This is a genomic window from Actinosynnema sp. NPDC037264, from assembly GCF_055603705.1.
On sequence record NZ_JBVJVK010000042.1, the window covers coordinates 1 to 56,328 of the forward strand.

51 protein-coding genes and 2 pseudogenes (1 of these 53 only partly in view) are annotated in these 56,328 nt (G+C 70.2%); 26 read left to right on the plus strand and 27 right to left on the minus strand.

Annotated elements, in window-relative coordinates; translation table 11 throughout:
- Window positions 1-160: 160 nt before the first annotated feature.
- From ACZ7GX_RS32455 to ACZ7GX_RS32470, 4 genes are all read right to left on the minus strand, one after another.
- Complete coding sequence (locus ACZ7GX_RS32455) at window positions 161-553, minus strand: hypothetical protein (protein ID WP_498782266.1); 393 nt, start codon at window positions 551-553, stop codon at window positions 161-163.
- Between the two features lie 72 nt (window positions 554-625).
- Window positions 626-2,038, minus strand: coding sequence for an aminotransferase-like domain-containing protein (locus ACZ7GX_RS32460; protein ID WP_498782268.1), 1,413 nt, complete (start codon window positions 2,036-2,038; stop codon window positions 626-628).
- Window positions 2,038-2,352 (minus strand): hypothetical protein, encoded by a 315-nt coding sequence (locus ACZ7GX_RS32465; RefSeq protein WP_498782270.1) that lies wholly within the window; start codon window positions 2,350-2,352, stop codon window positions 2,038-2,040. The genes ACZ7GX_RS32460 and ACZ7GX_RS32465 overlap by 1 nt, the downstream gene beginning before the upstream one ends.
- Before the next feature lie 53 nt (window positions 2,353-2,405).
- Window positions 2,406-5,687, minus strand: coding sequence for an ATP-binding protein (locus tag ACZ7GX_RS32470; RefSeq protein ID WP_498782272.1), 3,282 nt, complete (start codon window positions 5,685-5,687; stop codon window positions 2,406-2,408).
- A 374-nt stretch (window positions 5,688-6,061) separates the two neighbouring features.
- On the opposite strand from ACZ7GX_RS32470, the gene ACZ7GX_RS32475 reads away from it, so the two are divergent.
- Window positions 6,062-6,541, plus strand: a complete 480-nt coding sequence (locus tag ACZ7GX_RS32475) for a hypothetical protein (RefSeq protein WP_498782387.1) — start codon at window positions 6,062-6,064, stop codon at window positions 6,539-6,541.
- On the opposite strand, the gene ACZ7GX_RS32480 is transcribed toward ACZ7GX_RS32475, so the two are convergent.
- From ACZ7GX_RS32480 to ACZ7GX_RS32505, 6 genes are all read right to left on the minus strand, one after another.
- Window positions 6,436-7,116 (minus strand): hypothetical protein, encoded by a 681-nt coding sequence (locus ACZ7GX_RS32480; protein WP_498782274.1) that lies wholly within the window; start codon window positions 7,114-7,116, stop codon window positions 6,436-6,438. The genes ACZ7GX_RS32475 and ACZ7GX_RS32480 overlap by 106 nt on opposite strands.
- A gap of 54 nt (window positions 7,117-7,170) precedes the next feature.
- Entirely contained in the window at window positions 7,171-7,962 is a 792-nt protein-coding gene (locus tag ACZ7GX_RS32485) for an integrase core domain-containing protein (protein ID WP_498782276.1), read from the minus strand.
- Window positions 7,963-8,469: 507 nt separating this feature from the next.
- Complete coding sequence (locus ACZ7GX_RS32490) at window positions 8,470-9,552, minus strand: alpha-hydroxy acid oxidase (protein ID WP_498782278.1); 1,083 nt, start codon at window positions 9,550-9,552, stop codon at window positions 8,470-8,472.
- On the minus strand, window positions 9,545-11,332 hold the full coding sequence (locus tag ACZ7GX_RS32495) for an ABC transporter ATP-binding protein (protein ID WP_498782280.1): 1,788 nt from the start codon (window positions 11,330-11,332) through the stop codon (window positions 9,545-9,547). Before ACZ7GX_RS32495 ends, ACZ7GX_RS32490 begins: the two co-directional genes overlap by 8 nt.
- The gene (locus tag ACZ7GX_RS32500) at window positions 11,329-13,326 is read right to left on the minus strand and encodes an ABC transporter ATP-binding protein (protein WP_498782282.1); all 1,998 of its coding nucleotides are present in this window, start codon (window positions 13,324-13,326) and stop codon (window positions 11,329-11,331) included. The genes ACZ7GX_RS32495 and ACZ7GX_RS32500 overlap by 4 nt, the downstream gene beginning before the upstream one ends.
- Window positions 13,327-13,965: 639 nt before the next feature.
- Complete coding sequence (locus tag ACZ7GX_RS32505; RefSeq protein WP_498782284.1) at window positions 13,966-15,108, minus strand: glycosyltransferase; 1,143 nt, start codon at window positions 15,106-15,108, stop codon at window positions 13,966-13,968.
- A gap of 523 nt (window positions 15,109-15,631) precedes the next feature.
- On the opposite strand from ACZ7GX_RS32505, the gene ACZ7GX_RS32510 reads away from it, so the two are divergent.
- Window positions 15,632-16,783, plus strand: a complete 1,152-nt coding sequence (locus ACZ7GX_RS32510) for a serine hydrolase domain-containing protein (protein ID WP_498782286.1) — start codon at window positions 15,632-15,634, stop codon at window positions 16,781-16,783.
- Window positions 16,784-17,023: 240 nt separating this feature from the next.
- Here ACZ7GX_RS32510 and ACZ7GX_RS32515 read toward each other — a convergent pair whose 3' ends face one another.
- From ACZ7GX_RS32515 to ACZ7GX_RS32540, 6 genes are read right to left on the minus strand one after another with little or no spacing between them, the layout of a single operon-like run.
- Window positions 17,024-18,778, minus strand: a complete 1,755-nt coding sequence (locus tag ACZ7GX_RS32515; protein WP_498782288.1) for a condensation domain-containing protein — start codon at window positions 18,776-18,778, stop codon at window positions 17,024-17,026.
- Between the two features lie 5 nt (window positions 18,779-18,783).
- Window positions 18,784-19,713 carry a thioesterase domain-containing protein gene (locus ACZ7GX_RS32520; protein WP_498782290.1) on the minus strand — a complete coding sequence of 310 codons (930 nt, stop codon included), beginning with the start codon at window positions 19,711-19,713 and terminating at the stop codon, window positions 18,784-18,786.
- The gene (locus tag ACZ7GX_RS32525) at window positions 19,710-21,179 is read right to left on the minus strand and encodes an AMP-binding protein (RefSeq protein WP_498782292.1); all 1,470 of its coding nucleotides are present in this window, start codon (window positions 21,177-21,179) and stop codon (window positions 19,710-19,712) included. Before ACZ7GX_RS32525 ends, ACZ7GX_RS32520 begins: the two co-directional genes overlap by 4 nt.
- Window positions 21,180-21,181: 2 nt before the next feature.
- On the minus strand, window positions 21,182-21,691 hold the full coding sequence (locus tag ACZ7GX_RS32530) for a phosphopantetheine-binding protein (protein WP_316034281.1): 510 nt from the start codon (window positions 21,689-21,691) through the stop codon (window positions 21,182-21,184).
- Entirely contained in the window at window positions 21,685-22,461 is a 777-nt protein-coding gene (locus ACZ7GX_RS32535; RefSeq protein WP_498782295.1) for an alpha/beta hydrolase family protein, read from the minus strand. Before ACZ7GX_RS32535 ends, ACZ7GX_RS32530 begins: the two co-directional genes overlap by 7 nt.
- Window positions 22,461-23,870 carry an AMP-binding protein gene (locus ACZ7GX_RS32540; RefSeq protein WP_498782297.1) on the minus strand — a complete coding sequence of 470 codons (1,410 nt, stop codon included), beginning with the start codon at window positions 23,868-23,870 and terminating at the stop codon, window positions 22,461-22,463. Before ACZ7GX_RS32540 ends, ACZ7GX_RS32535 begins: the two co-directional genes overlap by 1 nt.
- A gap of 151 nt (window positions 23,871-24,021) precedes the next feature.
- On the opposite strand from ACZ7GX_RS32540, the gene ACZ7GX_RS32545 reads away from it, so the two are divergent.
- From ACZ7GX_RS32545 to ACZ7GX_RS32555, 3 genes are read left to right on the plus strand one after another with little or no spacing between them, the layout of a single operon-like run.
- Complete coding sequence (locus ACZ7GX_RS32545; protein WP_123747657.1) at window positions 24,022-24,282, plus strand: acyl carrier protein; 261 nt, start codon at window positions 24,022-24,024, stop codon at window positions 24,280-24,282.
- On the plus strand, window positions 24,279-25,514 hold the full coding sequence (locus tag ACZ7GX_RS32550) for a beta-ketoacyl-[acyl-carrier-protein] synthase family protein (RefSeq protein WP_498782300.1): 1,236 nt from the start codon (window positions 24,279-24,281) through the stop codon (window positions 25,512-25,514). Before ACZ7GX_RS32545 ends, ACZ7GX_RS32550 begins: the two co-directional genes overlap by 4 nt.
- Complete coding sequence (locus ACZ7GX_RS32555; protein ID WP_498782302.1) at window positions 25,507-26,919, plus strand: condensation domain-containing protein; 1,413 nt, start codon at window positions 25,507-25,509, stop codon at window positions 26,917-26,919. The genes ACZ7GX_RS32550 and ACZ7GX_RS32555 overlap by 8 nt, the downstream gene beginning before the upstream one ends.
- A 13-nt stretch (window positions 26,920-26,932) precedes the next feature.
- Here ACZ7GX_RS32555 and ACZ7GX_RS32560 read toward each other — a convergent pair whose 3' ends face one another.
- From ACZ7GX_RS32560 to ACZ7GX_RS32570, 3 genes are read right to left on the minus strand one after another with little or no spacing between them, the layout of a single operon-like run.
- Window positions 26,933-27,727 (minus strand): hypothetical protein, encoded by a 795-nt coding sequence (locus ACZ7GX_RS32560; protein WP_498782304.1) that lies wholly within the window; start codon window positions 27,725-27,727, stop codon window positions 26,933-26,935.
- A complete protein-coding gene (locus ACZ7GX_RS32565) occupies window positions 27,724-28,005 on the minus strand; it encodes a phosphopantetheine-binding protein (RefSeq protein ID WP_498782306.1) in 282 nt (93 codons plus the stop codon). The genes ACZ7GX_RS32560 and ACZ7GX_RS32565 overlap by 4 nt, the downstream gene beginning before the upstream one ends.
- A gap of 26 nt (window positions 28,006-28,031) precedes the next feature.
- Window positions 28,032-28,958 carry a 3-oxoacyl-[acyl-carrier-protein] synthase III C-terminal domain-containing protein gene (locus ACZ7GX_RS32570; RefSeq protein ID WP_498782308.1) on the minus strand — a complete coding sequence of 309 codons (927 nt, stop codon included), beginning with the start codon at window positions 28,956-28,958 and terminating at the stop codon, window positions 28,032-28,034.
- 57 nt (window positions 28,959-29,015) lie between these two features.
- Between ACZ7GX_RS32570 and ACZ7GX_RS32575 the strand changes: the two genes are divergently transcribed.
- From ACZ7GX_RS32575 to ACZ7GX_RS32640, 14 genes and pseudogenes are all read left to right on the plus strand, one after another.
- On the plus strand, window positions 29,016-30,158 hold the full coding sequence (locus ACZ7GX_RS32575) for a glycosyltransferase (RefSeq protein ID WP_498782310.1): 1,143 nt from the start codon (window positions 29,016-29,018) through the stop codon (window positions 30,156-30,158).
- Window positions 30,155-31,132 (plus strand): alpha/beta fold hydrolase, encoded by a 978-nt coding sequence (locus ACZ7GX_RS32580; RefSeq protein ID WP_498782312.1) that lies wholly within the window; start codon window positions 30,155-30,157, stop codon window positions 31,130-31,132. Before ACZ7GX_RS32575 ends, ACZ7GX_RS32580 begins: the two co-directional genes overlap by 4 nt.
- A 162-nt stretch (window positions 31,133-31,294) precedes the next feature.
- Window positions 31,295-32,941, plus strand: a complete 1,647-nt coding sequence (locus ACZ7GX_RS32585) for a class I adenylate-forming enzyme family protein (protein WP_498782314.1) — start codon at window positions 31,295-31,297, stop codon at window positions 32,939-32,941.
- A gap of 3 nt (window positions 32,942-32,944) precedes the next feature.
- Window positions 32,945-34,591 carry a condensation domain-containing protein gene (locus ACZ7GX_RS32590; protein ID WP_498782316.1) on the plus strand — a complete coding sequence of 549 codons (1,647 nt, stop codon included), beginning with the start codon at window positions 32,945-32,947 and terminating at the stop codon, window positions 34,589-34,591.
- Entirely contained in the window at window positions 34,588-35,919 is a 1,332-nt protein-coding gene (locus tag ACZ7GX_RS32595) for an aminotransferase-like domain-containing protein (protein WP_498782318.1), read from the plus strand. Before ACZ7GX_RS32590 ends, ACZ7GX_RS32595 begins: the two co-directional genes overlap by 4 nt.
- A gap of 132 nt (window positions 35,920-36,051) precedes the next feature.
- Window positions 36,052-37,464: a class I adenylate-forming enzyme family protein gene (locus tag ACZ7GX_RS32600; RefSeq protein ID WP_498782320.1), complete on the plus strand. Its 1,413-nt coding sequence runs from the start codon at window positions 36,052-36,054 to the stop codon at window positions 37,462-37,464.
- Window positions 37,461-37,709, plus strand: coding sequence for a hypothetical protein (locus tag ACZ7GX_RS32605; protein ID WP_316034295.1), 249 nt, complete (start codon window positions 37,461-37,463; stop codon window positions 37,707-37,709). Before ACZ7GX_RS32600 ends, ACZ7GX_RS32605 begins: the two co-directional genes overlap by 4 nt.
- Window positions 37,690-38,778 (plus strand): 4-hydroxyphenylpyruvate dioxygenase, encoded by a 1,089-nt coding sequence (gene hppD, locus ACZ7GX_RS32610; RefSeq protein WP_498782322.1) that lies wholly within the window; start codon window positions 37,690-37,692, stop codon window positions 38,776-38,778. Before ACZ7GX_RS32605 ends, hppD begins: the two co-directional genes overlap by 20 nt.
- A gap of 13 nt (window positions 38,779-38,791) precedes the next feature.
- Window positions 38,792-39,691, plus strand: coding sequence for a phytanoyl-CoA dioxygenase family protein (locus tag ACZ7GX_RS32615; protein WP_498782324.1), 900 nt, complete (start codon window positions 38,792-38,794; stop codon window positions 39,689-39,691).
- A 5-nt stretch (window positions 39,692-39,696) separates the two neighbouring features.
- The gene (locus tag ACZ7GX_RS32620) at window positions 39,697-40,680 is read left to right on the plus strand and encodes a thiamine pyrophosphate-dependent dehydrogenase E1 component subunit alpha (protein ID WP_498782326.1); all 984 of its coding nucleotides are present in this window, start codon (window positions 39,697-39,699) and stop codon (window positions 40,678-40,680) included.
- Window positions 40,680-41,648, plus strand: a complete 969-nt coding sequence (locus tag ACZ7GX_RS32625) for an alpha-ketoacid dehydrogenase subunit beta (protein ID WP_498782328.1) — start codon at window positions 40,680-40,682, stop codon at window positions 41,646-41,648. Before ACZ7GX_RS32620 ends, ACZ7GX_RS32625 begins: the two co-directional genes overlap by 1 nt.
- A gap of 14 nt (window positions 41,649-41,662) precedes the next feature.
- Window positions 41,663-42,571, plus strand: a complete 909-nt coding sequence (gene lipP1 / locus ACZ7GX_RS32630; protein ID WP_498782330.1) for a LipP1 family hormone-sensitive lipase — start codon at window positions 41,663-41,665, stop codon at window positions 42,569-42,571.
- A 42-nt stretch (window positions 42,572-42,613) separates the two neighbouring features.
- On the plus strand, window positions 42,614-43,759 hold the full coding sequence (locus ACZ7GX_RS32635; protein WP_498782332.1) for a glycosyltransferase: 1,146 nt from the start codon (window positions 42,614-42,616) through the stop codon (window positions 43,757-43,759).
- 318 nt (window positions 43,760-44,077) lie between these two features.
- A pseudogene (locus ACZ7GX_RS32640) lies at window positions 44,078-44,374 on the plus strand (VOC family protein); the annotation flags it as partial.
- Window positions 44,375-44,670: 296 nt separating this feature from the next.
- On the opposite strand, the gene rpsR reads toward ACZ7GX_RS32640, so the two are convergent.
- From rpsR to ACZ7GX_RS32665, 5 genes and pseudogenes are all read right to left on the minus strand, one after another.
- Window positions 44,671-44,904 (minus strand): 30S ribosomal protein S18, encoded by a 234-nt coding sequence (rpsR, locus tag ACZ7GX_RS32645; protein WP_498782334.1) that lies wholly within the window; start codon window positions 44,902-44,904, stop codon window positions 44,671-44,673.
- 5 nt (window positions 44,905-44,909) lie between these two features.
- Window positions 44,910-45,182, minus strand: a pseudogene (rpsN, locus tag ACZ7GX_RS32650) (30S ribosomal protein S14); the annotation flags it as partial.
- Window positions 45,125-45,562 (minus strand): DUF4254 domain-containing protein, encoded by a 438-nt coding sequence (locus ACZ7GX_RS32655; RefSeq protein WP_498782389.1) that lies wholly within the window; start codon window positions 45,560-45,562, stop codon window positions 45,125-45,127. The pseudogene rpsN and the gene ACZ7GX_RS32655, both read right to left, overlap by 58 nt.
- 126 nt (window positions 45,563-45,688) lie before the next feature.
- Window positions 45,689-45,910 (minus strand): hypothetical protein, encoded by a 222-nt coding sequence (locus ACZ7GX_RS32660; RefSeq protein ID WP_498782397.1) that lies wholly within the window; start codon window positions 45,908-45,910, stop codon window positions 45,689-45,691.
- The gene (locus ACZ7GX_RS32665; RefSeq protein ID WP_498782391.1) at window positions 45,817-46,485 is read right to left on the minus strand and encodes an IS110 family transposase; all 669 of its coding nucleotides are present in this window, start codon (window positions 46,483-46,485) and stop codon (window positions 45,817-45,819) included. The genes ACZ7GX_RS32660 and ACZ7GX_RS32665 overlap by 94 nt, the downstream gene beginning before the upstream one ends.
- Before the next feature lie 380 nt (window positions 46,486-46,865).
- Here ACZ7GX_RS32665 and ACZ7GX_RS32670 point away from each other — a divergent pair, with 380 nt between their 5' ends.
- The 7 genes from ACZ7GX_RS32670 to ACZ7GX_RS32700 all read left to right on the plus strand — a co-directional run bounded on the left by ACZ7GX_RS32670 (window position 46,866) and on the right by ACZ7GX_RS32700 (window position 54,038).
- Window positions 46,866-48,740 carry a recombinase family protein gene (locus ACZ7GX_RS32670; RefSeq protein WP_498782336.1) on the plus strand — a complete coding sequence of 625 codons (1,875 nt, stop codon included), beginning with the start codon at window positions 46,866-46,868 and terminating at the stop codon, window positions 48,738-48,740.
- Window positions 48,741-49,201: 461 nt separating this feature from the next.
- Window positions 49,202-49,693, plus strand: coding sequence for a hypothetical protein (locus ACZ7GX_RS32675; protein WP_498782338.1), 492 nt, complete (start codon window positions 49,202-49,204; stop codon window positions 49,691-49,693).
- 226 nt (window positions 49,694-49,919) lie between these two features.
- The gene (locus ACZ7GX_RS32680) at window positions 49,920-50,978 is read left to right on the plus strand and encodes a hypothetical protein (protein WP_498782340.1); all 1,059 of its coding nucleotides are present in this window, start codon (window positions 49,920-49,922) and stop codon (window positions 50,976-50,978) included.
- Window positions 50,979-51,072: 94 nt separating this feature from the next.
- Entirely contained in the window at window positions 51,073-51,291 is a 219-nt protein-coding gene (locus ACZ7GX_RS32685) for a hypothetical protein (protein WP_498782342.1), read from the plus strand.
- Window positions 51,269-51,604 (plus strand): hypothetical protein, encoded by a 336-nt coding sequence (locus ACZ7GX_RS32690; RefSeq protein WP_498782344.1) that lies wholly within the window; start codon window positions 51,269-51,271, stop codon window positions 51,602-51,604. Before ACZ7GX_RS32685 ends, ACZ7GX_RS32690 begins: the two co-directional genes overlap by 23 nt.
- Complete coding sequence (locus ACZ7GX_RS32695) at window positions 51,585-52,151, plus strand: hypothetical protein (protein WP_498782346.1); 567 nt, start codon at window positions 51,585-51,587, stop codon at window positions 52,149-52,151. The genes ACZ7GX_RS32690 and ACZ7GX_RS32695 overlap by 20 nt, the downstream gene beginning before the upstream one ends.
- 330 nt (window positions 52,152-52,481) lie before the next feature.
- On the plus strand, window positions 52,482-54,038 hold the full coding sequence (locus tag ACZ7GX_RS32700) for a transcriptional regulator (protein WP_498782348.1): 1,557 nt from the start codon (window positions 52,482-52,484) through the stop codon (window positions 54,036-54,038).
- Here ACZ7GX_RS32700 and ACZ7GX_RS32705 read toward each other — a convergent pair.
- The 3 genes from ACZ7GX_RS32705 to ACZ7GX_RS32715 form a co-directional block, all read right to left on the minus strand.
- On the minus strand, window positions 54,027-54,377 hold the full coding sequence (locus ACZ7GX_RS32705) for a signal peptidase I (RefSeq protein WP_498782350.1): 351 nt from the start codon (window positions 54,375-54,377) through the stop codon (window positions 54,027-54,029). The genes ACZ7GX_RS32700 and ACZ7GX_RS32705 overlap by 12 nt on opposite strands.
- Entirely contained in the window at window positions 54,374-55,945 is a 1,572-nt protein-coding gene (locus ACZ7GX_RS32710) for a transcriptional regulator (protein ID WP_498782352.1), read from the minus strand. Before ACZ7GX_RS32710 ends, ACZ7GX_RS32705 begins: the two co-directional genes overlap by 4 nt.
- Before the next feature lie 136 nt (window positions 55,946-56,081).
- On the minus strand, window positions 56,082-56,328 hold the 3' portion of the coding sequence (locus tag ACZ7GX_RS32715; RefSeq protein ID WP_106614129.1) for a helix-turn-helix domain-containing protein. The gene runs 137 nt beyond the window's last position; the window shows 247 of its 384 coding nt (coding positions 138-384); its start codon lies off the right edge, out of view; it ends in the stop codon at window positions 56,082-56,084.

Genomic DNA, 56,328 nt, shown 5'->3' on the forward strand with positions numbered 1-56,328 from the left:
TCGAGAGCCATCCAACGGCAGAGGACTGATTGCCACACCCCACCAACCCGGGCGTCCGGAACATCGTGTCCCGGACGATCAAGAGCTTATGGAGGTCTGACCACGAGACGGCCGGCGCCGCCCCTCCCCCCAGGAAGGGGCGGGGCCGGCCTCGGACGGGTCACCAGGGGCTGCCGCCGCCCTCGCCGCCGCCAGTGTCGCCGTACACGCACCACGAGATGCCCGAGATGCCGTTCTGGTTGTAGTTGTCGACGTTGCGCGAGTCGACGTACCCCCACACGCCACCCGAGGGCGTCGCGCCGGGAACCCAAGACCACAGGTACAGCTGGGTGCCCCAGACACCACCGGGGCCGTGCGTCTGGCAGGACACGTAGATGTCCTCCCAGGACGACTCGCCCACGATCGCGTGCCACTCGTCGTAGACCGCGGTGTAGGCGCCGTAGGCGGGCATCCACGCGGATGCCGGCAGTGCCGATGCCTCGCCGGTGGTCACGGCGGGCGCGGCGGCGGCCAGGGCCAGCGCGGCTCCCGCGATTCCCTTGCGGATGTTCACGAAAACTCCTCCCCTTCGTTTCGTCGTGCTGCACCGCGCGGATCACCGCGCGGGGAACCGGGACGGCCGGTGCTACAGGCCACTCGCCCGGTCGATCACGGGGTGGGCGGCGCGCAGCACGGCGACCAACTCGCCCAGTGCCGTGCGCAACGCCCGGTCGGGCAGGTGCCCGTGCCCGAGGACCAGCCCGTTGCCCGTCGGGCGGCCGGGCAGGTGGAACGACGCCAGCGTGGGCACCACCACGCCGCGCCCGAGCAGCTCGGCGTGCGCCTGCTCGGCGTCGATCCGGTCGGGCAGGTGCACCACGACCGTGCCCGGTGCGCCGGGCGGCGCGAGCCGGACCGCGGGCTCCAGCGGCGCGAGCGCGGCCCGCACCACGGCGTCCTTGTGCTCGAACAGACGTCCGAGCTGGTGCAGGCGGCGCACGACGCTGCCCTCGGCCAGCAGCCGCGCCATGGCCGACTGGGCCGTGTGCGACGGCTGCTCGTGGTCCTGGAGCGTGCACCGGGCCGGGTCGAGCATGTCGCGGTGCACCAGCACGTAGCCGACGCGCAGCGACGGGGTGAACACAGTGCGGAAGTCGCCCACCACCGCTGTGCGTTCGCCGGCCAGGTGCAGCAGTCGGGGCAACGGCGCGGCGGAGGGCACGACGTGGTCGTCGGCCACCTCCAGCAGGTAGCCGTCCTCCCGGCGCGCCCAGTCAGCCAGCTGCTGGCGGCGCAGCGCCGACATGACCGGGCCGAAGGGCGGCTGCCCGTCGGGTGAGACGAACACGGCCGCGCAGGACGGCGGCACCGCGCCGGTCCACCCGCCGTCCCGTTCTGTTGGCAGCGCCACGGCGGTGCCGCCGCCGCGCTCGACCGCCCGTCTCAGCGCCGGCGGAGCCGGGTCCGGCACCGCGACGCGCGGCCGCCCGCCGCCCAAGGTCTCCATCGCCAGCAGCATCCCGTGCGAGATGCCGGCGGTGATCAGCACCTCGTGCTCGTCGGACGCCAGGCCGCGGGTCCGCCGCAGGTGCTCGGCGATCGCGCGCCGCAGCTCCGGCAGGCCGCCGCGCGGCAGCTCGCCCAGCGGCGGCGGCTGGAAGCTGGCGTGCCGCCACGCCGCCCGCCACGCGGCCAGCGGGAACCCGTCCTCGGTCGCCCGCCCGGGTGTGCAGTCGATCCGGTCGGCGTTGCGCGTCGACGCCGGGAGCGTGAGGGGCGTGGTGGGCGGGTCCGCCCTGCGGTCGGCGACGTAGCTGCCCGAACCCCGGCGGCCCTCGAGGTAACCTCGGGCGTAGAGGATCTCGTAGGCGGCCAAGGCGACCCCGCGCGAGATGTCCAGCCGCTCGGCCAGCGTCCGCGTGGACGGCAGCCGCCAACCGACGGTGAGCAGGCCGCGGTCGACCGCCCCGGCCAGCTGCTCGGCCAACTGCTCCTGCAACGGGCGGTGCGTGGTGCGGTCCAGCTCGATCGGGATCGTCAGGCTTTCCGGGTTGCGCATCATTCCCCCAGTCGTGCGAGTGTTGCCTCCGCCGCGCCCAGGCTGACCTGGGTGGCCTCGACGATCCGCTCGAAGGGCACCCCGGCCCGGCGGAACGTCAGCTCCAGGTCTTCCGTCGTGCCGCTGTTGAAGAGGCAGAAGTAGCTGTCGTCGCCCGGGATCGCCAGGCAACAGGCGAACGCGGCGGCCTCCCGACCCGCCGCCACCACGGAGCGCATCGCGGTCGCCACCTCGTCCGGGTCCGCACCGGGCAGGTAGCACTCCACCAGGAACAGCCGCGTCGCCCGCCGCCCTGTCGTCTCCGTCGCTGTCATGCACCAATCGTGCGGTCCGGGTACCCCCGACGAATCGGGGAGCGACCCCACAGTTAGTCCGGCGGTTTGCGCAGGAACTCCAGTCGGGCCAGCTCGCGGCGGGAGCCGACGCCGGTCTTGCGGTAGATCCGGCTCAGGTGCGCCTCGACGGTCTTGGCGGTCACGTACGCCGCCGCGGCCACCTCCCGGTTGCTCAGCCCACTGGCCACGAGCCGGGCGATGTGCAACTCGGCGGCGGTGAGGCCGTGCTCGTCGTCGCGGCGCAGCCCCAACCTGCGCAGCTCGGTGTCGGTCTTCTCGACCCAGCGGGGCGCGCCCAGCCGGTCGAACTCGCGCCCGGCGGCCAGCAGGACCTCGCGTGCCGCGAGCTTCTCCTTGCGCCGCCGCAGCACCCGGCCGCGCACCAGGTCGGTGCGGGCCTGCTCGAACGGCATCGGGATCGGCAGCACCGGCGCGGAGCACAGCGCCTCGTGCGCGCCGGCCACGTCACCGCACGCCATCCGCACCAGCGCGGCCGACCGGGCCGCCACGGCGGTGATCCACGGCCGCGGCGCGAGGTCGCGGCGGCGCTCCAGGTCGGCCAGCAGCGCCTCCGCCTCGGCCACCAGGCCGAGCTCCGCGGTCGCCTCGATCAGGTCGCCGTACAGCGAGCTGATCGGGAAGTCGGCCAGCCCCACCGCCGCGCAGGCCTCCAGTGCCGCGGTAAGGTGCGCCCTCGCCGCCGCCGGCTCGTGCCGGGACAGCTCGACGAAGCCCAGTACGGCCCGCACGTGCACGACGACCCACGAGTCGTCCAACTCGGTGGCGATGCGCAGCCCTTCGGTCGCCGCGGCGAGCGCCGTGTCGTCGTCGCCGCGGTGCGCGTCCACCAGCGCGCGGGTGTAGAGCGAGTAGGCGATCCACGGCCGCTGCCCGGCCTGTTCGGCGGCGTCGACGGCCTCCGCGGCCTCCCGGTCGGCCAGGGACCAGTCGCCCAGCCAGACGTCCAGCTCGGTCAGGTGGACCAGCTCGTGCATGGCGACCGCCTCGTCGCCCCGGTCGAGCGAGGCGTGCCGCGACCGCGCGAACTCCTGCCGGCCCCGCACCGGATCGGTGTACTTGGTGATCACCCGCAGCAGGCTGCGAGCCATCCGCGCGTCGCGGGACTCGTCGGCCGGCGACACCAGGGCCGCGGCCCGCCGCAGGTCGTCGTCGCACAGCCCCTCGCCGGCCAGCAGCCGGTAGTAGGCGCTGCTGACCAGGATGCACGCCACCAGGTCGTCGGGCGCCGCGGCCTCGTGGCTGGTGATCGCCTCCAGCGCCTGCCGGGTGTTGCGGTAGCGCAGGGCGGTGTCGTTCTGGCAGAACCACGACCGGCGCAGGTAGGCCGTCGCCCGCAGCACCGGGTCGTCCGCTGAGGCCAGCGCCTCGTCGCTGAGCGCGGTGGCCTTGACCGGCCCGTCACCGTAGAACACCACGACCGCCAGCTCCAGCAGCGCCGCCACCCGTTCCGGCCCTGCCGGCAGGTCGGCGACGGCCGCTTCGAACAGGTCACGGGCCCGGTTCGCGTCGCCGGCGAAGAACAGGCACTGCGCGGCCGAGACGAGCAGCCCAGCCTTGCGGACCGGGTCGACCACGTGGCCGGCCGCGAGCTCCCACAGCCGGGCGGCGGTCTCGGGCGCGCCGCGTTGCCGGGCGGCGAGCGCGGCGCCGTCCAGCGCCTCGGCCACCACAGGGTCGGGGCCGCTCGCGCCGAAAGCCAGGTGGAGCGCGCGGGTCTCGGGATCGTCCACGACGGCCGCCAGTCGTCGGTGCACCCGCCGCCGTCGCCCGTTCGGCGCGGCGGAGTAGACCGCCGAGCGCAGCAGCGGGTGGGTGAAGCGGACGGCGCCGGACACCAGTTCGACCATGCCGTGGTCCTCGGCGTCGGCCAGCGCCTCCTCGGCCAGTTCCGCGTCGCCCAGTGCCCGGGCCACCAGCTCCAGGCTGGGCTGCGCCAGCGCCGCGGCGTAGAGCAAGGCGTCCCGGCTGGGGTCCGGCAGCGCGACCACCCGGTCCGCCAGCAGCTCGCTGAACGCACGCGGCGCGGACAGCGGCAGGCCTGGCACGGTCGCGCCGCCGTCGCGACCGAGCACACCGGCGAGCTCCAAGGCGTAGAACGGGTTGCCACCCGAGGTCCGCTGGAGCCGGATGAGCGTGGGGCGCGGCAGCGGCAGGCCGAACGCGGAGCGCACCATCCGGTGCAGGGCGCCCATGCTCAACCCGCCCAGGCGGATGTGCACCAGGTCGTCCTGCCCGGCCAGCCCGAGCGGCGCGGGGTCGCCCTCCTTGTCTCGGACGGACACCACGACCGCCACGTGCTCGTCGGCCAGCCGGCGCAGCACGTACTCCAGCACGCGCGTGCTGGCCTCGTCCAACCACTGCACGTCGTCCACGGCCAGCACGACCGGCGTGCGCGCGGCCAGCGAGCGGATGACGTTGAGCGCCGCCATGCACACCGCGCGCGGGTCGCCCGCGCCGTCGTCGGCCTGGCGACGCAGCAGCGCGACTTCCAGCGCGGTGCGCTGTGGCCCGGGCAGCAGGGCCAGGACGTCGTCCGGCACGCGGTCGAGCAGGTCGACCAGGCCGCCGAAGGCCAACCGCGCCTCCGACTCGACCGGGCGGCACGACAGGACCGCGTAGCCGCGCCCGGCGGCGTCGGCCAGCACGCGTTCCCACAACACGCTCTTGCCGATGCCCGGCTCGCCGGACAACAGCAGCCGGGCGGCGCCTCCCTCGGCCCGCGCCAGCACGTCGCCCGCAGCCGCGAGTTCGCTTTCGCGCCCGACCAGATGTAAACCGGCCACGCTCCCACCCCCGTAGATCCACGACGGTAGCTGGTGGGAGCCTCGTGCGGCGAGCGGTTTCGCCTGTGCCCCCGAAACAATCGGACGCCCGGCGGCGCGCAGCGTTCCCGCGCTGTGCACCCCAGATAGGAACCTCCGCCAGGAGGTGTCGGTGTCGCGCCGGGGAGCGGGTGGTATCCGCAGGCGCTTGAGTACGCGCCGTACGGTCGAGTCGGCTACCAGGTGGCCGAGCTTGAGCAGTTCGCCCTGGATACGGCGATAACCCCAGCCGGTGTTCTCCCGCGCCATGCGCTCGATCAGTGCCACGGTGGTGTCGTCGATCGGCGGGCGCCCTGCCCGGTCGGGGCAGGTCCACTTCTTCGCGACCAGTCGTCGGTGCCCTCGCAGGATGGTGCCCGGTGTCACCAACCGGTGCTCGCGCAGCCGTCGGGGGAGTCGGCGAACCAGCGCGGCGAGCACCGCGCGATCGGCCCAGTCCAACTGCGGGCGGGGGTTGGTCTGGCGCAGCACGGCGACCTCGTGCCGCAGTACCAGCAGTTCGACGTCCCTGGCTGCGGAGGATCGGCCGAGCAGAACCAGCCAGTTACCGAGTCGAACGAAGATCAGGTACAGCAGTCGTAACGCCCCACCTCACGATCGTGCCCTGGAGGGCCAGCGTGCGCGATCCTCGCAGCTCAGCATCCCCGTGCAGAGTTCTGACACCCCACAGGGTCACCCAAGCCGCAAGGAACCTCGCCATGGACCTCGAAGACGCGGGCAGCTCTATGCGGTACCTGATCCGCGATCGGGACGGGAAGTACCCAGCGCTGTTCGATGCCGTCCTCGCCCACGCGGGGATCCAGGTCGTCCTCACCGATGTCCGGATACCGTGGATGAACGCGATCATGTCGCGCTGGATCCGCAGTTGCCGCCGTGAACTCCTCGACCGAACGCTGATCCGGAACCAACGGCACCTGCTCCACGCCCTGCGCGAGTACGAGCACTTCTACAACACCCACCGGCCCACCAAGGCATCGCCAACGCCAGACACTGCAACCACTGCCACAACCAGCCACCGATCAAGCAGCCGACACCCGACTGGACATCTGCCGACGACAACGATTGGGTGGCATACTCAACGAGTACCACCATGCCGCCTGAACTGCACGGACGGCGTTCTCGGCAAGCACAACGCCCAACCAGGTCGGCTGGCGCACCCAGGCCAGCGCGCTGAGCGGCGTGCTCACCTGACCCGGATCGTGCCGTCGGCGAAGGAAACCTATTCCAGGTCGTCCGATTCGTTCACCACGACGCCACCGAGTAGGTGCGGCGCCATGCGCAGGAGTCGGCTCCGCGTGGACTCCACGGTGATGTCGGAGAGGTAGTCCCAACCTGTCCAACACCGGATGTTCGCCGCCGACAGCGCCTCACGTACGGCGATCACGTCGGTCGGCTCGGGTAGCAGCCCGCCGCCGTCCAATGCGGATCGTGCTCGTTCGTCCGCCGTCTCCTCCACCTTGAGCGCCATCCGGACGGTGTCGGCGCCACGCCAGGCGGTCCGCAACGCCTCGATGAGCACACCCACATCGCTTTCCAAGCTGAGCTCGGCACCGTCGAACAACTCGGTCACCCGAGGCTGGTCAGCCAACTCCCGGGCTGCGGCGTCGGCTTCGAGAACCGCAGTCAGGGCAGCACGATGCCGCTGGCCAGCGAGTTGGACGGCACTCTTGCGCGCCGCGATCTCCTGCCGGGACAGTTCGAGGGACTCCTCAAGGTCCAGGACCGAGTCTTCGATGCTCTCCACAAAGTCCTCGGCGGAACGCACCGCAGTGAGCGCTTCCTCGCAGACCTGAGGCAAAGAGGCCGGGTCGGGCAGCAGGCCTTGGTCCACCGCGCGGTCGATCTTCGAGGTGATGTCGGCGCTGCGGTTGGTGAACTGCTCCGCGCGTGCCGTGGCCACCCCTCCTTGCGAACGACCTGGTCGTGTTGGTCTTGCAGTTCCTTGGCGGTGTTCTTAGCGGAGGTGGCTTTCTCTTCGGCGGCAGTCGCTTTCGTCATGAGGTCGGCAATGATCGCCGTCAGCGCGCGACCGAGGTCGAGGGCGCGGCGATCGCGGTTCTCCAGTGCGGGCTTCGCCGCGTCCGTCCTCTGGTCGTGGTGGTGCGAGCTGTAACGCCCGGTGGGGTCGGCGGTGGTTGTAGTGGGCCGCGTAGCGGTCCAGGGCCGCCCGCAGGTGGTGTTCGTTGAGGATGAGTAGTCGGTCGGTGGCTTCGCGTCTGACGGTGCCGACGAACCGCTCCGCGTAACAGTTGGCTCGCGGGCACCGTGGCGGGATTCTCGCGATCTTGAAGCCTGCACCGGAGAGGAGTGCGTCGAAGGACGCGGTGAACTGGCCGGCCCGGTCGCGGATGAGGAACCGGAAGTCGTCGGCCCGGTCGCCGAGGTCCATGAGCAGGTTGCGGGCTTGTTGGGTGGTCCATGCCCCGTCGGGGTTGGTGGTGGTGCCGAGGATGTGGACGTAGCGCGTGGCGACCTCCATCACGAAGAACACGTAGACGCGCTTGAGGGTGACTGCGCAGTCGACGTGGAAGAAGTCGCAGGCCAACATGCTCGCGGTCTGGGCGCGCAGGAATCGCCGCCACGACGTGTCGGTGTCGCGCTCGGGTGCGGGCGGGATGCGTAGGCGCTTGAGCACGCGGCGGATGGTCGAGGCGGCTACCCGGTGGCCGAGTTTGAGCAGCTCGCCCTGGATCCGGCGGTAGCCCCAGCCGGCGTTCTCCCGCGCCATCCGTTCGATCAACGCCACGACCGTGTCCTCGATCGGTAGTCGGCCGGGTGCGGTTCGGGTAGGTCCACTTCTGTGCGACCAGGCGTCGGTGCCACCGCAGGACGGTGCCCGGCGTCACCAACCGGTGGAGTCGTAACCAGCCGGGTAGGCGTCGCACCAACGCGGCGAGCAACGCACGATCGGCCCAATCCAGTCGCGGACGAGGGTTGGCCCGACGAAGCACGGCGATCTCGTGCCGCAGCACCAGCAGCTCCACGTCTTTGGTCGCCGACGACCGGCCGAGCAGAACCAGCCGGCCAACGACCCGGGCGAAGATCAGGTACAGCAGTCGTAACGCCACGCTCCATAATCGTGCCCCTACCGCCCATGATGCGCGATCGCTGCAGCTCAGCGCCCGAGGGCGGAGTTCTGGAACCCCACAGGGTCCTGCTGCTGTGCGTGGCGGCGACCTGGAGCGGTGCGCTGCGCGGTCTCGACCAGTCCCCGGAGGGCGGTGGGCGACCCGCCTGACGGGTTCACGGCCGGCTATGTCGTGGCACCCGGACTCTCGGCGACGGTCAGCCGGCGTGCCGACGCGACGTCTGGGCAGCCCGCCAGGCGCAAGGCCGTCTCGAACTCGAGCCGCAGCACGTCCAGCACCGCTGCCACACCCCGCTCACCGCCCGCCGCGAGCCCCCACAGCACAGGCCTGCCGACCAAGACCGCGGTCGCGCCGAGCGCCAACGCCCGCAGGACGTCCACCCCGCTGCGGACACCGCTGTCCAGCAGTACCGGGCACCGCCCGCGCACCGCGGCGACGACCTGCGGCAGCGCGACCGCGCTCGGCACCGCACCGTCCAACTGCCGCCCACCGTGGTTGGACACCACGACACCCTGCACCCCGAGGTCGACGGCGCGGGCCGCGTCACCGGCGTCGAGCACCCCCTTGAGCACCAGTGGCAGGTTCGTGTGCGCCCGGATCCACTCCAGGTCACGCCAGCTCAACGACGGGTCGAACACCGCGCTGGTGTGCCGGGCGATCACCGAGTCACCGGGCACCCGTCCGCCGACCTCGCCGTCGGTGTTCACCGGCTTGACCCACGACGGCAGCGCGAACCCGTTGCGCAGGTCCCGCAGCCGCCGCCCGAGCACCGGCACGTCGACTGTCAGCACCACCGCACGGCACCCCGCCTCCTCGGCACGGCGCAGCAGCTTCACCACCACCTCGCGGTCGCGCAGCCAGTACAGCTGGAACCACGTCGTGCCGCCCGCCGCGGCCACGTCCTCGATCGGGTCGGAGCTGAGCGTGCTCACCACGTACGGCACACCTGCCGCCGCCGCGGCAGCCGCGACCGCGCGCTCGCCACCGTCGTGGATCAGCCGCTGGTAGGCCATCGGGGCCACGGCCAGCGGCAGGGAGGACGTGACGCCGAACAGCTCGCAGCCCGTGTCACAGGCCGAGACGTCCACCAGCGCCCGCGGCACGACCGCGACCCGGTCCAACGCGGCCCGGTTCGCGGCGAGCGTGACCTCCTCGCCGCTGCCGCCCGCGATGTAGTCCCACACGTCCGGCGCGGACCGCTCGGCGGCCGACCGCTCGACGTCGGCCGTCGACCACACCTCACGCATAAGCTGCCGCCTGCATCGAGTACAGCTCGGCGTACAGGCCGTTCGCGGCCATGAGCTGGTCGTGCGAACCCTGTTCCCGCACGCGTCCGTCGGCCACCACCACGATCAGGTCGGCCATGCGCACGGTGGAGAACCGGTGCGAGACCAGCAACGTGATGGCACCGGTCCGCCGGCCGACCTCACGCGCACCGGCCGCGTACCGCTCGAACAACCGGTGCTCGGCCTGCGCGTCGAGCGCCGCGGTCGGTTCGTCGAGGACCAGCAGCAACGGGTCGCGACGCATCATCGCCCGGCCGAGCGCGAGCTTCTGCCACTGCCCGCCGGACAGCTCCACGCCGTCGGCGTAGGTCTTGCCGAGCTGGGTCTCGACACCGTCCTCGAGGCGGTCCAGGACGTCCTCGGCGCGTGCGCGGCGCAGGGCGTCGTGCACGGCGTCGGCCGACTCGATCTCGGCCAGCTCGCCGACACCGACGTTCTCGCGGGCGAGCAGCTCGAACCGGGCGAAGTCCTGGAACCCGGTGGCGACGCGGGCACGCCACCCGTCCACGGGAAAGCGGGCGAAGTCCGTGCCGTCCAACGAGATCGTGCCCGTGGTGACCGGGTAGAACCGGCACAGCAGCTTGATCAGGGTGGTCTTCCCGGCGCCGTTCTCACCGACGAACGCGACCGTGCCGCCGGCGGGCAGGGTGAGGTCGACGTCGGCGATGACCGGCCGGTCGGTGCCCGGGTAGGTGAACGACACACCACGCACCTCGATGCCCTCGCGGATGCGTCGGGGCACGTCCCGGTCGGGCGGGGGAGGTGCCTGGCTCGCGACCAGCGCGCGGACCCAGCGCACGTTGCCCATGACCCGCCCGGTGCGCTGCATCTCCTGCAACGTGGCGACGGACGAGGTCACCTGCTGGTTCACCTGGGACGCCAAGGTCAGCACGAGCAGGACGTCGCCCACGCCGCGGCGACCGGCCACCGCGTCCCGCAGCACGAGCAGCGTGCCCAGCACGTAGGCCACCGCGAAGAACAGCTCGCCGCTGGTGCGCAGCACCACGGCCCGGCGCTCACCGCGCCACAGCTGTGCCGACGCCTCGTCCCAGGCCCGGCGCTGGCGCGAGCGCAGCTCCGACTGCAGCCCGCTGACGCGCAGCTCCTTGGCCGAGGCCGCGTTCGCGACGAGTTCGAACAGGTGCTTGGCGTGCCGGGACGGCGGTGCCGAACGCTCGCGTGCGGCGTTGACGATCGACTCCGCCCGCCGCCCGAGCAGCAGCGGCGGCACGGCGGCCAGCGGCAGCAGCAACAGCAGCGGGTTGAGCCGTGCCAGCAGGATCGCGGTGATCGAGATCGCCACCAGCAGGCCGAGGCTGTTCAGCAGGCCCTCCATCGAGCCCCACCCGGCCCGGTGCAGTTCCTGGCGCAGCAGCTGGATCTTGTCGGCGTACTCGGGCCGCTCGTGGTGCTCCAACCCGGCCGAGCCGTTGGTCATCTCGATCAGCTCGCGCTCCAGGCGCGGCACGGCGCGGTCGCCCAGCTCGAAGTAGAAGATGTGGGCGAAGTGCCCGGCGGTGAGCGCGGCGATCACCGCGACCACGACCAGCACCGCCGCCACGGTCGCACCCCGGACGTCGCCGGCCAGCGCCGAGTCGGTGAGCGCGGCCAGGGCGGGCGCGGCCAGCGGCATCGCCGACGCCTGGGCGATCATGAGCACGACGGCGAGCACCAACCGGTACCGGCTCTCCTGCCAGGCGATGAGGAACAGCTCCCAGCCACCGCGGACGACCTCGATCACCGGCTGACCCCCTCCACCACGGCGTCCGCCGCCGCGCCGTCGACCGCCGGGTACCCGGTGGCCGTGTCACCGTCCGGCACGTCGTCGGCTTCCGAGTCGTCCAGGCCGTGCGCGAACCGCTTCGCCTGCAAGGCGAACAGGCGCGCGTAGTGGCCGCCCGCCGCGATCAGCTCGTCGTGCGTGCCGCGCTCGACCACGTGCCCGCCGTCCACCACCACGATGTGGTCGGCCCGCCGGACGCTGGAGAACCGGTGCGAGATCAGCAGCGAGGTCACCCCGCGCGTCAGCTCCACGAACCGGTCGAAGAACGCCACCTCGGCGCGGACGTCCAGCGCCGAGGTGGGCTCGTCCAGCACCAGGACCGTGGCACCCGCATCCAAGGCGTAGAGCGCACGGGCGATGGCGATCCGCTGCCACTGCCCGCCGGACAGGTCCGTCCCGCCCGGGTAGGCCCGCGAGAGCGGCGTGTCCAGGCCGTCGGGCAGGGCGAGCAGTGCTTCGGCGATCCCGGCGCGTTCGGCGGCGCGCAGCACCACCGCGCGGTCGACCGGGACGTGCGCCGCGCCCAGCGCGATGTTCTCCGCCGCGGTCAGCTCGTAGCGCACGAAGTCCTGGAAGATCACGCCGATCTGACGCCGCCAGAGCACCGGGTCGAACTCCGCGATGTCCACGCCGTCCGCGCGCACCGCACCCGATGTCGGCTCGTACAGCCGCGCGAGCAGCTTCACCAGCGTGGTCTTGCCCGCGCCGTTGACGCCAACCACGGCCGTGCACCGCCCGGCGGGCAGGTCCAGCTCGATGCCGTCGAGCACGGTGCGGTCCGAACCGGGGTAGTGGAAGCCGACGCGGTCGAACCTGAGCGACGCGGCCGGCGTGCCCGGCGGCACCTGCGCCCGACCCGGCGGGGGCTGACCGTCGTCCAACTCGTCCAGCCGGTCGCGCAACCGTTGCAGGGCCGTCAGCGACAGCATCGCGAACTGGGTGCTGGTGTCCGCCTCGGCGTAGTAGCCGCCCAGCGAGATCGCCAGCACCACCGCCTGCACCCCGAGCGCCAACGCGGTCAGGCCCACCCGCCCGGTCGCGGCGAGCTGGGCGGCGTACACCATCGCGCCACCCGCCGCCAACAGGCCCAGCGCCGTCAGCAGCAGGTACGGGGTCAGGTAGACGCGGCGGCGCGCACGTTCGAAGGTGTTGCGCACGGTCTCCCACACGGCCGCGTAGCGATCCGCGAGCCAGCCGGTGAGGCCGAACACCCGGATCTCCTTCGCCGCCACGTCGGTCATCGTGAGCTCGTGCAGGTAACCGATCTCGCGCATCCTGCCGATGAGGTCGCGCCCCACCCGCGAGTACTTGCGCAGCCCGCCGCGCTGGCCGTAGCGGAACGCCAGCACCGCCGCACCGACCCCGAGCCCCGCGGGCCAACCGATCGTCAGCCCGATGGCCACCACCAGCGCCACCAGCCGGGTGTAGCGGGCGATCAGCGCCACCAGGCCGAAACACGCCTGCCCCGGTGTGCCCCAGTCGCGCTCGAAAGCGCGCACGGCCTCGTTCAGCTCGTCCAGCGTGCGCTGGTCCTCCAACGGTCCGGTGCCGACCGGCCGCAGCATCAACGCCATCGCGTCGTCCCGCAGCGCGCTGTCCACCCGTCGCCGCAACTGCTGGCCCAGGGCGTTGCCCACGGGGGTGAGGATCTGGGTGAGCAGGAACGCGCCGGCGGCGAGCAGGAAGATCGAGGTCAGCCGGTCCCAGGCCGCGCTGCCGACCCCGCCGCCGACCGCGGCGGGCACCTCGCCGAGCATCACGCTCGTCGCGACCACGAAGGCCACCGGCAACAGGCCCAACACGAAGTGGAGCACGGCCAGGAACACGACCAGCCCCACACCACCGGACGGCAACAGCCTCGCGATCCGCAACCGCGGCCGCACCGCCTCGTCCACCCAGTTCGCCCACGTGACGCGCAACCCGGCCGTCGCGGGAGGTGTTCCGGTCGTCATGGCGCTCCCGCGGATCCTCTGGTGGTGCGGTTCGTCGACCAACCGCTCGTCGAATCGGCCGCAGGTGCATTGCCGCGTTTTCTCACGTCGTACGGGCACCGATCCTCAACCGGCTGCCAGGAGTCCCCGGGGCATACAAGCACAGGGGTGCGAGCACCTCCAAGGAAGTGATTTCGTGGATCCGCACGGTCTTCTCGCGCACCTCACCGGATGTTGCTCCGGTCGGTCCAGCGGCTCGTTGACGACGGTGATCCGGATGGCGTCTCGTGTGTCCGGTGGAAGTCGCGCGGTTATGGGGAACTTTGGCCGGCAAGGACGATGTCCCGGGCGGTGAGTTGAACGAGGGCTGTCGTCGGTGCGCGCCGCCGGATGTGCCGTCGCCGTAGTCGTTGTCACCGGCGACGGTGTCCAACGGCTCGGCTCTGCCTGCGTTGACCTGGCGCTGCGACGAGCTGATCGCCACCGGGCAGCTGCTGGAGACGACCAGCATCGACAACGTCGCACTCGTCGGCGGATCGCCGAGCTCGATGCCGAGATGGCGTCCAACGGCGTGCTACCGAGTTGCCGGAGGAGGCCGGGGACCCCAACGTGGTCCGAGGCCACCGAAAGTGCGCCCGAGCCATTCGTTCCACAGTCCCGTCAGGCGTAGTCGGGCAGCGTGCGGGCCACGTCGTGCGGTGACGGCATGGTGGCCACTTCGGCGGCGACGGCCCGGGTCGCGCCGAGCACGGCGTCGTCGGTGAGCAGTCGTTTCGCCTTGGCCGTGAACACCTCGGCGGTCACGTCCGCGCCGAGCACGCGGTCGCCGAGCCCGGCCTCGGTCACCATGTCGGCGTTGTTGAACTGGTCCGCCGCCTGCGGTATGACCAGTTGCGGCACGCCCGCGCCCAGCGTGCCCATGGTCGTGCCGGACCCGCCATGGTGCACCACGAGGTCGACGTGCGGCAGCAGGTCGGCCTGCGGGACCCACGGGAGCACCACGACGTTGTCCGGCAGTTCGCCGAGCGCGTCCGGTTCCACCGTCGGTCCGGTCGCCACGAGCACCTTCACGTCCAACGCGGCCAGACCCTCCACAGCGGTGCGCAGCACCTCCACGACGCCGAAGGCCGTGCCCAGCGTCAGGTACACCAGGGTTTCGCGGTGTTCGAGCACCCACGAAGGCAGCTCGCCGGGCTCGGTGAACGGCACCGGCCGCAGTGGGGTTCGGTGCACCGACGAGGTCAGGAACGCCGGGTTCTGCAACGACGGTGGGCAGATGTCGAGGTACGGGTGGCCGAGCACCAGGGGATCGCTCCGCGGGATCTCGACGCCCAACTCCGCGCCGAGGTCGGTGAGGTGGGCGAGCGCGGCCTCGGCGAAGTCGGGCTCCTGCCACATCCGGCCGAACGAGTGGCACAGCGCGGGTACGCCCGCGACGTCGGCGGCGAGGCCCGCGCCCGGGTTGCCGAACTCGTGCACGACCAGGTTCGGCTTGCGGTCGGCGATGACCGGCGCGAGTTCGGTGGCGAAGCGGCGCGGCATCACCGAGGCGAAGGTGTACGCGACCCGCTCGGTGACGTCCTCCGGCCTCCTCGGCCGGGCGTCACTGGTCGCGATGGCGAACGCCTCAGGCACCTCGATGCCGCCGACGATGTGCTCGATGCCGCGCGCGGTGAGGGTGTTGGCGAACGCGGCGCCGGTGAAGTAGTCGACGTCGTGGCCCAGCTCCCTCGCGGCGATCGCGAGCGGCAACAGGGGGTAGGTGTGCCCGTAATGGCCGAGGCTGGAGAAGAGGATCCGCACGGTACGAGGGTAACCGGGCGATGTCCGGCAGCGGGTGAACCTGTCCGTGTCCGGGACCTTCCCGCATACGGCCCTGAACCTGCGATTCGACGCCCGTCGGTCCCACACTGATCACGCAGCCATTGGTCGGAGATCCTTCTGTCGCAAGAAAATCTCCAACCAAGGGCTGTACCTATGATCAACCAGGGTGCCGAACGATCCCCGATCCTCGGGTCCGGCGAACCCGAGCAGGGTGTCGTCGGCATAGCGGACGTACGGCAACTGCCGGAAGCCCGTCTGCCGATGATTCCGGATCGAGCGGATGCCCGACCACGTGCACCGAACCTGGCATGTCGACGAACATCCGCACATGCCGAAGGGCGTGCAGCCGAACGTGCCGCCAAGCCGTAGTGGCGGGACGAAGTCTTCTCCCGGCCTGGTCGCGGAAGGGCTACGGTCGTTGCGCGACAGGCGAGCGCGGACGGATGGGATGAGGTGCGGGGGAGTGGTCACCGGTGGCTTCTCGTCGAGAGGGCTGGCTCGGGTGCGAGAGCTGCTGGAGCGCCAAGTCGAGTCCGGCTTCGTGCCCGGTGCGGTGGCGGTTCTCGGCCGCCACGGCGAGGTGCACGTCGAAGCGGCGGGCACCATCGCCTTCGAGGGCGAGGGCGCGGGGACGCCGATGGCGGCCGACACGATCTGCCGCACGGCCTCGATGACCAAGCCGATGGTCGCCGCGTGCGCGATGACACTCGTGGACGACGGCACCCTGCGCCTGGATGAGCCGGTTGACGACCTGCTCCCGGAGCTGGCGGACATGACCGTGCTCGCCGATTTCCACGGGCCGCTGGACGACACCGTCGCGGCGCAACGCCCGATCACGCTGTGGGATCTGCTGTCGTTCACCTGCGGCATCGGCATGATCCCGACCAGACCGGGAAGGGTACCGATCGTCGACGCGCTGAACGCACTCGACTACACGTCGCCGGACAAGTGGATGCGAGGGCTGGGCGCGCTTCCGCTCGCCTACCAACCGGGTGAGCGCTGGATGTACGACACCGCCTCCAACGTGATCGGCGTGCTCATCGCCAGGGCCACCGGCATGTCCTTCGGAGACGCCCTCCGCGAGCGGATCTGCGATCCGCTCGGGATGAAGGACACCGCCTTCAGCGTGCGCGGCGAGGACATCGGCCGGTTCGCGACGGCGTACCAACGTGCCAGTGCGGTCACCGGCGGGCAGGTCGTGGACGACGGCCCCGACGGGCAGTGGAGCCGGCCGCCGACGTTCGAATCAGGTGCCGCCGGACTGGTCTCGACCGCCCAGGACTACTTCGCCTTCGCTTCGGCTCTGTTGGCCGGCGGCTCCCACGGCGGCAGGAGGGTGCTCTCCCGACCGTCGGTCAAGCTGATGACCACCGACCAGCTAACCTCGGAGCAGCGGGCCGGCTCCGGGTTCCACCCGGGGTTCTTCGACGAGATGGGTTGGGGTCTCGGGATGTCGGTCCGGTCCCACCGCAGCCCGTTCGGCCAGTCGGTCGGCAGCTACGGGTGGTGCGGCTTCTACGGCACCGCCTGGTACAACGATCCTGAGCAGGACATGACGGCGATCTTCTTCATGCAGCGAGCGCACACTGGTGACCAGAGGTTGCCGATGTGGCACGACCTCTGGACCGCTGTCTACCAGGCGATCGAGAACTGACTGCGGGGGTACTGCCTCACCTGGTGTCGGTACTCGGTGGCGGCCAAAGCCCGGTGGCAACCCGCGCCGCACGAGGCCGAACCGCCGTAGTCCAAGATCTTCGGCGGGCCGTACGGCCCGCCGAACTCGCCGCTCGACCACCCGAACGGCCCGCAGGCCCAGTCCGAACCGCGGCAGAACTGCCAAGCGGATCGCTGCACGTCGCGCATGACGCCATTGCCGTGCTGGGCTTCGGAGTGGTCAACGCCCGGTGCCGGTGGTGAGGGGTGGCGGCCACGCGGCGGGGTCCGACGCGTCGGCCGGGGCGGTGGGGCACAGGACGTAGTGGCGTGGGGCGATGGCGTTGAGATGGCCGGGTAGTGCGGCCAGGCAACGGGCATGGGCCTGTTCGGGTGTCCGCACGGCGTCGATCGCGGTCAGGTAGGCGACCAGGTCGCGGCCGTCGACCGAGCCGAAGACGCGGGCCGTCGAAGGCGCCAGGGCTTCGTCCAGCAGTTGTTGCACCTCGGCGAGGTCGACCCAGCACGAGTCGACCAGCACCCAGTTCGAGGTGCGGGTGACGGGGTCCAGGCCGATGACCTCGCGGGTGCGCGAGGCGTCGAGGTCACCCACGGCCGCACCGACCAGCAGGCGCTCGACGGCCAGCAACAACGACTCTACCTCGGCCCGGGGCACCAGTCCGGTGTCCGCGCACCACAGGTCGAGCAGGACCCGGCCGTCCACCTCGTGCAGGTTCAACCGCACCGGCGTCGCGTCGTAGGGCAACGGACGCCACCGCAGCGCCGTCCGCCGCAGCGCGGCGGTGATCTCATCCGGCCGGTGCCGGAGGCCCGCAGTGACCCCGGACCACGACTCGGGCACGAGGCTGTTGAACAACGGGTCGTAGAGGAAGTGCACACCCCGCTCGTATTGGATCCGCTCGTCCGACGCGCCGCGCTCGACGCCGTCGTACCTGGCGTGCCTGCTCGCCTCCAGCACCGCGGTCCACGTGTGCTTGACCAGTGCGTCGAAGCTCCGGTCGCCGACCTCGACGGCGACGAGGTTGCCCTGCGCCAGGGGACCGACGAAGTCGACCAGGTGGCGGTCGAAGCGGTTGCTCGACAGCGACGGGAACACCAGCTCCCGGTAGCCGGTGCGCCGTGCCAGCACCGCGCACGTCGCGGCGAGCACGACGGAGGACCGGCTGGACCGGGTGCGTGCCGCCACCTGTCGCACCGCCATCGCGGCGGCCGGCGACGACAGCTCCACCGCCAGCGACTCGCCGGACCGCGTGGCCCCCGGCAGCGCGAGCAGGCAGCGGGGTTGCCGCCGCGCCAGCTCCCGCACGTAGTCGTTCGCCGCACGGGTCCGACGCCGCTCGGCGGGTGTCGCCTCCAGCTCGGCCTGGTCCAGCGGCTGGTGGCGGGGCTCGCCCACCTGCCGGAGGTCCGGGTGCGCGAGCATCTCGGTGAACTCGCGCTTGAGCACCTCGATGGCGCCGAAGTCGACGGCCAGGTGAGAGAACCCCGCGACGCAGGCGATGACCGTGCCCTGCTCGTCGGTGGCCACCGCCATCCGCAGCGTGGTGGCCGCCGTGTCGCGCCGTTCCCCCAACCACACGAGCAGCCTCCCGGCCACCGCCGAGCGGTCGCGAGGCCCCCACGGACCCCCGTCGAGGGCGCACACGTGGAGCGTGAACGTGCTCGTCGCCGCGACCACCTGACGGGGGTGCTCGCCCCGGACGTAGGTGGTCCGCAGGGATTCGTGCCTGGCCACCAGCACGGCGGCCGTCTCGACCACGTCGTCCACGGACCTGCCGTCGAGCACGGGCAGTTCGACGCGCAGGACCGCGTTGGGGTGGTCGGCGTCGCGCCCCAACCACTGCAGGATGTTGAGCTGGCCGAGGGTGACGGGTCCCTCGCCCGCGCGCGATCCCTCGGAGCTGACCTGGATGGCGTCGACGGGCGTGAGCCGCACGCGCCGCCTGCGCTGACCGGTGTCGATCGAGGTGCTCATCCCGATCAGCCGATCAACCCGCGCAGCGCGCCGGCCACGTCATGCGGCGTGTGCTCGCGCGTCACCGCCGATGGCCAGTCCGCGAACGCCGGCCGGTCTCCCGACGGGCTGAGGAAGACGTCGAGCGGACCGGAGTACGGCCGGGGTTCCCAGTCGCGGACGGCGACCTCGTTCGCCTGCCACACGCGCGCCGAACGCCGGACGAACTCGGGGGTCGCGTCCGACGGCACGAGGTCGAGTTCCTTCCACCGGTCCAGGACCGCGACCAGGTCATCGGGCGGCTGGTCGAACCGGGGTCCGATGTCCAGGAGCTCGGCGTCGACCAGGACCAGCAGCCGAACCTCGGCGCCGTCCTCGGTGAGCCGGGCGGCCATCTCGTGGGCGACCGCCGCACCGGTAGAACAGCCGCCGAGCAGGTAGGGGCCGGTCGGCCACGCCGCGCGGACGGCTTCGACGTAGGTCTGCGCCAGGGAACCTGCAGAGGCGACCGGGTCGACTTCGGAGTAGAGCCCGGCCGCCTGGAGCCCGAACACGGTGAACTCCTCGCCCAGCGCCTGAGCGAGCCCGGCGTACGGGCCGACCTGCCCGTTGGCCGGGTGGACCAGGAACAACGGGGGAGCGGTCCCGTCGCCGCGCTGGATCTCCACCAGCGGGTCGGACAGCTGCCCGTTGTGGTCGCGCAGCCGGGCGGCGAGGCCTTCCACGGTGGGGTGCTCGGTCATCACGTTCAGGGGCAGCTGGACGCCCAGTTCCTCGAACACGGCGTTGACGACCCGCGCCGCGTCCAGGGAGTTGCCGCCCAGCTCGAAGAAGTTCTCCCGGATGCCGACGGCGAACCCGATGACCTCCTGCCACTGCCGGGCCAGCCACAGCTCCACCGGGTCGCGGGGGTGCCGGTAACCGGTGTCGAGCACGTCGTCCACGGTCGGGTTCATGGTGTGGGTGCACCGCCTTCGTGATCGGCGGCGAGCCGCCAGCGCTGGATCTTCCCGGCCGCCGAGCGGGGGAGTCGGTCGACGAACGCGAAGTGCTTGGGAATCTTGTAGCCGGCCAGGCGCCGGCCGCAGTGCGCGGCGAGTTCGGCCTTGCGGACGCTCACCTCGGGTAGCAGCACCACCTGCACGCCGACCACCGACCCAAGGGTCCCGTGCGGCACGGCCAGCGCGACGGCGTCCACCACCGCGGGGTGGGCCAGCAACGCGGCCTCGACCTCGTTCGGGTCGACCTTCTCACCACCGACGTTGATCGTGCCGTGGTCGCGGGGTTCGAGGTAGAGGTAGCCGTCGCGGTCGAGTCTGCCGCGGTCGCCCACCGTGGCGAACCCGTCCGGGGTGGTGCGGACGACCTGGTCGTTGACGTAGTCGGACCGGCCCACCCGCAGTGGGGTGCGCATGAACACGGTGCCGGCCTCGCCCGGCGCGACGGGCCTGCCGTCGTCGTCCAGGACGCGGAGCTGGGTCAGCACACCGCGCCCGACGGTGCCGGGCCGGGCCAGCCACTCGTCGCCGCGGGCCAGCGTCACGCCGATGCCCTCGGTCGCGCCGTACAGCTCGAAGACCCGCTCGGGGCCGAGCAGGTCGATCCACCCGCGCTTGGTCTCCGCGTCGCAGGCGGCCGCGGTGTGCAGGAGCGCGCGCACGCTGGTGAAGGCCGCCGGGTCCGCGTCGGCGAGCATCAGGATCTCGCGCATGTGCGTCGGCGTCAGCTGCACCCACTCGATGCGGCGCTGCCGCACCAGGTCGACGGTCCACTGCGCAGCGAAGAACGGTTGCAGCACAACGGTGTTGAGGTCCAGCAGCGCGTCCACGAACACGGTGAACGGCGCCGCGTGGTACAGCGGACCGACGATGAGCTGCCGCTGGCCGGTCCGCCAACCGGTCTGCCGGATCACCAGCGACGGCGTCCGCGCGGGGTCGTAGCGCAACGGCCCCGGTCGCGCCGAGACCTTCGGCACGCCCGTGCTCGCGCCGGTCGCCAGCAGGTAGGCCGCGGCGCCGTCCCGGGTCGACGGCGGCGTGGCCGACACGATCGGCGGCCCCGGCCGGTTCCAGGCGTCCATCAGGTGGACGTGCCCGTACCGGCGGCCGATCAGTCCGAACAGGACGTCCCGCTCGGCCGCGGGGGTGGCCGGGTTCAGCGCGAAGACGGGCACCTCGGCCGCGAGCGCCGCCGCGATGCCGGTCGCGGCGGCCAGGGTGTTGGCCGCCTCCACGACGACGCACGACGGCACGTCCGGGTCGAGCGCCGCCCGCAGCGCGGCCACCGCGTCGTCAACCGACCCGGCGAGTTCCCCCCACGACATGGTCTGCTCGGCCAGGTCGGCGTCGAACCCGATCAGGGCCGTCCGACCGGGTTCGGCGCGGGCGATGTCGGCGATCCGCCGGTGCACGGAGAGGGTCATCGCTACCGCAGGACCTCGGCCAGCCGCCGGACGTTGGACGCGCTCATGAACTCGTACACGTCCAACGGCCGGTCGAACTCCGCTTCGAGCGCGGCGATGATGCCGAGCGCGGACAGCGAGTCGCCGCCCAGCTCCAGGAAGTCGTCGGTCGCGCCGACCGGCCGCACGTCCATCTGCGCCGACCAGATCTCCGCGACCCGCCGCTCGACGTCGTCGCGCGGATCCTCGAACAGGGTGCACCGGCCATCGGCGACGGCCGCCGCCAACTGCCCGGCGTCCACCGCGCCATCCACCATCGGGACCTGGTCCACGACGAACACACCGTTGAGCCCGCAGTCCTCGCCCAGCTGTCGGTGCACGTGGTTGCGGAGCACCGGCCCGCTCAGGTACTCGGTCAGCTCGACCGCGGCGACCGTGACGTCACGGCCGTCGTGGCGTACGACGGCGACCTCGGCCCGGCTGACGCCGGGGTGCGCGGACAGGACGTCGGCTATCTCGGCCACGTTCACCACGGGCGCTCTCCTATCAGCAGTTCGGCGACGAGGTCGTGCACCGCGGGCTCGCGCAGCAGGTCGGCGTGGTCGAAGTCCAGCGGGAGGCGTCGGACGTCGTCCACGGGCGGCTCGTGGTCCTTCGAGGACACGAACAACGGCGTCCCGGAGCGCGTGTCGAACCGGCCCTGGGCGGCCAGCAGCATGTAGTCGACGTAAGCGGTGAACCCGCCGGTGAGCTGCTGCCGGAAGAACTGGTTGAGCGACAGCCGGGCGGCGACCTCGCCCATCAACGCGTCGTACCGGTCGACCAGGGCCGCGGCGATGCGGGGCAGGTCGTCCGGGTGCGCCTCGACCAGCCCGTCCGCCAAGGCACGCGCGTCGTCCAGCTCCTCGGCGGTCAGGTGGTCCGCGGAGGTCTCGATGGTGGACGTGAACTGGTCGCCGAACGAACCGGCCGTGGTCGCCGCGGCGTCGAAGAGCAGGGTCACCGGCGCGGGCGCCGACTCGGCGACGGCATCGGCGACGCAGGTGGCCAGCGACGACCCGGCGCAGTACCCCAGCACCGCGCGCACCGGGCGGCCGGTCGCCGCCACGTCTGCCACCCAGCGGTCGACGCACGCGTCGAGCGACCCCGAGCCCGGCTGGGCGATGTGCAGGAAGCAGGCGTCCACCGGGACACCGGACGCCAGGTCCGCGAACCCCGCCGCGGCCCGTCCGCCAGGGAAGTCGAGGCACAGCACGAGGTCCGGGCCGCGATCGGACAGCTGTCGCCAGTGCGTCAGTTCCACTACCCGACCTCCCGGGCGTCCACGGCCGCCGCCAGCGCCGGGTAGTCGACCTTGCCGCCGGGGGTCCGCGGCAGGCGGTCGACGTGGCGGACCGCCACGTGCCGGCTCGGCACCCCCAGCGCCTCGGCGAGGTGCCGCCGCTGCTGCTCGTGCACATCCGGGTCGCCCGCGCCGAACAGGTACACCACGTCGTCGTCGGAGACCACGGCGGACGGGTGGTCGGACCGCTCGACCATCCGCTCCAGGTCGTCCAGGCTCGTGCGGACACCGAGCACCTTGACGATCCGCTTGGTGCGGCCGGTGAGGTAGAGGTAGCCGTCGCGCAGGTATCCGAGGTCGCCCGTGTCCAGGACGTCCACCTCGGCCCCTCGGCCGAGGTCGTCGCGACCGGTCGCGTAGCCGAGCATCACGCCCGGACCGCGGTAGTGCACGGCGCCCTCGCCGGGTGCGGCCCGGCCGTGTGCTTCGACGGGCGCGATGGTGACGACGCCGCCGGGCACCGCCGTCCCGACCGAGCCGAGGCGGTCGGGGAGGGCGGCCGGGTCAAGGCACGTGATCCGCGAGGTGGCCTCGGTCTGGCCGTACATGGGGAAGAACCGGCCCTGCCGCCGCTGCATCATCCGCACCAGCCGCATCGTCAGCTCGTCGCCGAGGCGTGCGCCCGCTTGGGTCATCGTGCGGATCTCGGTGCGTTCCAGTAAGTTCACGTGCGCCGGTCCGAACGCCGCGTAGGTCGTCGGCACGGCGGCGAACGAGGTGGCACCCGCCCTCGTCACGTGGTCCCACAGCGCCAACGACAACGGCGACCGGTCGGTCAGCACGATGCTCGCCCCCGCGCTCAGGTGGCTGTTCACCACCGATAAGCCATAGGCATGGGTGATCGGCAACGTGGTCGGCGCCCGTTCGGCGGACGTGACGCCCAACGCGCGGACGATGGCGTCGGCGTTCTCGGCCATCGCGTCGTACGACAGCCGCACCGCTTTGGGGCTCCCCGTCGTACCGGAGGTCGACAGCAGCAGCGCCGTGTCCGGGAAGATGCCACCCGCCGGTCGCGCCGAACGCCTGCGGAAGACGTGCGATCCTCCCACCTCGCCGACGGGCACGTAGCCACGGGCAGCCAGGTCCGACCCGCCGCCGGGCTCCGGCACGACGAATTCCGGGTGGTACTTCGAAAGTATTTCGGAGGAGGTGGGAAGGAATGCGACCGTGTGGCCGAGCCGCAGCGCGGCCAGGTAGGTCAACAGGGTGGGCAGGTCACGATCCCCCGCGCACAGCACCAACGCCTTGGTGTCGTGGCGCAGTGATCTCTCGGCCTCGCCGACGAGCGCGGCCAAGTCGCCGTACGACAGCGTCTTCCCGCCGACGAGGTGGACAGCAGGGGACCCCGGCGGCGCCTCTCCGAGCGTCACGAGATCCAGTATCGCCGAGGGCATGGCGCACATTCTGAGGCTGTTCCGAACCGCGGTCCATAGCCCATATTCGGGTACGGGCTCGTGCTTGACGGCCAAGACCCCCGTGGGGCAGATTCCCGTTGACCTCCCGGAGAGGGGAAGTGCCGCCATGAATTCTGAGATCCGCCAGTTCCTTTTCGACTCGTTGACGGTCATGAAGTACAGCACCGCCGACATGGACGACGACACGGTGCTCGGCCCGGCAGGCGCCGACCTCGAGTCGCTGGCCCTGGCCGAGCTCTCGCTGCGGGTGGAGGACCACTTCGGCGTCCGGTTCGACGAGGACGAGGCCGAGCGGTTCGCCGCCATGACGGTCGGCGAGTTCTGCGCCGAGGTGGCCCGGCGCGCGCAGACCGCAACGGCGACGTGAGCGCGAGCGTCGCCGTGACGGGGATCGGGCTGGTCAGTCCGGTCGGCGCGGCGGTCGAGGAGGTCTTCGAGGCGGTGTGCTCCGGTCGGTCCGCGATCGTGCGCCCGCCGGAGGACCACCCGCTGCACGGCGTGCTCGACGCGGCCGCGATCGGACCGGCCATCGACCCGGAAAGCGTTCTGCCGGCGAAGGAATCGCGCGTCGTGGACCGCTCGATCGTGATGGCCGTGCGGGCCGCGGACGACGCGCTGGCCGACGCCGGGATCGAGATCGGCCGCGACGTCGACCCGTACCGCGTCGCGGTGGTGCTCTCCGGGGTCGGCGGGCTCGCGACGCTCGCGGAACAAGCCGTGGAGCGGTCCCGGCGCGGCCGGCTGGGCGTGAGCCCGTTGCTGCTGCCCGGCGTGCTGCCCAACATGGCCGCGGCGCGGGTCGCGATCAAGTTCGGCATCCGGGGGTACACGTCGTCCTCCGGCACGGCGTGCGCCGCCGGTGGGCAGTCCATCGGCGAGGCGATGCGCATCCTCCGGGCGGGCGAAGCGGACGTGGTGGTGTGCGGGTGCACCGAGGCACCGCTGTTCCCGACGTTCGCCGACGCCTTCGGCAACGCGCTCGCCCTCGCCCGCGGTTGGCCCGACCCGACCACCGCGAGCCGCCCGTTCGACCGGCGCCGCAACGGTTTCGTGCTCGGTGAGGGCGCCGGCGTGCTCGTGCTGGAGCGGTCCGACTTCGCGCGGGCGCGCGGCGCGGCAGTGCACGCCGAGGTGCTCGGCTGGGGTGCGACGAGCGACGCGCACCACCCGACCACGCCCCGGCCCGACGGCTCCAGCGCGGCGCAGAGCATGCGGATCGCACTTCGGGATGCCGGACTGTCCACAGGCGACATCGACTACCTCAACGCGCACGGCACGGGCACGAAGGCGGGTGACTCCGCCGAGGCGGCGGCGATCCGCGGCGTGTACGGCGACGCCATGCCGCCGGTCAGCTCGACCAAGGGTGTCACCGGGCACATGCTCGGCGCGTCGGGTGTGGTCGAAGCGGCGATCGGCATCGTCGCCATGCGCAAGGGGCTGCTCCCACCGACCCACAACCTGGACGATCCCGACCCGGCCTGCGACCTCAACCACGTCCGCGGTGAGGCGCTGCCCGCCGCGGTGGGCGCGGTCATGTCCAACTCGTTCGGCTTCGGTGGCCACAACGTGAGCGTGATCTTCGGGAGAGCCGATGGGTAAACGGATCGTCCACGACCTGGTGCCCGTACCGTTCTCCGGGCCCGGAGCGGGAGCCGCGCCGCTGACCTGGGGGCAGAAGACCATCCTCCACGACATGCGCACCAGCGACTGGACCTACAACATCTGCGGTGCGCACCACCTGCCGGAGGGCCTCACCGTCGCCGACGTCGCCGATCGCCTGAGCCGGCTAATGAGCAAGCACCCCGCGCTGCGGACGCGGTTCGGCACCGACGACGAGGGCAAGCCGTGCCAGGTGGTGCACGGGTCGGGCGAGATCGACCTGGAAGTCATGACCTTCGCCGACCACCTCGACCGCACCGATGCCGTCGACCACGGCAACAGGCTGTGGCTCAAGTGGATGGCGGCCCCGCTGGAAGAGCACACCCCGTGGCCGCTGCGCATGGGCGTGATGCAGTACCGGGGCGAAGCGGTGTACCTGGTGCTCACCCTCGGCCACATGGTCGTGGACGGCGTGGGCGGGTTGCTGCTCATGACCGACCTCGACCTCGGCGAGCTGGTCGGCCGCCCGGTGGACCCGGACGCGGTGCGGCTCGCCGACCTCGCCCGTCGGGAGGCGACGCCGGAGTTGCGGCGGGTCAGCGACCGGGCGATGCGCTACTGGGAGGGCCACCTCCGTTCCCTGCCACCGCTGACGTTCGGCGGGTCGGGTGCGCCGGACTACGAGGCGGGGCGGCGGTGCCGCAACGTGCGGTTCCAGTCGCGGGCCGCCTACTTGGCCGTGGTCGAGATCGCCCGGCGGACCCGCACGGACACCGGACGGGTGTTGCTCGCGGTGATCGCCACCGCGATCGCCCGGACCACCGGCGTCAACCCGCTGACCTTGCACGTGGCCGCGGGCAACCGGTACCGGCCCGGGTTGGCCGATGTCGTCGGCTCGGTGGTCCAGAACGCCGTGCTCACCCTCGACCTCGACGGCACAGTCGACGACGTGATCGCGCAGGCGCGCCAGGCCAGCACCGCGGCCCTGATGAACTCCTACTACGACCCCGACCAGTTGGCGGAGCTGGCCGCGCGCCTGGACGCCGAACGCGGCTACCCGGCCCGGATCACGTGCCGGATCAACGACCGGCGGTTCAGCACCAGGGCCCAGGCCGACGCGGTGGCGGACGCCGCGCCCCTCACCGAGGACGAGATCAGGGCCAAGCTCCCCGAAACGCAGGTCATGTGGCACAAGTTCGTCTACCGGTGGACCGACCAGCTGTTCGTCAACATCGAGGACCATCCGGACGCCGTGTACCTCCAGGTGGTCAACGACACCGAGGTCTTCCCGCCCGAGCAGGTGGAAGCGATGTTGTACGCGGTGGAGGAGGTGGCCGTCGAGGCCGCGTTCCGGTCGGACGTGCCGACCGGCGCACAACCCCGACCGGCCGTCACCGGCGCCTGACCGAGGCAGCCGATCAGTCCACTGAGGACTGATCGGCCGCGACCCGGGCGAGGCAGAGGTAGCGCAGTTCCGGGTCGTAGTCGCCCGCCAGCACCGTGTCCTCCTGCGCACCGGCCAGATCCCACCACACACCCGTCGTGGGCTGCCCGGCCGGCGCGCGGGTGTGGTCGGGGTGGTCCGGCCACACCGCGGCGAGCGAGTCGCTCAGCGCGACCCGTGCGCCGGGGTGGCCGGCCGACAGCTCGGCCACCCCTCGCCGAGCCAGTTCGGCTACGGTATCCGGCCCCACGTCGGGGTACTGGAGCACCTCGGTAGCCCGGGCACCCGCGCTCCCCTCGTACAACATGGCCACGCCCCGGTGTGCCAACGGTGTCGCCGCCGCCGACTCGTAGGGCAGCGCGGCCTGTTCGACCACGACCAGCAGCGCCCGCCGCACGCCGTAGTCGCCGATCAACCGCAAACCGGTGAACGGCGACGCGCTGCCCTGGTCGCACACGGCGAACGACATCGGCGTGCCGGGGCAGACGTGGCTGAGGTAGGTCGCCGTCGCCCGGCCCGGCCACACGTCGTGGATCGAGAACGCCAGCACCAGCAGGTCGACCGGCTCCGTCGGGGGCACGACGTCCGACACCAACGCCTTCGCCATCTCGCCGTAGGACTGGCCGGACAGGTCGGTGAGGGGTCCGGCGTCGAAGGGTCGGACGAGGTCCGCGAAGTAGTCGGTCACCTGCGCGCGGTGGTCGTCGTCGGCGAGGACGTCGGCGTTGCCGGTGAAAGCCCTGCGCCCCGCGCAAACCAGACGCATCACCAGGGCCGGCTGTGGCCGGCGATGAACGTGGCCAGCTCGCCGACGGTCAGCAACTCGTCCGGGCGCATCCGCTCCACGTCGATCTGGATGCCGAGCTGCTCCTCCACCTCCAGCAGCAGCTCCAAACCCAGCGACGAGCTGACCCCCAGCTCGTCGGCCATTTGCATGTCCTCGGTGATCGGCTCCTCGCGCTCGACCAGCCGCTTGAGGACGGTGGTCATGGCTTCGACCACGCGTTCCCGTAATGCGCTGTCGACCTGGGCGTCCGGTGCGGTCATGGCGGCCTCCTGAGTGGGACGTGGGATCAGTGCTGGAACACCATCGCGGAGAACGTCGCCCCGGCTCCGGCGCCGACGGTCGCGACGAGGTAGTGGTCGCCCTCGCGGAGCAGGTCGCGCTCCCTGGCGGTGCGGTAGTTGGCGAACGCGTCGGTGCAGAACAGGTGGCCGTGGTCGGGCACGTTCGACAGCAGCACCCGCTGCACCGGGAAATCCATGAGCGAGCAGAGGCGTTGCCAGGTCACGACGTTGACGTTGTGCGGCAGGACCAACCGGATGTCGTCCAGGGCGAGCCCCGCGTCGGCGACGGCCCGGTTGATCACCTCGGCCAGGGACGGGCGGTACTGGCGTTGGAACTCTTCCTCCCGGTCGCCGAACTCGCCGTCGAATTCACCGCGTTGGGCGCACACGAAGGACAACATCCGGTCGCGCGGCCCGTTGGCGCTCACCAGGCACGCGGACGCGCCCTCGCCGAACAGCGACGTGCCGGGAATCAGCCGGGCGTGGCGGGTGAACGCCTTCTCGCCCGTCAGCACCAACGCCAAGGCGTCGTCCGGGTCGCGGGCGAGCAGCCGACCGGCCAGCTCGACCGCCAGCAGCCCGCTCGCACAACTCTGTTGCGTGACGGTGAAAGCCAGCGCGTGACCGAGTCCCAGCTCACGGCAGACGTCGTGCAGCGGGTTGTGCGGGTACGGCACGACGACCGGCATCGCGCGGCCGTGGATCACGTACCGGACCCGGTGCTCCTGGCCGCGCAGTTCGGCGAGCCCTTCCACGGCGGCGCGCAACAGCTCGGCGGGCGAACGGTCCGGGTCGAACCGGACCTGGTCGAGCCCGTGGAACCGCCGGAAGAGCCTGACCTGGATGTCGGTCAGGCCGAGCGGGTCGGCCAAGTCCTCGAGGGGAACGCGGAAAGCCGGTGTGTACACCGACACCGCGTCGAGAGCGGTCACACTTCGGGATCCCACCACGTCGTTCCGGGGAACGTCAATGTGTGCCACCATGTTGCGGTGTCGCGGTTTCTGCTGGTCGTACTGCCGCTGCAAGGCCACCTCTACCCCATGCTCGCGATCGGGCAGGAACTCGCCCGCGCGGGTCACGACGTCGTCTGGTGCGGTCCGGAGAACGTGCTGCGCCCGCTGGTCGGTCCGGACGTGACCGTGCACCCCACCGGCGCACGGGCTTATCGCCGCTACGACGAGATGGGCATGGCCGGGGTGCGGGCGATGTGGGACGGGTACCTGATCCCGTTCACCCGCTTCACCCTCGGCCCCGTCGATGAAGCTGTGCTGGAGCACAAGCCGGACGTCGTCGTCACCGAGCAGTACGCGCTGGCCGGTGCGTTGGTGGCGCACCGGCACGGCATTCCGTGGGCGACCCTGTGCACGGGCACGCTGGAGCTGACCCCGCCCGAAGACCTCGTCGGGTTCGAGGACTACCTGGCCGACAAGATGGCGCAGGCGGTGGCGATGGCGGGCCTGTCCGACGAGCCGATCGACCCCCGGTTCTCGCCGCACCTGGTGATCGCCCTGATGACGCCCGGACTCGTGGGCGACGCTGTGCTGCCGGACCGCTGCGTACTCACCGGCGCGGCGCTGGGCACCCGGCCGAACGCGCCCGATTTCCCCTGGCAACGCTGGGATCCCGACCGCAGGCACGTGCTGGTGACGGTCGGTACGCTGGTCGGCCACATGATCGGCGACTTCTACGACCGGGCCGCCGCGGTGCTCGCACCCATGGCGGACGAGGTGCAGGCGGTGTTCGTGACTTCGGGCGTGGCCGCGGAGTCCTTCCCGGACGACGCCATCACCGCCGAGCTGGTGCCGATGCTCGACCTGATGCCGAAGCTGGACGCGGTGGTGTGCCACGCGGGTGGCGCCGTCAACGAAGCGCTCACCTTCGGGGTGCCGATGGTCGTCGCGCCCGTCCGGGCCGAGCAAGTGGCGCTGGCGCGGCAGGTGGCCCGGTCGGGCGCGGGCATCGAGGTGCCGATCCTCGACGTCACAGTGGCCGAACTGGACGCCGCCGTGCGGGCGGTGCTCGACGAGCCGGACTACCGGCGCAACGCCCGTCGGATCGGGGCGGAGTTCGCCGCCGCCGGTGGCGCGGCGGCCGCCGCCGCCCACCTGGTCGAGTTGGCGTCCGGCACGTGACCACACGCGAGCGGGAGGACGGTCCGGTGGACGGGTCCAGGGTGAAGGCGCTGCCGGCGGCCGAGGAGTTCGCGTGGGCGAGACAGCGGCGGGCCGACATCCGCCGCGCCGGTGGCGTCCTGGACCTGGTGCTGCCGCTGCGGGAGGGCGGTGGCGGCCCCGCGCTGTTCTGCGCGCCGCCGTTGGTCGGTGCGAGCTGGTGCTACCTCGCGCTGCTGCCGCACCTCGCGCCCGAGCACCCGGTGTACGGCCTGCAACTGCGCGGTCTGCGCAGGCCCGAACCGCTCCCGGTGGACATGGCCGAGGTGGCGCGGGACTTCGCCGACCGGATCAGGCTCACCCAGCCGCACGGCCCGTACCACCTGTTCGGGTGGTCGATCGGCGGCAACACGGCGCACGCGATCGCCGAGGAACTGGAGCGCCGCGGCCACGAGGTAGGCCTGCTCGTCATCGGTGACACGCTGCCCGGCCTGCCGAACAGCCTCAGCGTGGCCGATGACGACCTGTGGCTGGTGTGCGACTTCGTGCTCCGCGAGCTCGGCTACCAGCCGGTGGTCGAGCCGGACGACCCCGACCCGGTGCGCCGGATGCTGGAGGTGGTCCGCGGTCGGCCCGGGCTGGGGCTGCACGACTGGCCGGATCGCCAACTGCTCGCCTTGCCGCACGTGATCCGGAACAACCTCGCGGTGGCACAACGGCATCGCCCCGGTCGGGTCCGCTGCCCGGTGCTGTTCCTGTCCGCCACCGAGGACGAGCAGACCACCGAGGCGAAGGTGGGCTCGTGGGACGACTGCGTGAGCGGACCGGTCGACGTGGTCGAAGTGGACTGCCTGCACGAGCACATGCTGCTGCCGGAGCCGGTCGCGCGGATCGGCGCCGCGATCACGGCCCGGCTGGCCGGGAACCCGAAGTCCTCCGCAGCCACTGCGGACACGTCCGAAAGCCTGATTGCCACAGGGGAATCGCGAACCTAGTCTCGGTGCACAAGCCCGCGCCCGCGGTCGCCAGGTTCACGAGACCGGCGATCGCCACCGCCGCAGTTCGCCGAGCGCCACCGCCCCACCGCCGCCGATGCGGGAACCCGACTTGGTGTCTTCCGTTCGGTGGTCCACTGTTCTCCGCAAACGGGAGGTCTGATGAGTCGGGCGAACCTGCGCACCGCGCTGGCACAGGACATGCGGGTCGGCGCGGGCAACGTGCTGCCCATGCTGCTGGAGCACGGCGCCGACCTGGACGCCCCCCGGCTGACCTTCGACGTCGACGTGGACGGCATCCCCGCGTGGACGCCGCTGTCGCTGCGCGACCTGGCCGAACGCGTCGCCGCGCGCGCGGACTGGTTCGCCCGCAAGGGGATCGGCCGACGTGACCCCGTCGCCGTGTTCGTCACGTCGGCGGCCGACGTGTTCCTCAACTTCTTCGCGCTCAACCACCTCGGTGCGATCCCGGCGCTGATGAACGGGAGCATGCCGATCGAGGTCGCCGCGGAGTTCGTCCGCCGGCTGCGCGGCGTCGGCGTGCTGGTCGACGCCGACCACGCCGCGCTGCGGGACCACGAACTGGGCGTGCCGGTCCTGGGTGACGCCGCGGAGACCGGCACCGGTGACCCCGCCCAGGCACCCCCGCCCTACCGCCACCACGGCGACGACCCGGTGGCGATCACGCACTCGTCGGGCACCACCCGGATGCCGACGCCGGTCGTGCACTCGCACCACTCCCTGTTCGCCGCGGTGCGCGCGGTGCGGCTCACCGAAGCCAGGCCGCACGGGCAGGTGCGCGAGCTGTCCGTGCTGCCCGCCGCCCACGCCGCCGGGATCATCGTGGTGAACCAGGCGCTGTGCAACGGCTACGAGCTGCTGTGCCTGTCCGGGCAGGGCGGGCCGTTCGAGCACAGCGGCGAGGTGGTCCTGGACGCCATCGAGCGGTGGCGGCCCACCGGGGTGTTCGGTTTCGCGGTCACCTGGGCGGAGCTGGCTCGGTTCGACCTGTCCCGGCGCGACCTGAGCTCGGTGCGCAACTGGTCCAGCACCGGCGACTGCGCGCACGAGGCGCACATCCGCAAGCTCGTCGCGGTCGGCAGCCACCCCGTGTGGACGGCGGACGGCGTGGTCGACGTGCCGGGCTCGAAGTTCATCGACACGCTGGGCTCGACCGAGATGGGCCACGCCGCGTTCGCCATGAGCCACCGGCTCGGCAGCGACCGCTACGACCGCTGCGTCGGCAAGCCGTACCCGTTCGCGGAAGTGGCGTTGCTGGACGTGACGACGGGCGAGGAGGTGCCGGTGGGCCAGGTCGGTCAGTGCGGGCTCAAGTCGCCGACGCTCGCGCCCGGCTACTGGAACGACTCCACCGCCACCTACCGCAACCGACTCAACGGCTACTACCTGACCGGTGACCTGATGTACCGGGACGAGGAGGGCTACTACTACCACCTCGACCGGGCCAGTGACGCGGTGGACCTCGGCGACGGGAACTGGCTCTACACCGCGTTGACCGAGGAGCGCATCCTCGCCCGGTGCCCGGACGTCCGCGACTGCACGGTCCTGGCGACCAGGCGGGAGGACGGTCCGCCGATCACCGACGTGCTGCTGGTGCTGCACGAGGGCGCCGACCCCGCGCTGGACCGGGGTGAGGAGGTCCGCGCCGCGGTCGGCGAGGCGGTGGCGCGCACGGTGCGCCGGGTCGACGTGGTGCCCGACGCTCAGCTGACGGTCGGGCCGACCGGGAAGGTCCGCAAGTTCCTCACGCGGCAACGGGCTCTGGCGGACGCGCCCCACGGGAGGTAGTTCGTGCGGTATCCGCTGTCGTTCGCGCAGGAGCACGCACTGTCGCTGCCCGAGCCCCTGTCCCACGCGACCTGGCTGGACGGTCCGGTCGATCCCGTCGCGCTGCAACGGGCGATGGACGTCGTGGTCGCCCGGCACCCGACGCTCCGGACGAGCGTCAGCGCCTCCGGCGAGCAGGTCGTCTCGGAGACCGGTCGCGTGGTGGTGGAGCACGTCGTCGTGCCCGGTGACGTCGAACGGGCCGAGTCGATGGCCGCGGCGCTGGTCGGGCAGCCGTTCGAGCTCTCCCGTGAGCCGTTGCTGAGGGCCTCGGTGATCGAGGTCGGCGCGGACCTGTTCCTGTTCGCGCTGGTGGCGCACCGGGTCATCGCCGACCGCTCCGCACTGGCGATGCTGATCGCCGATCTGTCCACTGTGTACGGCGAAGGGCCGTCCGAGCTGTCTCCGTCGTGGATGGACTACGGGGATTACGCCGTGTGGCAGCGTGAGCGGTTGGACGGCGAGGAGTTGGCGCGTCAGCTGGAGCACTGGCGCGAGGTGTTGCGTGACGTGCCCGCACCACTGCGGCTCCCGAGCGGACACCGTGCCGACCGGGTGACGGCGGCGGTCGACCCCGCCGCGGTCCGACGACTGGTCGACGTGGCGGAAGGCGTCGGAGCCACCTTGTCCACGGTGTCCCTCGCCGCGTACGCCGTGGTGCTGTCCCGGTACGCCCGGGTGGACGACCTCGTGGTCGAAGTGCCGGTGAGCGGTCGCGTGCGGGTGGAGCTGGAGCCGATCGCGGGCCCGTTCGCCGACGCGGTCCCCGTCCGGGTGTCCCTGGCGGGCGAACCGGCGTTCGGCGACCTGCTGGTCCGGGTGCGGAACGCCACCGCGCACGCGGTGTCGCACGACGAGGTCCCGCTGACGAAGCTCGCCGAGGAACTCGAGGTCGACCTGTCCGCGCCGCGGTTCACCTTCGGGCCGCGTGCCGCACCGGCGCTGGACCTGCCCGGCGTGACCGTGCGCGGCCACGCCGTCCTGACGGGCACCGCCGAAGCCGACCTCGACCTGCGGGCGGACGAGCGCGGCACGCTGACCCTGGAGCACCGCACCGACCCGGGGTTCGCCGCCTGGTTGCTGCGGTCGGTGGTGGCGGTGCTGGAGCACGCCTCCGCGGACACCGCGGTGGCGGAGCTACCGGTGCCCGCTCCCGAGGGGGACTGGTCGGCGGTGACCGAGCCGTCGCCGAACGGCGTGGTCAGGCCCGTCACCGCGGAGCCGGAGGCGGACGAGGACCCGGTGCCGTCGCGTGACCGGATCGAGGAGACCATGGCCGGGATCTGGGCTGAGCTCCTGCGCACCACCGAGCCGATCGGCCCGCACGACAACCTGTTCGCCCGCGGCAGCGGGTCGCTGACCGCGGTCCGGTTCGCCGCCCGCATCGCCGACCTCTACGGCGTCACCCTGCCGATGGACCGCATCGTCACTTCGCCCACGATCGCGGCCCTCGCCGAGGTCGTGTCGGCCGAACTCGCTCCCGGCCCGCCCGACGACACCGCCCGCGACGCCGCGCTGGCCGACCTCTCCGACGACGAGCTGGACGACCTGCTGCGCGCGGTCGTGGCCGCCCGCGAGCGCCGTCGGACCACGGAGGGGGACCTCCGGTGAGCACACCGCCGGTCACCGCGGAGAACATCGCGGACCTGACCACCGGGACGTTGTTCGGCGCGTTGGAGGACCCGGCGCTCAACTCGATGAATTTCCTCAACGAGGTCGCGATCCACTATCCGGAGGCGATACCGCTGGCGGCCGGCCGGCCGAGCGAGGAGTTCTTCGACCTGGAGGACGTGCACCGATATCTGCGCGAGTTCTGCCGCTATCTCGCACAAGAGCTCGAGCGGACCGAAGAACAGGTGCGGCGCATCGTATTGCAGTACGGTCGGACCAAGGGGATCATCCACGAACTGGTCGCGGAAAACCTGCGGCTGGACGAGGGCATCGCGATCGATCCGGAATCGGTGGTGGTCACCGTGGGGTGCCAGGAGGCGATGTTCCTCGTGCTGCGCGCGCTGCGCGCCGACGAGCGTGACGTCCTGCTCGCGGTGTCACCGACCTACGTCGGATTGACCGGTGCGGCGCGGCTGGTCGACCTGCCCGTCCGCCCGGTGCGCACCGGCGAGCACGGGGTCGACCTGGACGACCTGGTCGCCGTGATCCGGCGGGAGCGCGCCGCCGGTCGCAGGCCGCGCGCCTGCTACGTGGTGCCCGACTTCGCCAACCCGTCGGGGCTGAGCCTGGACGTGGCGACCAGGCGGCGACTGCTGGAGGTGGCCGCCGCCGAGGACGTCCTGCTGATCGAGGACAACCCCTACGGGCTGTTCCACGGCGACTCGGACCGGATACCCACGCTCAAAGCCCTGGACGAGGACCGGCGGGTCGTCTACCTGGGCTCCTTCGCCAAGTCCGTGCTGCCCGGCGCCCGGGTGGGCTACGCGGTCGCCGACCAGCGGGTGGTCGGCGCCGACGGCGTGGTCGGCCTGTTCGCGGACCAGCTGTCCAAGATCAAGAGCATGCTGACGGTGAACACCTCGCCGATCGCGCAGGCCGTCGTCGGCGGCAAGCTGCTGGCGCACGGCTGCCGCCTCACCACGGCGACCGCGCCGGAGCGGCAGCTCTACGACCGGAACCTGCGGCACCTCGTGACCGGGCTGGCCGAGCGCTTCCCGCCCGGTACGGACGTCACCTGGACCGTGCCGACCGGTGGGTTCTTCGTCGTGGTCACCGTCCCGTTCGGGGTCGACGACGCGCTCCTGGAACGCTCCGCCCGCGACTACGGCGTGCTGTGGACACCAATGGGGCATTTCTATGACGACAGTTCGGAAGTCCGCGCCCTGCGCCTTTCCTGCAGTGTCGTATCGGTCGACCTGATCGACCGCGGTCTCGATCGGCTGGCCGCATTGATCAATGACCGGCGGGCCGATCGGGGAACCCGATGATTCATCACGACCGATTGGCCGATGGTGCGTCGGGTGAACCCTGACGTACGATTCGGCTCACTCGGTCCGCGGCTGAGTCGAAAGTTCCGCGCAACATTTTCGAATGACCTCCGGAACCAGGCGGGAGAACTGATGACAAAAGGCCTGGCGTCGGCCGGATCGGCCCTCGTGGCGAGTTCGGAATGGGTCGACGAGATCCTGCTGCGCGGCGCGGACGACGAGAGCTGCCTCCACTCGTGCGGACCGGTCGACCGGGCCGCGCTGCGCCGGTTGGTCGCGCAACGGCAGGCACGCCTGGCGGAGGCGGGGCTGCGCGCGGGCGGGTCGCTCGCGCTGCGCCTGCCGCCCTCGATCGCGTACGTGGCCAACCTCCTCGCCGGGTGGCGCATCGGCGCCCAGGTGAGCCTGCTCGACCACCGGCTCACCGCGTTCGAGGTCGACGCCGCGCTCGGCAGGCTCGCGCCGCAGGTGGTGGTCGAGCCGGGACGGATCACGAGCAGCCCGCTGAGCCCGTTCGCGGACGTGGAGGAGACCGTCACGGCCCGCCCCGGCCGTCCCGCCGCGACACCGCACGCGGTGATCCAGCTCAGCTCCGGCTCCACCGGCCCGTCCAAGGTGATCGGCCGCACGGCCGCCGACCTGGTCGCCGAGATCGAGCGGTACACCCGGATCGACGGCGTGCCGCAGCCCGGCGAGCGGATCGTCGTGCTGGCCTCGATGGTGCACGTGCTCGGCCTGGTCGGCGCCCTGCTGTACGGCCTGCACGCCGGTGTCCAGGTCAGGCCGCCCGAACGGCTCACCGGCGACAGCGTGCTGGACGCGGTCGCGGCTGAACCGACCCCGGCGACGGTGCTGGGCGTGCCGTTCCACATCGGACTGCTCGCGTCCGTGGTGGACCCGCCGTCCCTGCCGCAGCTCAAGCGGATGACCACCGGCGGCGAAGCGGTGCCCGCCGCGACCGCCGCCGCCTTCACCGCGAAGTACGGCGTGCCGCTGGGCAACATGTGGGGGATGACCGAAGTCGGCGTGATCGCCACCGACCTGTTCGGCGAGCACCGGCCGGCCCTGACCCCGGCACCCGGGCTGTCGGTCGTCGAGCGGGACGGCGAGCTGCTGGTGAGCCGGGCGGAGTCGCCGTACGTCGGCTTGTCCGACCCGGACCGGTGGGCGGACGGCTGGCTGCACACCAGGGACGCGGGCGAGGTCGACCCGGACACCGGGCTCGTCACCGTCAAGGGCCGCCTCGACTCCCAGGTGTCGGTCGGCGGCCTGAAGGTCGACCTGACCGAGGTGGAGGCGACGTTGGCCGAACTGCCGGGCGTGGTGGCCGCAGTGGTGCTGCACGACGACGTCATCACCGCCTACGCCCAGCTCGACGCGCCCGCCACGGCGGCATCCGTCCAAGCGGCCCTGGCCGAACGGCTCGCTCCCTACAAGCGACCGCGACGGCTGCAAGTCCTCGACGCGATGCCGCGCACCACCACAGGGAAGCTGGTCCGCGACCGCTCGGTGCTCCGCCACGCCTCGCAGGAGGTGGCGCGATGAGCGCGCCGCCCGACCGCGAGGACATCCTGGCGATGCTCGCGAGCCTGCACGGCAGGCCCGCGCAGGACGTCCCCGAGCTGATCGAATCGATGGAACTGGCCTGGCTGGTGCACCAGGTCGAACAGCGCTACGGCGTGCGCATGGAACTCGACAGCGGTCAGTACGGCCGCATGACCACCGTCTCGGGAGCCGCTGACGTGCTCCGGGAAGTGATCGGGATGCCTGATGAACATTTCCGGGATTGACCACATCGAGTTATACGTGGGCGACGCGAGGCAGGCGGCGTTCTACCTCTGCACCGCCTTCGGGTTCAAGATCTGCGGTCAGGGCGGGCCCGAGACCGGGCTGGACGGCGTGCGCTCGTTGTTGTTGCGGCAGGGCGACATCCAGGTCGTCCTGACCACCGGCCTGGTCCCCGACCACCCCGCGACCGAGTACGTGCGCAAGCACGGCGACGGCGTGGCGGTCGTGGGCATCGGCGTGGACGACGTCGAAGCCGCCTACCGCGGCCTCACCGAGCGCGGCGCCGAGCCGGTGTCGCCACCGCGCGAGTACGTGACCGGGGGACCGGGCGGGCGCGACCAGCGGGTCGTCGTGGCCGAGGTCTCCGGGTTCTCCGACGTGACGCACCGGCTGGTCGAGCGGCACGGCTCGCCGAAGGAGTTCCTGCCCGGCGCGATCGAGGTCACCGACCCCGAGCCGCACACCGACGACAAGCTGCTGCGCGCGATCGACCACCTGGCGATCTGCGTGCCCGCGGGCGGCCTCACCCCGACCGCCCAGTACTACGTGGACGTGTTCGGGTTCACGCAGGTCTTCGAGGAGTACGTCGAGGTCGGCGGCCAGGGCATGGACTCCAAGGTGGTGCAGAGCCCGTCCGGGAACGTCACGTTCACGTTGATCGAGCCGGACCCGCAGCGCCAACCCGGTCAGATCGACAACTTCCTGACCTGGCACGCGGGCGCGGGCGTGCAGCACGTCGCGTTCGGCACCGACGACATCGTCAAGGCGGTGAGCACGCTCGGCGACAAGGGCGTGCGGTTCCTCGGCACGCCGGGCACCTACTACGACGCGCTCGAAGAACGGGTCGGACACCTGGACGCGCCGCTGGACGAGCTGCGCCGGCTCGGCGTGCTGGTCGACCGGGACCACTGGGGGCAGTTGCTGCAGATCTTCACCGAGTCGATGCACGTGCGCCGGACGCTCTTCCTGGAGATCATCGAGCGGCGGGGCGCGCTGACCTTCGGCAGCGGGAACATCAAGGCGCTGTACGAGGCGAAGCAGGGCGAGCTGTCCGGCACGACGGCCGGCTGAAGGGGAGAGCACCGTGAACGAGTTCGCGCTGACCGAGCAGGAGCGCGCCCTGCTCCCGACCGACGACGAGGTCCGGTTCTACGCCGAGCACGGCTGGTACCTGTCGAAGAAGCTGTTCTCCGACGACGAGGTGGACGAGCTGGCCGCCGCGGTCGACCGGTACTACGCGGGGGAGCGCAGCCGCTTGCTGCCGACGCGCCCGCCCCGGCTGGCCTATTGGACGCCCGAGCACGGTGATGTCCAGCGCCACAACGACTACGTGCACTACGAGAGCGACGCGATCGCCAAGGCGCTGCTCAAGCCGCTGATCGGCGCGGTGGCCGCGCGGCTGGCGGAGGCTGACGAGATCCGGGTGTTCCAGTCGACCCTGATCTACAAGCCGCCGATCGCCGAGGAGCCGTCCAACGTCGTGCCCTGGCACTTCGACAAGCACTACTGGTCGTCGTCCTCGTCGGACCGGATGCTCACCGCGTTCATCCCGTTCCACGACTGCGACGAGGAACTGGGCACGATCACCATGGTCGACGGCAGCCACGTCTGGGAGGAGGTCGGCTCGGACGACAGCGCCACCAAGCACTTCGCCGAACGGGACCCGGACCACCTGGAGAACCTGCTCACGGCCAACGCAGAGCACAACGGCACCACGGTCCGGAAGATCCCGATGATCATCCCCAAGGGGCACATGAGCTTCCACCACTGCCGGACCTACCACGGCAGCGGGCTCAACCGCTCCACCCGGCCCCGCCAGGCCATCTCGCTGCACCTGCAGGACGGTGACAACGCCTACCGCGAGTTCCCCCTGTCCGACGGCAACCTCGCCTTCTACAACCACGACTCGCTCGTGCGGCGCACCGCGGACGGCAAGCCGGACTACGCCGACCCGGAGTTCTGCCCGCCCGTGTGGCGCGCCTGACCGCCGTGGCGGCACACGCCCCGGACACCGACGTCGGCCTGTACCGCACGGTGCGGCTGATCCGCCGGTTCGAGGAGCGGGCGGTCGAGCTCGTCCGCTCCGGTGACATCATCGGCGGCATCCACCCGTACACGGGCCAGGAGGCCATCGCCGCCGGTGTGTGCGCGGCGCTGCGCGTGGACGACATGATCACCAGCACCCACCGCGGGCACGGGCACGTGCTCGCGAAGGGCGCCGATCCGGCCCGGGTGCTCGCCGAGCTGGCCGGTCGTGCCACCGGGTTGAACAAGGGGCGCGGCGGGTCGATGCACGCCGCGGACTTCGCGCTGGGCATCCTCGGGGCGAACGCGATCGTCGGCGCCAACGGCGCGATCACGGCGGGCGCGGCCTGGGCCGCCCGGCAGGAGGGGAGTGACCGGGTCGCGGTGAGCTTCTTCGGCGACGGCGCGGTCAACCAGGGCGTGCTGCTGGAAGCCATGAACCTGGCCGCCCTGTGGCGGCTGCCGGTGCTGTTCGTCTGCGAGAACAACGGCTACGCCACCACCCTGACCGTGTCGGACGCCGTCGCGGGCACGATCACCGGGCGTGGCGAGGCGTTCGGGATACCGTCGGTGACGGTGGACGGGATGGACCCGCGCACGGTGCTCGCCGCAGCGCGCGAGGCGGTGGACCGCGCCCGCGCGGGCAGTGGGCCGTCACTGGTCGAGTGCCTGACCTACCGGTTCGACGCGCACCACACGTGGGAGCACAAAGCCCGGGTCCGCTACCGGGACGACGACGAGGTCCTCAGTGGACGCGAGAGAGATCCGGTGGAGATCCAGGGTGCTCGGCTGACCGACGGTGAGCGGGAACTCCTCGACGCGGAGGTCGAGTCCCTTGTGGACGCGGCGGTCGCCTTCGCGCTCGACAGCCCGCACCCCGACCCCGTCGGCGCGCTCGACCACCTCTACGCGACCGGGATGCGAGCGCGTCCGGGCGGTGGTGGGTGATGCCGTGGCTGTCCTACCAGAAGGCGCTCAACCGCGCGCTCGGCGACGAACTGGCCCGCGACCCTTCGGTGTTCGTGCTGGGTGAGGACGTCCGGGTCGCGGTCTCCAACGTGACCGCGGGCCTGCTCAAGCGGTTCGGGCCGGACCGGGTGCTGGACACGCCGCTGTCGGAGCAGGCGTTCACGAGCTTCGCCACCGGTGCGGCGCTGGCCGGGCGGCGGCCGGTGATCGAGTTCCAGATCCCGGCGCTGCTGTACTTGGCGTTCGAGCAGATCGTCAACCAGGCGCACAAGTTCTCGCTGATGACCGGTGGTCAGACCCGCGTGCCGGTGACGTACCTGGTACCCGGCTCCGGGTCGAAGACGGGTTGGGCCGGGCAGCACTCCGACCACCCGTACGCCCTGTTCGCCCACGCCGGGGTGAAGACGGTGGTGCCCGCCACGCCCGAGGACGCCTACGGCCTGCTGACCACGGCGATCCGGGACGACGACCCGGTGGTGGTGTTCGCACCGGCGGCGGCGCTCGGCGTCCGGGTCGACCTCGACCACGACGGGCTGGCCCCGGTGCCGCTCGGTGTCGGCCGGGTCCACCGCGAGGGCGGTGACGTCACGGTCGTGGCGGTCGGGCACCTCGTGCACGACGCGTTGGCGGTCGCCGAGGAGTTGGCCGGTGACGTCTCGGTGGAGGTGTTCGACCCGCGCACCGTGTACCCGTTCGACTGGGAGGGGCTGGCGGCCTCGGTGGCCAAGACCGGTCGGCTGGTGGTGGTCGACGACTCCAACCGCATGTGCGGCATCGCGGCCGAGGTCATCGCCACTGCGGCCGAGCGGTGCGCCCTGGTCGCGCCGCCCGTCCGGGTGACCAGGCCGGACGGCGCCGTGGTGCCGTTCGCCCTCGGGCTCGACCTCGCCGTGCAACCCGATCGCGCCCAGCTCACCGCCGCCATCCAGAAGGTGCTCAAGCAGTGACGACGGAGGCCCGCATGCCACTGGACCCGCCGCTCGGGAAGCCGGCCTCCGCGCCGCTCTACACCCTTTCGATCGAACAGGCGCGGGCCGCCGACCTCGCCGCGATCCGGGCGGCGGCGGGCGCGGGCGAGCCGGTGCGCCACGTCACCGATCGGCACCTGCCCGGACCGGGCGGCGACCTGCCGATCCGGATCTACCGCCCGGTGGACGCGGCCGGACCCCTGCCCACCCTGGTCTACTTCTTCGGCGGCGGTTGGGCGCTGGGCAGCATCGAGACCTCCGACGAGATCTGCCGCGCCCTGGCCAACGCGGTGCCCTGCCAGGTGATCACCGTCGGCTACCGGCTGGCGCCCGAGCACAAGTTCCCCGCCGCCGTGGACGACTGCCGCACGGCCGTCGCCTGGATCGCCGCGCACGCGGCAGAGCTCGGCGTCGACCCCGACCGCCTCGCCGTGGCGGGCGACAGCGCAGGCGGCAACCTCGCGGCCGTGGTGACCTTCGACCGCGGCGGCCCCGCACTGGCCGCCCAGGTGCTGGTCTACCCCAACACCGACCACCGCGGCGACACCGAGTCCATGCGCGAGAACGACGACCCCGCCGCGTTCAACCGCCGATCCGTCGCCTGGTACTGGGGGCACTACCTGGCGAGCCCGGACGACGGCCGGGACCCGCGGGCCTCACCCCTGCTCGCCGAGGACCTGACCGGCCTGCCGCCGGCGCTCGTCATCACCGCCGAGCACGACCCGCTGCGCGACGAGGGCGAGCGGTACGCCGAACGACTGCGCGCGGCCGGTGTGTCCGTGATCGCGACGCGGTATGCGGGGGTGGCGCACGGCTTCTTCGCCATGTCGGGCGTGGTGGATGCGGCTCGTGAGGCGCGGGCCGAGGTCGCGGCGTTCCTGCGCACCTACCTCGGTCGGTGAAACCCATGCCACCGACACCACGTTCGAAAGGGATCTGAACCCGTGCGCATCCTCTTCTCCAGCCTCGGTCTGTACGGGCACACCTTCCCCCTGCTGCCGCTCGCCGTCGCCGCCCGGGAGCTCGGCCACGACGTCGACTACTTCACCGGCAGCCTCTTCGCGGACGTCCTGGCCACGCACGGCATCGGGCACATCCGGGGCGGCATGTCGCCGCGCAAGGCGTTCGAGTCCGCGATGGCGGGCGTGGAGTTCTCGACAGCGGGTGACGTCGACGCCGAGCGGGTCGCGTTCACGTTCGCCTCGGTGCTGCCGCGCAGCTTCGCCACCGGGCTCGCGCCGGTCCTCGCCGAGCGCAAGCCGGACCTGGTCGTGCACGAGTTCGGCAACCCCGGCGCGGGCCTGGCCGCGAAGGTCGCGGGCGTGCCCGCGCTGTGCCACTCGTACGGTCGGATGTGGCAGGAACCCGACTTCGCCGAACCCGCCCGCGACTACCTCACCGCCCTCGGCGCGGAGCTGGGCGTCGAGGTGCCCTGGACCGATCCCATGACGCTGGGCCACCCGTACCTCGACATCTGCCCGCCTTCGGTGCAGAACCAGGCTTTCCTGGCCTCGTCGGCGCACCGGATCCCGTTGCGGCCGGTGGCGTTCGCCACACCGGGCGAGTTGCCGTCGTGGGTCGTGGAACACCGAGAACCCCTGGTGTACCTGACTTTGGGCACGGCGTTCAGCGAGGCGTCACTGTTGCGCACCGCCATCGACGGCCTGGCGGTGGTGGGCGCGCGGGTGCTCGTGTCCGCCGGACGGAGGGCCGACCCGGCGGCGCTGAGTGACCTGCCGGACAACGTCGTGGTGCTGCCGTGGGTGCCCCAAGCCGACCTGCTGCCCCACGCGGACCTCGTGGTCCACCACGGGGGCGCGGGCACCACGTTGGGCACGTTCGGCGCGGGCGTGCCACAGCTCGTCCTGCCGCAGGCGGCCGACCAGTTCAACAACGCCGATGTGGTGACCGAGGCCGGCCTGGGCGACCACCTGCTACCCGGAGACATGACCGCCGAGGCGATCGCGACCAAGGCACGCCGACTGCTCACCGACGACGCCGTGCACCACGCGGCCCGCGCGATGGCCACCGAGGTGGCCGCCATGCCGTCACCGCACGACGTGGCCCGCACCCTGCCCGACCACACCTGACCGGCGGCGGTGCGCACGCCTGCTGCGACAACCAGTGCAGGCGATCCTCATCCGGCTGTCTCAGGATCGCGCTCACGTCCGGAGGAGACGGATCATGCGCACATCGAAGACATCGACCAATCCCGCGCGGAAGAAGCTCATGGCAGTGGCCGGCGGCCCCTGATCGGAGCTGTGTCGTGGCACCGGCCCGGTGCCACGACCGCGAATCGTCAGCACGATCGTGGTGCCGAACGTCCGGTTGACCTCACCGCGTGCGCTGCCCGAGCGAGAGGTGGCGCCGGTCCTGCGGTTGGCTCGGAGCGTTGACAGACTGGCGTGATGCGGATCAAGTACCAGGTCGTGACGTTTGATGCCGCCGATCTCACCGCCGAGAGCCGGTTCTGGGCGGGGGTGCTCGGTGGTGAGGTGGACGAGGATGGTGACTGGCACATGGTGGTGGTCGACGGGGCGCCCCGTGTCGGGGTGCAGCTCGCGCCCGACCACGTGCCTCCGCAGTGGCCGGACGGCCCGACCAAGCAGCAGGTGCACCTCGACCTGTGGGTCGAGGACTTCGCCGAAGCGCACGGACAGGTGCTGGCTCTGGGCGCCTCGGTGTTGAAAGCGGCGGTGGGGAACACGTCGGGGGATGATTTCCAGGTCTACGCCGACCCGGCCGGGCATCCGTTCTGCCTGTGCTGGCGGTCGCCGAGCAACAGGAGTGACCGAGGTCGAAGCGTCATCCGGACGTCCGGTCGCGTTCACCGAGCAGGCGTACGGGTGGAGTCGGTACGCGCCGCGGGAACCGCCCAACCTGTGCCTGGATCGGCTGACCTCGGTCCGCGCCCGCCGGGAGCACGACGTCGGCACGTGGCTGCCGGAGCCGGTGCCCACGGCAGGTGCGCCTCGCGGTGGCGGCGAGGCGCACCTGCCGGTCAACGTCCTTGGCTGGGGCAGGGGAGCAGCGCCATCTCGCGAGCGTTCTTGATGGCGGTGGCGACCTGGCGCTGTTGCTGCGGCGTCAGGCCGGTGACGCGGCGGGAGCGGATCTTGCCGCGGTCGGAGATGAACTTGCGCAGCAGTGCCGCGTCCTTCCAGTCCACGTCGGTGATGCCCTCCTTGCGCAGGAGGCTCACCCGGCGCTTCGGCGCGCGTTCGACCTTGGGCATCCGGCTCACCAGCTCGACTTGTTGACGCCGGGCAGCTCGCCGCGGTGCGCCATCTCGCGCAGTCGGATGCGGGACAGGCCGAACGCGCGGTTGAAGGCGCGGGGGCGGCCGTCCACGGCGTCGCGGTTGCGCAGCCGGGTCGGGCTGGCGTCGCGCGGCAGCTTTTGCAACGCCCGCAAGGCCTCGTCGCGGCGTTCCGGGTCGAGTCGGATGATCTCCATCAGCTCGTGGCGCCGCAGACGGTGGTGGGCAGTCGTCGCCGTCCGATGCGCAGCTCGGCCAGCAGGTCGTCGTAGGCATTGACGAGGGCGGCGACCTCGTCCATCGCCGCCTGTGCCTTGTGCCCGACCGACGCACCGCGTGAGGACGACACGTCCAGGTGCAGTTGCCGCCAGTGCGCCCGAGTCATCGCCACGCGGTCTATGAGCCGGCCCAGGGTCTCGGTGTGCAGCAAGGCCGCTGGCGGCGCGTCGGGCACCGTCTCGGCAGCCCAGCGGTCGATCTGCTCGATCAACGTCGCGCGGGCGTTCGCGCAGTCGATCAGGATTCGGGCGCAGGCCGCGAGCACGGCGTCGCGTGCGTGGGGGTTCTGGGCCGCCTGGAGTGCTTCGGCTCGTTCCTGGTGGCGGCGGGCCAGCAGCGTGACCAGCACCAGCATGGGATGGTCGTCGGCCGGGTGTCGGCCGTCGAAGGCCTGCGTGATGTCGCGCCCGGTGGGCAGCAGCAGCGCGTCGTTCGGGTCCAGTGTCGCGGTGACCACGGCATCCCACCTTCGGGTGAAGGATCAGAGCAGGTCAAGCGGTACGTCCTCGACGGTGCCGCACGTTCGCGGCCCTGCGGAAGACACGGAGCTGTCGTGCATCACCAGTTCGTGCCTGGGTCGCGGCAGGAACTTCTTGGCACCGCCCGGGATCAGCTCGGTGAGCAGCTTGTGCAGGCGGTTGACCGTGTCGGTGCGGGCCCGTCCGAGTTCGTCGCGCCGGTCGACCAGCAGCCGCAGGGCCACGGTGTGGTCGTCGGCGGCGACACGGTTGAGGCCGCCGGTGCGCAGCGCGACCAGGGCGACCGAGCGGCGTCGGTGGCGTCGGTCTTGCGGCCGTGCCCGATGTCGAACACCCGCGCCCGCACCGCGCGCTTCGCGGGCACGTCCAGGACCGGTTCGCCGTCGGCGACCAGGCGCTGCGCCAGGTGCTTCCCGACACCGTTGCACCCCTCGACCGCCCACACCCGGTCCGGCCTGCGCCGTCCTTCCTCGAGCATCCGCCGGTAGCCGCCGTTGTCCGTGCCGAACCGTCCTTGCCCGACGGTTCGTCCCCGACTGTCGACGATCTCGATCGTGGCCGAGCGCTTGTGTGGTCGACACCGATGACCACGGGACTCACATCGCCTCCTCGCCTGTTCAACGACCTGACAGACGGGGAGGGCAACGCTACTTCGAGCCGGACAGACCCCTCTTGAGCCACAACCCCGCCACGATGCCCGGCGGGACGCACGCCATGAGTGAGCCACACCCGTAACCGCGCAGGTGGGCAGCCGATGAGAGCGTCCCGCCGAACATCTCGACCGAGCCTGGCCGGGCATCGACCGTGCCACCAGTCAACAAGTAGCCGATGAGCAGTGGGCTTGACCCGTTCTGACGGACATCTGTGATCCTCACCTGGTTGTACGGACTCGGGTTACTGGATGATCACGCGTCTCAGTAGCCCGGAGGACAGCCCACGGTGCCGGAGCGGTACGCACCCGAGTTCCGTCGTAAGGTCCTCGCCCTAGTCGCGTCCGACCGCCGTGTCAGCCAGGTCGCGGCGGACCTCGACATCAGCGACCGGTTGCCACGGGCTCACCGACGATCCAAGCGGCTCGAACTACTCCAATCGAGCGCATCTCCGTAGTTCTCTGTCATGGCGGCGAGGGCACCTCGTCACCCCGGCGTCCATCCCCGTTCCGACGTCGAGGACCGCGCCATGACGGTGTCCGCCCTGTCACGCCCGACCACGCTTGCCGAGTGGATCGCCGCGACCATCCCACCGGGCATCCCGGCCCTGGACACCGCTCCGGTCGGAAGTGTGCGCTTCCTGTTCTACGGTCGCGCTTCCACCCGTGAACACCAGGACCCGCGTACCTCGCGGGCGTGGCAGCTGGATGTCGCGCGCAGGCTCATCGGAGGGCACGGCGCGATCGTGGGGGAGTACTTCGAGGTCGGGTGTTCCCGTCAGGTGCCGTGGCATCTACGGCCTCAGGCCGCGGCGATGCTGCGCTACATCGCGGCCAACGCGGACCGGGTCGACGCGGTGGTGGTCGGCGAGTACGAGCGTGCGTTCCTCGACGGCGCCCAGGTGCGGGAGTTGCGGGCGGTGCTGGAGCAGTTCGGGGTGCAGCTGTGGTTGCCGGAGGCCGAGGGGCCGGTGGACTTCGACAACCCCGCGCACGAAGCGCTGCTGGCGCTGCTGGCGAAGCGCTCGCTCACGGAGGTGTTGCGTTCCCGGCACCGGGTCGTCACGGCCATGCGGATGCAGACCGTCGAGCAGGGACGTTACCTCGGCGGCAGACCGCCCTACGGCTACCGGCTGGTTGACGCTGGCCCGCATCCGAATCGGGCGTTGGCGCGGCGCGGGGTGCGGCAGCAGCGGCTCGTGCCCGACCCGTCCACCGCACCCACCGTGAAGCTGATCTTCTCTCTACGGCTGGCCGGGCACAGTGCTGCGGGCATCGCCCGCTACCTCAACGAGCGGGCCGTGCCCAGTCCTACGAGGGCGGACGCGGAGCGCGACGGACGTCGAGGCGACCGTGGTTGTTGGTCGCTGCGTACGGTGGTGGAGATCCTGAGGAATCCGCGCTACACCGGTCATCAGGTGTGGAACCGCACCAGTGCCGACCGCGCCACCCGTTCGCCGAGCGGGCGTCGGACCAGCGTGCGCAACGAGCAACATACGTGGGCGATCTCGACGCACATCGCCCACGCGCCGCTGGTGTCCGAGCGGGATTTCGTCGCCGCTCAGACCGTTCAGGCCACCAGGAACAGCACCGACCAGGCCGACGCTGTTGGCGGTGAGTGCGCCTACTTGTTGGCGGGCAGGCTCCAGTGTGGGTTGTGCGGGCGGAAGATGGACTCGCACCGTTCCCACGGTCGTGCCGCTTACCGTTGCCGTCACGGTCACACCAGCGCCCGTACCCGACCGGAGGGTGCGCCGGGCAACCTCTATCTGCGCGAGGATCACCTGCTGGCCCGCATCGGCGCACACCTCACCGCCGTGGGTGTCGCCGACAACCCATGCCCGGAGGAGACCGCGCGGCTAGTCGAGGAACTCGGGCTCGTCTTCCGCTGCGACGCCGTCGGGGTCGCGCTGCTCGACCATGGCAACACCGGGCGAGCGCGCACATTACGCAGACGCGTGGCACCGCAGCCCGTCAATGGCATACCTGGGACCGGAGATCCTGGAAAGGCGGGCGAACAACTCCTGCTGACTGTGAGCGGCGCGACGGCCTCCGAGGCGGATCAGCCCGACGCCACAGGTCAGGTCGATGCACCGGCTCACAGAATCCGCCTCACGCGCCAGCCTCTCCGGCGACCGATCCGCCCGGCAGTGCCCCGGCACCGGCAGAGCGGGTTCCACGTCGCCCTCCGCACCACCCGTTCGCGGGACGCATCCCGGGCCGGGGGAGTTGCGTACCCGCCGCCGGGCGAGCACGGCCGTGACCGCGGTCGACAGGTCGTGGGACGAGCCGGACGCCGCCCACTGCTCCTGCCCTCGCACCGGCAGACACTCTACGAGCAGCGACCATCGGGTAGGGTCGAAGCAGGGTCGGGAAACACAAAGCCCCACGAGACTTCCAGGTGACCTGGAGATATCTCGCGGGGCAAATTATGTGTCCGACTTGTTCACTATTCACACGCCTCGCTCTCGCGAATCCTGCCTAATTGAACATTCATTCCGAATCTACGATGCAGAATGAATGTTCACGGCGAGGTATACGCATTCGCGCAACGTTTTCTGCCGGTGTACATAGGGTGAATGGTGCGAAGTTGGCACGCTTGCCAAGAATGGCAATCTTGATTAAGGATTAAATCAGGCACGGACGGTAATCGCCTCGTCACTGCTAGCGGTATGCGTTTCTCGCAGTACGCAGGCATCCTAAAGATGTGCTGATGGTAGCGACCTCATCACTAAGAGTTTGCAGCGATCGTGGATTCGCTCGAAAGAGTGAGTGGCATCCGTCTTGAACGATGCCACACTACTCCTACTAACATGGCTTCACGATACCGCATCTTGTCCCTTGTGATTCGGAAGGGTTACTTCTCATGAATGCCACGGCTTGGGTTGCAGTCGCCGGACTAGCGACTACTTTGCTAGCGCCGATAGCTACAGAGAAAGTGCGTAGAGAGAGTCTCCGAATCGATAGGCTGTTCGAGCTTCGTTTGGATCTATACAGCGATCTGCTACGTGTAACTGCTCGCTTGGTAGACAATGCTGAAGCGTGGTCCGCTACGCCTACTGCGGATATGAAGGAAACTGATGACGAAGAGCTTAATCGTCTAGTGGCGCGTGCGCGTGCGGTAGCTGACAAAAAAGTCTATGTTGTTTTCATGAGTAAAATAACGAAGCATGTTCATGTGTTCAACCGTGAACTGTCTGTTGCTAAGGAACATCATCAGGCGCTTCTCGAGAGCGGAGTAGTAGATGATGATGTTAGCATAAAGCAGCGATCAGCTCTGGGCATTCTCGCTGGACGAATCCGTGAGGGTTCTGAGGAGTTGGAGCGTGTGGTCCGTGGTGAGCTTGGATGTGATTAAAATTTGCTCTGAGGATGAATTCGATTAGTGATGACTGTGGTTCGGAAGTCTAGATCTAGGCGGAGGCAGTGCAGAGATCAGTGCCGGGTGTGGTTGCCGCAATTGGACGCATAGATGTATTGTCGTAGTCCGAAGGTGAAATGGTGCAACAATCTGAGGGTTGGTATCAGTCGTTACGGATTAATCTCAACGCTCACTGACCTAGAGGAACGCGAAGAGCCGTAGGATGCTTACTGTCTACTTGGATCAAAACCATTGGGTTGAGCTATTGAAGGCGCGGCACGGCAGGGGGTCGGATATCGCAAATAAGGTTCTCGATAGCCTATCGCGCCTGGTCGCGGCTAATCTGGTGTGTATTCCATTATCCTCATCTCACTACCTAGAGACGTGGCACCGAGGAGATGGCAAGTCAAGGCATGCTCTGGCGGAAGTTATGCGTGACTTGTCATCCTATCGCACTGTTGCACCTATTCACCGCATGGAAGTCTTCGAAGTTGAGAGTGTCCTGCTCGAGAAGTTTCGGGCACCTGATTGTGTGTGCGAGCGCATAAAGCCGTCCGACCGGTTCCTCGGTAGAGGTGTAGCTCATGCGTTCGGCACTATTACGGGTCGAATGAGGTTAGTTAGTAGTGTTGAGAAAGATGGACAGCCGGAAGGTGAGGAACTCGAACCAGACGATGAGTTGCGTAAGATGTTCGAGAAAGCCAATTCCCTAGACAATGATTCATATGAATGGTGGTCATTGGCGGGCCCGGAAGGGGACATAGATTACGAGGATTTCGACACGCAGGGGACGCATCGAATAGGACTACTGTGGGCTGCGGCTGAATCTCAACTTGGGGAACTCGCACGTGCGGACAATAGGCGTTACTTCGATAAGGTTATATTCACTAAGATCCTGATCGAGTTGACTGAGACGATGAACCGGGTAGCGCCGTTTCATCGTCTTGATCCTGTCGAAATTTATCTTAAGCTGGTCGACCCAGGATCGAACTTCGGCGTTCCGGAATTCGTACAGTCCATGCCTACTCGGGCTTGCATACTGGCTGTTCGTCGAGCAAAGTCCAAGAACCCGCAATGGCGTTGGTCGCAGCACGACTATGTCGACGCCACTGGACTTTGTGGTGTAGTTCCTTACGTAGACGTGGTCGTCACGGAGAAGCAATGGTCCCACCTCTTCAATGCGGCGGGCTTGGGGAAGGTTTACGGCACTAAAATTCTGGGAAGACTGGCTGATTTGGTTCCAATTCTGGCGCATGTGGAAGGTTCACATTCAAGCAGATAGATGACCCTGTATGTCTTTCGTGGGTCAGTGTCGGGTCATTCACTTCGGTGGAACCGTTGGTCAAGCTGTGATCAGCGGATCGTCTGAGGTGGTGATGGTCGTGGTGTGGAGTGATTTGGCGAGTGACTTCGGCGGCATCGTGCTGTTCCTGGTGTGGCTCGTAATCCCTTTGCTCTACCTCGTCGCCGTTGGTAGGCGGTACGTGCGGCAGTGCCAGGAGAACGCACAGGCGGCGGTTTGGGCGCGGGATGAGGTGCGCCTGATCCGTGAGGAGCAGAGGGAAGGCAGTCATGGTCTTGACGCTGAAGAGTGACGGGGGCCAGGGAGAGGGTGGGGAGACGCCCGCTTCGTTGTTCGATGATCCGAAGATCGTCGGTGAGGTTCAGGAGTTGGTGGACGATCAGGCCCCGCGGGTGTTTGCGGTGGTGCAGGAGACGTTCGGGCCTCCGGAGGACTTGCAGATCGTCGCGTGGGGGATGACCACCAAGACCGGTGTGGAGGTGGTCGGGGTTCATGGTGGGACGCGCATGGCTCTCCAGTCGGCGGAGAACGCGCTGATCTTCTACCGGGTCGGTGGGCGTGCGATTCCCCGGATTTTCTGGGTTGGTGGCGAAGGTGGGGAGTAGCGGGCTGGAGACCGCGTTGGAGTGCGTCTCACGAGGGTGGCCTGTGGTTCCGGGGGCGCTGTGGGTTGATGACACCTACGTCGATCCCGTGACGGGCGCTGACTCCGATGTGCTCGCCCTGTCGTCTCCGGCGTTGGCGACGCTGGACCCGGGCGAGGTCCGGCGGTTGTGGCTGGCGGTGGTGGAGGGTGTCACGCGGTCGACGTTGGCTGTCCTTGGGACGCTGTTGATGGCGATCGTCGTGGAGCTGGAGCGAGCGCGGCGGGTGATTGAGTCGGAGGCGTTCAGAGCTTCGCCGACGCCAGTGGTAGTGCTGCCGGTCCCGATGTTCGGCGTGATGATCGAGTCGGCGGTGTTCGTCGTGTCGTCGGACGAAGGGTTGGACGAGAAGTTGGTCTTCCCCGCGGACGGGTTGCTGCCGCTGCCGCCGACTGTGGTCGAGGGGTACGAGACGCGGTGGCTGGTGTCGCCGATTGAGTGTGACGGGCTGATGGGCGGGCCGGAGCTGGCGCGGCTGTTGGCGCTGGAGACTTCCAACCGTCGTTGACCGCACCTTCGACGGTTGGGCATGGGGTGCCGGACGCCTCCCCCGGCACCTGTGGGACGGGACGGCCGTGTGCGAACCATCCATTCGGATGGCGTCGCACACGGCCGTTTCGTGCGTTTGGGACGGGTTCGCGTGTCCCGTCCTAGCCGTCACTGCTGGGTGTTTCCGCTGGTCAATGCCAGTACGGAGGTTGTCCCGTTGATCGGGACGGGTTGGCCTGGTGGGACAGGGCTGGGGACGGGTCGGTGTTACGTGGTGACACACTGAAATCAACGGTTTGTCAGCGCAGAATCAGCCGGTGGTGAGGTGGTCATGCGGACGGCGCGTACGGTGCTTGAGCAGAAGATTTGGGACCGACAGCAGACGCTGGAGGAGTTCGCCGAGTACGTCGAGGTCTTCGCGAGGGAGGCCCGAGAGCCCGGCACGATCAGCTTGCGGCACCTCCACAGGCTCGCTGCGGGGCGGCGGTCATCTGGTCAGCCGCTTGGTCCCGTGCGGCCGGTGACTGCTCGGCTGTTGGAGAAGATTTTCCGGACCAGCATCCATGATCTGTTGGCGGAGCCTTCGGCCGCTGGCTCCGCGGGGAACGGGGTCGGCAAGCTGGATGTGCGTGGGAACGCCGACTTGGCTGACATGGCGGACTGGTTGGACGAGCGGGCCGGGTGGTCGCCGGGGGAGAGTCGGGCGAAGGTTCACGCGAAGCTGGCTACGTTCGAGGCGGGAACGCTGGTCGACCGTCGGTATCGGCGCGCGAGGGCGAGTCGAGAGCAGATCGTTCGTGCGCTGCGTGCGTACTACCGGCGTGGAGTCGCGGGGTACGACATGTACCGGGTGCGTTGTGGTCGCGAAGACGTCAGGACCAGCATCCTTGCGCGTCCCGAGTGGCTTGCTTACTCCGCTCCGCTGACTGCGGAGAACGACCGCTTGGTGCTTGCCGGCCGTCGTGACGGCTTGCGTGCTGGCTTGAGTGAGGCGGCGTCGGAAGCGGCTGTGGCGCGACTCGCTGAGTGGGCCGCGCTGGACGTGAGGGTCATGAACCGGCCGCTCTACCGGCTGTTGAGCGTCGACGTCGGCTCGACTATCGGCGGCACGGTGGGTCTGGTGGACTTCGCCGAGTACGCGCTGACTGCGGATCTGCTGGAAGGCGAGCTGGTAGACGCGGTGGCTGCTGGCGCTGGACCTGGTGCGCTGCCGCTTCGGCGCGAGTTCTTGCCGAGTCTCGACGCCGTGCTCGACCTGCCGGGGCGGGTGTGCGCGGGTGGTGTGCTGGCGCTATGTGCGATCGCTCGGCCGCGTGATCCGTACCGTGGGGCGCCGGACTTCGCGCTGTTGGTTCAGGAGCGGTCCGGGCATGTGCTCAACACGTCGGGACGGCTTGCCGTCGTGCCGAAGGGTTTCCACCAGCCGTTGACCGATGTGCGCGCGGATGCTCCGGTCAGTGCCACCCTGCTCCGTGAGCTTGAAGAGGAGCTGTTCGGGCGGGACGAGGTGGACACCACGATGGGGGAGGGCCGTGCGGCTTCTCCGATGCACCCTGGTCGGTGGTCTGCGCCGATGCGGTGGCTGCGTGGTGATCCGAGCAGGATGCGGATGGAGTGCACTGGATTTGGGCTCAACCTGGTGAGCGGGAATTACGAGTTCGCCAGTCTTGTGGTAATCGAGGATGAGGAGTTTTGGACGCGCTTCGGTGGGGCGGTTGAGGCCAACTGGGAGGCGTCAGGACTGCGGTTGTACTCAAGTCTTGATGAAGAATTGATCGCCGATTTGGTGACGCACGAGTCCTGGAGCAACGAAGGGCTGTTCGCGTTGCTCCAGGGACTTCGGCGGCTTGCGGAGATCGGTGGCCCGCGCGTGAAGCTGCCGACGATCGAGGTGTCAGGTCTGTGACGGCCAACGGACCGTGAGGACGGTCGAGTCCTCGAGCGCTTCCCACGAGTGGTCGACGCCGGCACCCCACATCACGTAGTCACCGGGGCGGGTCATGGTGGTGTTGCCCTCGGTGGTGTCGACGCGGAAGTTGCCGTGTACCAACAAGACCAAGGTCGTTCGCTGGTCGTCGGAGGTCCACTCGATACGCTTGTCGCCTGCGGGGTGGTTGAACCACTTGACCTCAACGTCCTTCTGGGACCGGACGCCCTCCGACGGGTCGATGAAGTGGCCTACCAGCCAGCCGCGGGTCGCCGCGCCGTCTTCGTTGGCGTTTCCGGCTTGCCAGTTGGCGGTCACTCTGTCTCCCATTCGATCGTTGGCAAATTCACGCGACTCCCGCCGATTTGCTGTAGACGGCGGAGGCCTTGGAGGAGCGCGAACAGTCCTTCGTTGCTCCACGCTACATCGCTGGTCAGTTCTTCAAGACTGTCGGTGTCGAGGCTGGAGAACTGGCGCAGGTTCGATGCTTCCCAGTTCGCTCGAACCTGTCCGCCGAACTCGGTCCAGAACTGCTCGTCTTCGATGACGATCAGGCTGGCAAACTCGAAGTTGCCGCTGACGAGGTTCAAGCCGAAGCCGGTGCACTCCATCTGAAGGCGGCCCGGTTCGGCGAGCAGCCAGCGCATCGGCTCGGAGAGGCGAGTCGGGTGCATCGGGTCCGCGTGGCGTTGGTCGCTGACGGTGTTGTCGATGTCGTCACGGCCGAACAGCTCCTCTTCCATCTCGCGTCGGAGCGTTGCGCCGATCTGGGCGTCGGCCCGGTAGTCGGTCAGTGGCTGGTGGAAGCCCTTGGGGATCACGGCCAAGCGGCGTGCGGCGTTGATGACGTGGCCTGAGCGTTCCTGGACCAGCAGGAGGTAGTCCGCTTCGCCGCGGAACGGGTCGGCCGGTCGTGCGATCGCAGTCAGGGCGAGTGCGCCGCCGGCACACATGCGGTCGGAGACGCCGAGGACCGAAGGCAGGTCGGGTAGGTAGGCGTCGCGGAGGGGTAGGGCACCGGGGCTGATCGGCTGGCCGGTGGTGAGAGCGTCGACCAGTTCGCCTTCGAGCAGGTCCATCGTCACCACGTACCCCACGAAGTTGGTCACGCCCACGGTGCCGGCGAGCGTCTGTTTCCGTACGCCCACGGCGAGCAAGCGGTACAGCGGCATGTTGACCATGCGGTTGCCGAGGGCCAGGGCTTCGGCCAACCGCTGAGCCGCGCGTCCGGCGCTCTCCTCGTCCATCGTCTGTTGATCGTTAGGGGTTACGGCCGACAGCTTGAGTTGGTCGTGGATCGGGATGAGCGGGCAGTCGAGGTCGAGCCAATCCGGGTGCGTGAGCACGGTCGTGGATGCGCGCGTGTTGGAGCCGAAGCGCGCGGCATAGCGGCCGTGGCCGGTGGTGGCCGTGCCGTAGTAGTCGGCGAGCGCTCGTGCTGTGTCGCGCTGGTTCACCCGTCCTCGGCGGACGCCTCGGTCCTGAAGAGCGCTGACGTCGAGGCGCACGAGGCGGGCGGCGACGTCGCGCCGTGCCGTTCCCGGCTCCCAGCCCGCGTGCTGGTCGAGCCAGTCGAGCGCGGCGACGATGTTCGGGTCGGAGCTGAGCCGTAGTTCGGCGTCGGCTGCCGAGCCGTCCGGCAGGTCGAGCTTCGGTTCGGTGATCAGAGCGGCGAACCTGGCCTTGACCGCTGGGTCCGCCTGGTCGTGGGCGGTGTCGAGGAGCTGTTGCATCTCGGACTTCGGTTTGAGGTCCGGTTTCTGGTGCCAGCCGGCGACCGTGCGGACGGCGATTCCCAGGCGTTCGGCGAACGCTTCGTTGGTGAGGCGCATGGCTGCCTGAAGGGCGCTGGCAGTTCGGCCGGTCCAACCCTCGTGCTGGCTCATCTTCTCGCTACCCCCGGAGCGATGTGCACTGGTGGTGCACTGGATGTGCATCGGTGATGCATGGGGCTGACGGCGTCTCCGCTGTGGAATTGAGCCTATGGAAAGCAGCTCGCTCTACCAGCGGAAATGCATCGCGCTAGCGGCGGTCGCGGACGTGTTCGATCACGGTCGAGAGGTCCGACTTGAGGTCGTCGAGGCGGTCGGTGATGTCGTTGAGCCGCTGCTCGAAACCGTCCAAACGGGACCAGAGGCTGTCGGTCGGGTTGGTGATCGGCTCGTCGGCTTCCGGTGGCCTCCGACCGTGCAGCACGGAGTCCAGGTGTTGCGGGTGCCAGCCGAGGGTTGTCGACAGGGACTCCAGGGTCCGCGGGCTGCGGCGGCGC

Bases quoted from the DNA above. Each gene is read 5' to 3' on its own strand.
- ACZ7GX_RS32460 (WP_498782268.1), bottom strand. From the start codon at position 2,038: ATGCGCAACCCGGAAAGCCTGACGATCCCGATCGAGCTGGACCGCACC.
- ACZ7GX_RS32465 (WP_498782270.1), bottom strand. From the start codon at position 2,352: ATGACAGCGACGGAGACGACAGGGCGGCGGGCGACGCGGCTGTTCCTG.
- ACZ7GX_RS32475 (WP_498782387.1), top strand. From the start codon at position 6,062: ATGTCGCGCTGGATCCGCAGTTGCCGCCGTGAACTCCTCGACCGAACG.
- ACZ7GX_RS32490 (WP_498782278.1), bottom strand. From the start codon at position 9,552: ATGCGTGAGGTGTGGTCGACGGCCGACGTCGAGCGGTCGGCCGCCGAG.
- ACZ7GX_RS32500 (WP_498782282.1), bottom strand. From the start codon at position 13,326: ATGACGACCGGAACACCTCCCGCGACGGCCGGGTTGCGCGTCACGTGG.
- ACZ7GX_RS32515 (WP_498782288.1), bottom strand. From the start codon at position 18,778: ATGAGCACCTCGATCGACACCGGTCAGCGCAGGCGGCGCGTGCGGCTC.
- ACZ7GX_RS32520 (WP_498782290.1), bottom strand. From the start codon at position 19,713: ATGAACCCGACCGTGGACGACGTGCTCGACACCGGTTACCGGCACCCC.
- ACZ7GX_RS32525 (WP_498782292.1), bottom strand. From the start codon at position 21,179: ATGACCCTCTCCGTGCACCGGCGGATCGCCGACATCGCCCGCGCCGAA.
- ACZ7GX_RS32545 (WP_123747657.1), top strand. From the start codon at position 24,022: ATGAATTCTGAGATCCGCCAGTTCCTTTTCGACTCGTTGACGGTCATG.
- ACZ7GX_RS32555 (WP_498782302.1), top strand. From the start codon at position 25,507: ATGGGTAAACGGATCGTCCACGACCTGGTGCCCGTACCGTTCTCCGGG.
- ACZ7GX_RS32565 (WP_498782306.1), bottom strand. From the start codon at position 28,005: ATGACCGCACCGGACGCCCAGGTCGACAGCGCATTACGGGAACGCGTG.
- ACZ7GX_RS32585 (WP_498782314.1), top strand. From the start codon at position 31,295: ATGAGTCGGGCGAACCTGCGCACCGCGCTGGCACAGGACATGCGGGTC.
- ACZ7GX_RS32600 (WP_498782320.1), top strand. From the start codon at position 36,052: ATGACAAAAGGCCTGGCGTCGGCCGGATCGGCCCTCGTGGCGAGTTCG.
- ACZ7GX_RS32605 (WP_316034295.1), top strand. From the start codon at position 37,461: ATGAGCGCGCCGCCCGACCGCGAGGACATCCTGGCGATGCTCGCGAGC.
- hppD (WP_498782322.1), top strand. From the start codon at position 37,690: ATGAACATTTCCGGGATTGACCACATCGAGTTATACGTGGGCGACGCG.
- ACZ7GX_RS32625 (WP_498782328.1), top strand. From the start codon at position 40,680: ATGCCGTGGCTGTCCTACCAGAAGGCGCTCAACCGCGCGCTCGGCGAC.
- lipP1 (WP_498782330.1), top strand. From the start codon at position 41,663: ATGCCACTGGACCCGCCGCTCGGGAAGCCGGCCTCCGCGCCGCTCTAC.
- rpsR (WP_498782334.1), bottom strand. From the start codon at position 44,904: ATGCCCAAGGTCGAACGCGCGCCGAAGCGCCGGGTGAGCCTCCTGCGC.
- ACZ7GX_RS32655 (WP_498782389.1), bottom strand. From the start codon at position 45,562: ATGCTGGTGCTGGTCACGCTGCTGGCCCGCCGCCACCAGGAACGAGCC.
- ACZ7GX_RS32665 (WP_498782391.1), bottom strand. From the start codon at position 46,485: ATGCCCGGCCAGGCTCGGTCGAGATGTTCGGCGGGACGCTCTCATCGG.
- ACZ7GX_RS32670 (WP_498782336.1), top strand. From the start codon at position 46,866: ATGACGGTGTCCGCCCTGTCACGCCCGACCACGCTTGCCGAGTGGATC.
- ACZ7GX_RS32675 (WP_498782338.1), top strand. From the start codon at position 49,202: ATGAATGCCACGGCTTGGGTTGCAGTCGCCGGACTAGCGACTACTTTG.
- ACZ7GX_RS32680 (WP_498782340.1), top strand. From the start codon at position 49,920: ATGCTTACTGTCTACTTGGATCAAAACCATTGGGTTGAGCTATTGAAG.
- ACZ7GX_RS32685 (WP_498782342.1), top strand. From the start codon at position 51,073: ATGGTCGTGGTGTGGAGTGATTTGGCGAGTGACTTCGGCGGCATCGTG.
- ACZ7GX_RS32690 (WP_498782344.1), top strand. From the start codon at position 51,269: ATGGTCTTGACGCTGAAGAGTGACGGGGGCCAGGGAGAGGGTGGGGAG.
- ACZ7GX_RS32710 (WP_498782352.1), bottom strand. From the start codon at position 55,945: ATGAGCCAGCACGAGGGTTGGACCGGCCGAACTGCCAGCGCCCTTCAG.